Annotated in this window: 42 protein-coding genes and 1 pseudogene (1 of these 43 running past the window's edge); 18 read left to right on the top strand and 25 right to left on the bottom strand. The window is 69.1% G+C overall.

What is annotated here, in order from left to right; translation table 11 throughout:
- The 4 genes from BM199_RS27555 to BM199_RS27540 form a co-directional block, all read left to right on the top strand.
- Positions 1-550, top strand: the final stretch of a protein-coding gene (locus BM199_RS27555; RefSeq protein WP_245788795.1) for a mandelate racemase/muconate lactonizing enzyme family protein. Its footprint begins 629 nt before the window's first position; the window shows 550 of its 1,179 coding nt (coding positions 630-1,179); the start codon falls outside the window, past its left edge; it ends in the stop codon at positions 548-550.
- Between the two features lie 81 nt (positions 551-631).
- Positions 632-1,264, top strand: coding sequence for a TetR/AcrR family transcriptional regulator (locus BM199_RS27550; RefSeq protein WP_091677582.1), 633 nt, complete (start codon positions 632-634; stop codon positions 1,262-1,264).
- A 49-nt stretch (positions 1,265-1,313) separates the two neighbouring features.
- Positions 1,314-2,843 carry a hypothetical protein gene (locus BM199_RS27545; RefSeq protein ID WP_091677492.1) on the top strand — a complete coding sequence of 510 codons (1,530 nt, stop codon included), beginning with the start codon at positions 1,314-1,316 and terminating at the stop codon, positions 2,841-2,843.
- Between the two features lie 121 nt (positions 2,844-2,964).
- Positions 2,965-5,238: an MMPL family transporter gene (locus BM199_RS27540; protein ID WP_091677489.1), complete on the top strand. Its 2,274-nt coding sequence runs from the start codon at positions 2,965-2,967 to the stop codon at positions 5,236-5,238.
- A gap of 214 nt (positions 5,239-5,452) precedes the next feature.
- Here the strand turns inward: BM199_RS27540 and BM199_RS34730 are convergent.
- Positions 5,453-6,445, bottom strand: a pseudogene (locus tag BM199_RS34730) (MFS transporter); the annotation flags it as partial.
- A gap of 638 nt (positions 6,446-7,083) precedes the next feature.
- Between BM199_RS34730 and BM199_RS27530 the strand changes: the two are divergent.
- Genes BM199_RS27530 through BM199_RS27520 form a run of 3 tightly spaced genes read left to right on the top strand, consistent with a single transcriptional unit; the run spans position 7,084 to position 16,273 of the window.
- Positions 7,084-8,835 (top strand): fatty acyl-AMP ligase, encoded by a 1,752-nt coding sequence (locus BM199_RS27530; RefSeq protein WP_091677486.1) that lies wholly within the window; start codon positions 7,084-7,086, stop codon positions 8,833-8,835.
- Between the two features lie 32 nt (positions 8,836-8,867).
- On the top strand, positions 8,868-15,389 hold the full coding sequence (locus tag BM199_RS27525) for a type I polyketide synthase (RefSeq protein ID WP_218160453.1): 6,522 nt from the start codon (positions 8,868-8,870) through the stop codon (positions 15,387-15,389).
- Positions 15,386-16,273 carry an alpha/beta hydrolase gene (locus BM199_RS27520; RefSeq protein ID WP_177242813.1) on the top strand — a complete coding sequence of 296 codons (888 nt, stop codon included), beginning with the start codon at positions 15,386-15,388 and terminating at the stop codon, positions 16,271-16,273. The genes BM199_RS27525 and BM199_RS27520 overlap by 4 nt, the downstream gene beginning before the upstream one ends.
- Positions 16,274-16,449: 176 nt before the next feature.
- Here BM199_RS27520 and BM199_RS27515 read toward each other — a convergent pair whose 3' ends face one another.
- From BM199_RS27515 to BM199_RS27490, 6 genes are all read right to left on the bottom strand, one after another.
- Positions 16,450-17,703 (bottom strand): MFS transporter, encoded by a 1,254-nt coding sequence (locus BM199_RS27515; protein ID WP_091677479.1) that lies wholly within the window; start codon positions 17,701-17,703, stop codon positions 16,450-16,452.
- Positions 17,704-17,825: 122 nt separating this feature from the next.
- Positions 17,826-18,746, bottom strand: a complete 921-nt coding sequence (locus BM199_RS27510; protein ID WP_091677474.1) for an SMP-30/gluconolactonase/LRE family protein — start codon at positions 18,744-18,746, stop codon at positions 17,826-17,828.
- 52 nt (positions 18,747-18,798) lie between these two features.
- Positions 18,799-19,479 carry a histidine phosphatase family protein gene (locus tag BM199_RS27505; protein WP_091677472.1) on the bottom strand — a complete coding sequence of 227 codons (681 nt, stop codon included), beginning with the start codon at positions 19,477-19,479 and terminating at the stop codon, positions 18,799-18,801.
- Positions 19,479-20,543: a phosphotransferase family protein gene (locus BM199_RS27500; protein WP_091677469.1), complete on the bottom strand. Its 1,065-nt coding sequence runs from the start codon at positions 20,541-20,543 to the stop codon at positions 19,479-19,481. Before BM199_RS27500 ends, BM199_RS27505 begins: the two co-directional genes overlap by 1 nt.
- Positions 20,540-21,292 (bottom strand): SDR family oxidoreductase, encoded by a 753-nt coding sequence (locus BM199_RS27495; protein WP_091677467.1) that lies wholly within the window; start codon positions 21,290-21,292, stop codon positions 20,540-20,542. The genes BM199_RS27500 and BM199_RS27495 overlap by 4 nt, the downstream gene beginning before the upstream one ends.
- 137 nt (positions 21,293-21,429) lie before the next feature.
- The gene (locus tag BM199_RS27490) at positions 21,430-22,659 is read right to left on the bottom strand and encodes a S8 family peptidase (RefSeq protein ID WP_091677464.1); all 1,230 of its coding nucleotides are present in this window, start codon (positions 22,657-22,659) and stop codon (positions 21,430-21,432) included.
- Between the two features lie 317 nt (positions 22,660-22,976).
- Between BM199_RS27490 and BM199_RS27485 the strand changes: the two genes are divergently transcribed.
- On the top strand, positions 22,977-23,918 hold the full coding sequence (locus tag BM199_RS27485; RefSeq protein WP_245788793.1) for a hypothetical protein: 942 nt from the start codon (positions 22,977-22,979) through the stop codon (positions 23,916-23,918).
- A 21-nt stretch (positions 23,919-23,939) separates the two neighbouring features.
- Here the strand turns inward: BM199_RS27485 and BM199_RS27480 are convergent, their stop codons facing one another.
- The gene (locus BM199_RS27480) at positions 23,940-25,583 is read right to left on the bottom strand and encodes an acyl-CoA synthetase (protein ID WP_091677461.1); all 1,644 of its coding nucleotides are present in this window, start codon (positions 25,581-25,583) and stop codon (positions 23,940-23,942) included.
- Positions 25,584-25,739: 156 nt separating this feature from the next.
- Here BM199_RS27480 and BM199_RS27475 point away from each other — a divergent pair, with 156 nt between their 5' ends.
- A complete protein-coding gene (locus BM199_RS27475) occupies positions 25,740-27,434 on the top strand; it encodes a bifunctional 3'-5' exonuclease/DNA polymerase (protein ID WP_091677459.1) in 1,695 nt (564 codons plus the stop codon).
- Positions 27,435-27,438: 4 nt separating this feature from the next.
- Here the strand turns inward: BM199_RS27475 and hrpA are convergent, their stop codons facing one another.
- From hrpA to cutA, 6 genes are all read right to left on the bottom strand, one after another.
- Positions 27,439-31,353, bottom strand: a complete 3,915-nt coding sequence (gene hrpA / locus BM199_RS27470; protein WP_091677456.1) for an ATP-dependent RNA helicase HrpA — start codon at positions 31,351-31,353, stop codon at positions 27,439-27,441.
- A 33-nt stretch (positions 31,354-31,386) separates the two neighbouring features.
- On the bottom strand, positions 31,387-32,547 hold the full coding sequence (locus BM199_RS27465; protein ID WP_091677454.1) for a lactate 2-monooxygenase: 1,161 nt from the start codon (positions 32,545-32,547) through the stop codon (positions 31,387-31,389).
- Between the two features lie 114 nt (positions 32,548-32,661).
- Positions 32,662-34,437, bottom strand: coding sequence for a GMC family oxidoreductase N-terminal domain-containing protein (locus BM199_RS27460; protein WP_091677451.1), 1,776 nt, complete (start codon positions 34,435-34,437; stop codon positions 32,662-32,664).
- Positions 34,430-35,326, bottom strand: a complete 897-nt coding sequence (locus tag BM199_RS27455; RefSeq protein ID WP_091677448.1) for a hypothetical protein — start codon at positions 35,324-35,326, stop codon at positions 34,430-34,432. The genes BM199_RS27460 and BM199_RS27455 overlap by 8 nt, the downstream gene beginning before the upstream one ends.
- 67 nt (positions 35,327-35,393) lie before the next feature.
- Positions 35,394-36,725, bottom strand: coding sequence for a PucR family transcriptional regulator (locus BM199_RS27450; protein ID WP_245788792.1), 1,332 nt, complete (start codon positions 36,723-36,725; stop codon positions 35,394-35,396).
- Positions 36,698-37,021, bottom strand: coding sequence for a divalent-cation tolerance protein CutA (gene cutA, locus BM199_RS27445; protein ID WP_091677442.1), 324 nt, complete (start codon positions 37,019-37,021; stop codon positions 36,698-36,700). Before cutA ends, BM199_RS27450 begins: the two co-directional genes overlap by 28 nt.
- An 84-nt stretch (positions 37,022-37,105) precedes the next feature.
- On the opposite strand from cutA, the gene BM199_RS27440 reads away from it, so the two are divergent.
- Genes BM199_RS27440 through BM199_RS27430 form a run of 3 tightly spaced genes read left to right on the top strand, consistent with a single transcriptional unit; the run spans position 37,106 to position 40,203 of the window.
- Positions 37,106-37,723, top strand: coding sequence for a TetR/AcrR family transcriptional regulator (locus BM199_RS27440; protein WP_091677439.1), 618 nt, complete (start codon positions 37,106-37,108; stop codon positions 37,721-37,723).
- Positions 37,720-38,916 (top strand): NADH:flavin oxidoreductase, encoded by a 1,197-nt coding sequence (locus BM199_RS27435; protein ID WP_091677437.1) that lies wholly within the window; start codon positions 37,720-37,722, stop codon positions 38,914-38,916. The genes BM199_RS27440 and BM199_RS27435 overlap by 4 nt, the downstream gene beginning before the upstream one ends.
- 48 nt (positions 38,917-38,964) lie before the next feature.
- Complete coding sequence (locus BM199_RS27430; protein ID WP_091677434.1) at positions 38,965-40,203, top strand: Bcr/CflA family multidrug efflux MFS transporter; 1,239 nt, start codon at positions 38,965-38,967, stop codon at positions 40,201-40,203.
- A 37-nt stretch (positions 40,204-40,240) separates the two neighbouring features.
- Here BM199_RS27430 and BM199_RS27425 read toward each other — a convergent pair whose 3' ends face one another.
- Positions 40,241-40,699 (bottom strand): hypothetical protein, encoded by a 459-nt coding sequence (locus BM199_RS27425; protein WP_245788790.1) that lies wholly within the window; start codon positions 40,697-40,699, stop codon positions 40,241-40,243.
- A gap of 172 nt (positions 40,700-40,871) precedes the next feature.
- On the opposite strand from BM199_RS27425, the gene BM199_RS27420 reads away from it, so the two are divergent.
- Positions 40,872-41,762, top strand: a complete 891-nt coding sequence (locus BM199_RS27420) for an alpha/beta fold hydrolase (protein WP_091677430.1) — start codon at positions 40,872-40,874, stop codon at positions 41,760-41,762.
- Between the two features lie 61 nt (positions 41,763-41,823).
- On the opposite strand, the gene BM199_RS27415 is transcribed toward BM199_RS27420, so the two are convergent.
- Positions 41,824-43,050 carry an NAD(P)/FAD-dependent oxidoreductase gene (locus BM199_RS27415; RefSeq protein ID WP_091677428.1) on the bottom strand — a complete coding sequence of 409 codons (1,227 nt, stop codon included), beginning with the start codon at positions 43,048-43,050 and terminating at the stop codon, positions 41,824-41,826.
- A 174-nt stretch (positions 43,051-43,224) separates the two neighbouring features.
- Here BM199_RS27415 and BM199_RS27410 point away from each other — a divergent pair, with 174 nt between their 5' ends.
- Positions 43,225-43,431 (top strand): hypothetical protein, encoded by a 207-nt coding sequence (locus BM199_RS27410; RefSeq protein ID WP_177242817.1) that lies wholly within the window; start codon positions 43,225-43,227, stop codon positions 43,429-43,431.
- A gap of 90 nt (positions 43,432-43,521) precedes the next feature.
- Positions 43,522-45,516: an SDR family oxidoreductase gene (locus tag BM199_RS27405; protein WP_091677425.1), complete on the top strand. Its 1,995-nt coding sequence runs from the start codon at positions 43,522-43,524 to the stop codon at positions 45,514-45,516.
- Positions 45,517-45,579: 63 nt separating this feature from the next.
- Here the strand turns inward: BM199_RS27405 and BM199_RS27400 are convergent, their stop codons facing one another.
- The 6 genes from BM199_RS27400 to BM199_RS27375 form a co-directional block, all read right to left on the bottom strand.
- The gene (locus tag BM199_RS27400; RefSeq protein ID WP_091677423.1) at positions 45,580-46,743 is read right to left on the bottom strand and encodes a glycoside hydrolase family 172 protein; all 1,164 of its coding nucleotides are present in this window, start codon (positions 46,741-46,743) and stop codon (positions 45,580-45,582) included.
- A 51-nt stretch (positions 46,744-46,794) separates the two neighbouring features.
- Positions 46,795-48,063 (bottom strand): acyl-CoA dehydrogenase family protein, encoded by a 1,269-nt coding sequence (locus BM199_RS27395; protein WP_091677420.1) that lies wholly within the window; start codon positions 48,061-48,063, stop codon positions 46,795-46,797.
- Positions 48,064-48,066: 3 nt separating this feature from the next.
- A complete protein-coding gene (locus BM199_RS27390; RefSeq protein ID WP_091677417.1) occupies positions 48,067-48,945 on the bottom strand; it encodes an SDR family oxidoreductase in 879 nt (292 codons plus the stop codon).
- 143 nt (positions 48,946-49,088) lie between these two features.
- Positions 49,089-49,970: a MaoC/PaaZ C-terminal domain-containing protein gene (locus BM199_RS27385; RefSeq protein ID WP_091677414.1), complete on the bottom strand. Its 882-nt coding sequence runs from the start codon at positions 49,968-49,970 to the stop codon at positions 49,089-49,091.
- 19 nt (positions 49,971-49,989) lie between these two features.
- Positions 49,990-50,421 (bottom strand): type II toxin-antitoxin system Rv0910 family toxin, encoded by a 432-nt coding sequence (locus tag BM199_RS27380; RefSeq protein ID WP_091677411.1) that lies wholly within the window; start codon positions 50,419-50,421, stop codon positions 49,990-49,992.
- A 48-nt stretch (positions 50,422-50,469) separates the two neighbouring features.
- A complete protein-coding gene (locus BM199_RS27375) occupies positions 50,470-51,663 on the bottom strand; it encodes a lipid-transfer protein (RefSeq protein ID WP_091677409.1) in 1,194 nt (397 codons plus the stop codon).
- A 116-nt stretch (positions 51,664-51,779) separates the two neighbouring features.
- Here BM199_RS27375 and BM199_RS27370 point away from each other — a divergent pair, with 116 nt between their 5' ends.
- From BM199_RS27370 to BM199_RS27360, 3 genes are all read left to right on the top strand, one after another.
- On the top strand, positions 51,780-52,436 hold the full coding sequence (locus BM199_RS27370) for an O-methyltransferase (RefSeq protein WP_091677406.1): 657 nt from the start codon (positions 51,780-51,782) through the stop codon (positions 52,434-52,436).
- Positions 52,437-52,562: 126 nt separating this feature from the next.
- Positions 52,563-53,204 carry a LysE family transporter gene (locus tag BM199_RS27365; protein ID WP_245788788.1) on the top strand — a complete coding sequence of 214 codons (642 nt, stop codon included), beginning with the start codon at positions 52,563-52,565 and terminating at the stop codon, positions 53,202-53,204.
- 66 nt (positions 53,205-53,270) lie between these two features.
- Entirely contained in the window at positions 53,271-54,263 is a 993-nt protein-coding gene (locus tag BM199_RS27360) for an NAD-dependent epimerase/dehydratase family protein (protein WP_091677566.1), read from the top strand.
- 184 nt (positions 54,264-54,447) lie between these two features.
- Here BM199_RS27360 and BM199_RS27355 read toward each other — a convergent pair whose 3' ends face one another.
- From BM199_RS27355 to lipA, 3 genes are all read right to left on the bottom strand, one after another.
- A complete protein-coding gene (locus BM199_RS27355) occupies positions 54,448-55,173 on the bottom strand; it encodes a FadR/GntR family transcriptional regulator (protein ID WP_425425603.1) in 726 nt (241 codons plus the stop codon).
- A 103-nt stretch (positions 55,174-55,276) separates the two neighbouring features.
- Positions 55,277-56,662 (bottom strand): L-serine ammonia-lyase, encoded by a 1,386-nt coding sequence (locus tag BM199_RS27350; protein WP_091677403.1) that lies wholly within the window; start codon positions 56,660-56,662, stop codon positions 55,277-55,279.
- Positions 56,663-56,675: 13 nt separating this feature from the next.
- The coding region (gene lipA / locus BM199_RS27345; protein ID WP_177242812.1) for a lipoyl synthase at positions 56,676-57,671 on the bottom strand (996 nt) is incomplete at its 5' end.

Raw genomic sequence — 57,671 nt, 5'->3', positions numbered from 1 at the left:
TGCGAACCAGGCGTACTCGGCGAGTTCCGCACTGCGAATGGCAAGGCGGCTGGCCGAACTCGACGTGCACGCCTTCGAACAACCGCTGCCCGCCAACGACGTGGCGGGCCTGCGGCGGCTGCGTCAGGACTCGGCCGTTCCCGTCGCACTCGACGAGAGCTTGCGGCATCCGAGCGACCTCGCCACCTTCGTCCGGCTCGACGCCGTGGACATCGCCATCGCGAAGGTCCAGCGCAGTGGCGGTCTCACCCTGTCGCGCAGGCTGTGCGCACTCGCGCAGGACAGCGGCGTGTCCCTGATGGGGTCGGGACTGACCGACTCCGACCTCGGACTCGCGGCGTCACTGCACCTGTTCGCCGCCTTCGGCGTCGACACCCCCGTGGACCTCAACGGCCGGCAGTTCGTCGACTCGGTCTACGCCACCGGCGAGACCGTGCTGGTTCGCGACGGGGTCGCACAGGTGCCCACGGGCCCCGGCCTCGGCGTCGAGGTGGACGAGCAGGTGGTCCGCGAACTCGCGCTCGATGTGCTGGCACAGCGCGCTTCCTGACCCCACCGAAGCAAGCTGGCCGCTCGGACGGTCAGAGCCGCCACGTCGTGCGAGTGTGACGCACGTGACAAGATGCTCACCATGAGTACCGATTCGGCGCCCAAGTGGCGAAGACTGGAGCCCGACGAGCGCCGGGAGCAGATCTTCACCTGCGCGGCCGATCTGTTCGGCGAACGCCCCTACACCGACGTGTCCACTTCGGACATCGCGGCCCGTGCCGGAGTGGCGCGCGGGCTGATCAACCACTACTTCGGCACGAAGCGTGAGCTCTATCTGGCGGTGGTCCGCCGCGCCATGACCGTTCCGCACTTCGCGGTGGAGTTGCTCCCGGAAGGCCCGCTCGACCGCAGGGTGGACGCCGCGGTCGGTTGGTTCCTGGACATGATCACCAAGCAGGAGAAGATGTGGCTCGCGGCCACCGCCCCCGAGGGCATCGGGCGGGACACCGAGGTCGAGCGCATTCTCGCCGACGCCGACAGGGAGTCGGCCGACCGGGTACTCGAGGCCGTCGGCATCGAAGCGGACGACAATCGGTGGAACGAGCTGAACGCGCTGGTCCGGGCCTACGGCGGGATGGTCAAGGCAGCAGGCAGGGAGTGGCTGGTGCGCGGAGCCCTCCGCCGCGAGGAGGTGCATCTGCTGCTCAGCAGGTCGCTGCTCACACTGATCGGCGAGGTTTTCCCAGCGGTGCGGAGCGTGGACCGCACCGGCTGACCGCACAGAGCACTGTTGGCACTTCGTCAGCAACTGTTAGCGTGACCGGGTGGATCCGAGAACCCCGGTCATCGTCGGCGTGGGCCAGCACACCTGGCGGGACGCCACCCCCACGTCTCCCCGTGAACTGATGCGGCTGGCGATCGAGGGGGCCGTGGCCGACACCGGCGCTCCTGGCGTGCTCGGCCGCGTCCAGTCGCTGGGTGTGGTGGACAGCTTCTCCTGGGGAACGGCCGATCCGGCCGCCCTGCTCGCCGAGGACCTCGGCATCTCCCCCGCCGAGACCGTCTACACCCACACCAGCGGCACCAGCCCGCTGGACCTCCTCGCCGATTCGGCTGGCCGGATCTCGGCAGGAGAACTGGACGCGGCACTGATCACCGGCGGCGAGGCGGTCAAGGCGTTGTTCGGCGGCCGGTACGGCGGCGGTCCGAAGCAGCCGGAAGGCACCGCGCCGTCCCGGATGCTGGGCATCGACCGGGAACCACAGCACGCGGCGGAGGCCGCCGCGCAGTTGCTCATCCCGGTGGCGTTCTACCCGCTGTTCGAGAACGCGATCCGCGCGGACGCGGGCAGCGGCACCGACGAACACCTGGAGTGGCTCGGCAGGTTGTGGGCGAGCTTCGCCGACGTGGCTACCGTCAACCCGCATGCGGTGATGGGTGCGGCTCCGAGCGCGCACGACATCACCACGGCGGGGCCGCGCAACCGGATGGCAGCAGCGCCCTACCGCAAGCTGATGACCGCGAACATCTTCGTCGACCAGGCCGCCGCACTGGTGGTCTGCTCCGCCGAGGCCGCGCGCGCGGCGGGTATCGACCCGGCGAACTGGGTCTTCGTGCACGCGACCGCCACCGCCAACGATCACTGGTTTCCTTCGGAGCGTCCGCACCTGCACCGCTCCCCGGCCATCGCCGCCGTCGGTGACGCCGTGCTCACCCACGCCGGGCTCGACATCGACGACATCGCGCACCTCGACCTCTACTCCTGCTTTCCCTCCGCCGTGCAGGTCGCCGCCACCGAACTGGGCCTCAACCGGGCGGCTCTCACGGACCGGAACCGGCCGCCGACCGTGACCGGCGGCCTCACCTTCGCCGGGGGTCCTGGCAGCAACTACGTGACGCACTCCGTGGCCACCCTCGCCACGCGGCTCAGGGCCGAGCCGGAGCAGTACGGTCTGGCCACGGCCGTCGGCTGGTATCTGACCAAGCACGCGGGAGTGGTGCTCTCCGGGCGGCCGCCGGACACGCCATACGCCCACCACGACCGGACCACCGAGGTTTCCCGGCTGCCCCGCCGCGCGATCACGACCGGCGCCACCGGTGCCGCAACGGTCGAAACGTACACGGTGGTCTACGGCAGGTCGGGCGAGCCGGAGCGGGGCATCGTCCTGTGCGGTCTGCCCGACGGCAGCAGGGCGGTCGCGGCCAGCGAGGCTCCTGACACCATCGCCGCGCTGCTCGGCTCCGACCCCCTCGGCACCAAAGCCGACCTGTTCCCCACCCGTCTCCCACCACCAGCCAACAGGGAGCGCTCCGCGCCGCCGGCCCCGGTCACGGGATTCCACATCCCCGGCTGACCCCTACGGTGATTCGTCGACGAATTACCGCCAGCTGTCCCTGGCGGAGCAGGAGATGGTGCGGCAGGCGACTGCGGCTCAGTAAGGTGCCCGGCAAGTCGTCGACGAACCTAGGGGTGACATGCGAGTCGTGCGCTGGGTGGTGCCCGCGCTCCTCGTGCTGCTCTGGCTCGCACTCGGCGCAGCAGGCAGTCCGTTTCTCGGCAAGCTGAGCGAGGTCCAGAGCAACGATCCCGGTTCGTTCCTGCCTGCCACCGCCGAGTCCACCGCCGTGACGGAGCTGCAGGAGAACTTCGCCGACAGCCGGATCCTGCCCACCGTCGTCGTCTTCGAGAGGCCGGGCGGACTCACCGCGGCGGACAACGACGCGATCAGGGCGAAGGCCGCCGAACTCGCGGACGCGCCCGAGCTGCGGGGACAGCCATCGCCCCCGCTGCCCGCCGACGACGGACAGGCGGCACAGCTGATCCTGCCGCTGTCCGGAGAGGACCCGTTCGCCGCGAGCGAGGCCGTCAAGGACATCCGCCAGGACCTGGAGCGGGGACTCCCTGGCGGGCTGACCGCCCTCGTGACCGGACCAGGCGGGTACAACGCGGACTTCGCCGAGGTGTTCGGGCACATCGACGGCATGCTGCTGCTGGTCACCGCGTGTGCGGTGGCGGTGATCCTGATCCTGGTCTACCGCAGCCCGCTGCTGCCGTTGATCGTGCTGCTCTCCGCCGGGCTGGCGTTGTGTACCTCCTCGGCCGTGATCTACTGGCTCGCCTCGGACGGTGCGCTCGTCCTGAACGGCCAGACACAGGGAATCCTGCTGATCCTGGTCTTCGGTGCCGCGACCGACTACGCCCTGCTGCTCGTGGCGCGCTACCGGGAGGAACTCACCCGGCAGGCGAAGGCCGCCGACGCGATGCGCACCGCGTGGCGATCCTCGTTCGAGCCGATTCTCGCCTCGGGCGGCACGGTGATCCTGGGCATGCTCTGCATGCTGGTCAGCGAGTTGACCAGCAACTCGAGTCTCGGACCGGTGGTGTCCATCGGTATAGCCGGTGCGCTGCTGGCCTCGCTGACCTTCCTGCCTGCCGCGCTGCTGCTGTTCGGCAGGGCCGGTTTCTGGCCACAGGACCCGGTGCCCCGCAAACACCGCAGGACGAAGCGCGGCATGTTCGACAGCCTGGCCGGGCTGGTGCGCAGGAGACCGAGGTGGACCTGGGTGCTGACCGCGCTCGTGCTGTTCGCCGGGGTCGCCTTCGTGCCGTCCCTGCAGGCGGAAGGCACGTCACAGCAGGCACTCTTCCTGGAGGAGGTCGACGCCGTACGCGGACAGGACGTGCTGTCGGCGCATTTTCCCGGCGGCACCGGCAGCCCGGCGGTGATCATCGCGGACGCGAACGCAGCCGACGAGGTGCTCGCCGCCACCCGCGCGACGGACGGGGTCGCCGACGCCTTCCCGACCCCCGCTGACCCGGTGGATCCGGCGGCGGGCCCGAAGGTGGCGGGCGGCGTCGTCGAGATAAACGCGACCCTGCAGGCGCCTGCAGACTCCGAGGAAGCGGTCGCCGTGGTCGGCGCGTTGCGGGACACCCTGCATGACATCCCGGGGGCCGACGCCAAGGTGGGCGGCCAGACCGCGCAGCAGACCGACATGCTGGCAGCGGCCACCCACGACCGCAACGCGATCATCCCGATCGTGCTGGTGGTGATCTTCGCAGTGCTGGCGCTGCTGCTGCGCTCGCTGCTCGCGCCACTGCTGCTGATCGCCACCGTCGTGTTGTCCTTCGGAGCGACCCTCGGCGTCGGCGCACTGATGTTCAACGACGTGTTCGGCTTTCCCGGAGCGGATCCGGCGATCCCGCTGTACGCGTTCGTGTTCCTGGTGGCACTCGGAATCGACTACAACATCTTCCTGATGACCAGGGCGCGCGAGGAGACGGCGCTGCTGGGCACCGAAGCGGGCACGCTCAGCGCGCTACGCGTCACGGGAGGGGTGATCACCTCGGCGGGAGTCGTGCTGGCCGCGACGTTCGCCGCACTGGCGGTGATCCCCGTGCTGTTCCTGGCTCAGATCGCGTTCCTGGTCGCCTTCGGTGTCCTGCTCGACACCTTCGTGGTGCGTTCCCTGCTGGTCCCCGCACTGGCCGTGGATCTCGGCAGGATCATCTGGTGGCCGAGTCGCCTCGCCGCGAGGCCGAAGGCGGAGCAGCGGAAGCGGCATCGGCCGAACCGGCAGCAGCCCCGGCCGGAGCGGCGGCCTCCTCCCCCACCACAGCGCGGGCAACCCCCTCGTCCACCCCGGCAAGCGCAGCCGGGCGCTGCTTCGGCAGCGCCAGCGCGAGCACCGCACCGAGGAGAGCGACGCCCGCGACCACCAGCAGGGCCGCCCCCATCCCGTCGGTGAAGCCGAGCGCGGTGATCGTCCGCACCGCACCGGACAGCGCCGTTTGCCCGCCCTCGAACCCGGCGGGCACGGTGCCCTGTGTGACGGAATCGGCCCCACCCAGAACAGCGTCGCCGATGGGTGTGGGCAGCCCGGCCTCGGCGATCCGGTTCGGCAGGGACCGCAGCACCTGCCAGGACATCACGGCGCCGACCGTCACGATGCCGAGCACGCCGCCGATCTGGCTGGCGATCTGCTGCACCGCGGACACCGTGCCGGTCTCGGCCTCCGGCGTCGCTCCGAGCATGGTCTCGGTGGCGGCGATGACGCTCATCCCGATACCGAACCCGACGAGCGCGCCGGGGTAGAGCAGGTCGCTGAACTCGGCCCCGGCCTGCAACGACGCGACCCCGGCGAGGCCGACCGCGACGAACACGAAACCGGCCGCGACAGGAAGGCGCGGCCCGAACCGCTGCGCCAGCAGTCCCCCGAGCGGGGCCGACAGCACCACGACGCAGGTCGGCGGCAGCATCCACGCGCCCGCCTGGATCGGCGGCAGTCCCTTGACGTTCTGCAGGAACAACGTGAGCAGGAAGAGCAGCGCGAACACGGCAAACGAGGTGAATCCGACGAGCACCGAGCCCAGATGCACGGCCCGGATTCGCAACAGGGCCCGCAGCACTCCCTTGCGCTCGTCCCGCCCGCCTGCAGACTCGGCGACGCCGTACACCACGAGACCGAGCACGATCGCGGCGACGGGCACGTTGAGCAGGAAGACGGCGGGCCAGTCGAAGCCCTGCACGATCACGCCCGCGATCACCGGTCCGAGGCCGATCGCGAGTGCGTTCGCGCCACCCCAGATTCCCAGCGGAAGCCCGATTTTCTCAACAGGAAACGCATTACGCAGCAATGCGAGCGCCGCAGGTTGCAACAACGCTCCGGCAAATCCTTGGAGAACACGACACAGAACGAGAGCCAGGACACTGCCGGAAAGGGCGATTCCGACAGATGCGACAGCAAAACCGAGAACTCCGATGACGAATATCTTCCGCCTGCCGAACCGGTCCGCCAATCTGCCCGCGGGCAGTAGGCCGATCGCGAGTGCGACCAGGTAGGCATTGGCGATCAGTTCCAGTTCACCGAGACTCGCACCCACCGACGCGGAGATGAAGGGCGCCGCTATGGTGATCGCGGTGCCGTCGAGGCCGACCATCGCCCCGCCGAGCACCGTCGCGACAAGGGTCAGCCACGGTCGTCCCCTGCGCGCGGCACGGGCCGGCCGCGGCCCTGCTACCTGGGCTGTCGCCTCCGCTACCGCGGGATCGCGCCCGGTGTCACCGTGTGCCACATCTCCGCCTTCCGGTCGGGTGCATCCTCGACGGATCGCCGCCTAGCATGACTTGTCACTCAGCGCACCCGACAACACCCCCACCCCTACGCAAAAACGCTCACGATGGTGACAGTTAACTCCGTAGAGTTAGTGATATACCCGCCAGAGGCGTTACCCGATCGGGGAGAAACTGCGATCGCGGCTTGCGGACGGTTCACACCGTGGCTACGGTTGGGTCCGCTTGTCAGCCAATAGCGTGATTTCGCCGCCCACGAGTTCGCAGAGTTGTAGTTGTCGACCCGAACGACAACATCAGCAACAGGTTGACCGAAGAAGACCAGATTCTCCAGACCGGGAGGGTTATTCACTAGTCGGCGGACGGGGCCGCCCCGGAGAGGGCCCCCGCTGCGGCATCGGCGGTGAATAACCCGACTTTTGAATAAGACACAGCGTCGGCTACGTGGCCACGTAGCCCGCGTCCCCGCACGCCATTGAGTGTCCCCGTCGATCCCCACTATTCCTGTTAGGTGACTACTATGTCGTTGGCGCAGCGCCGGTACTCCGCCGAGACAGGCACCCACGTCCCGGAGCTACGACCGCTGACCTCGTACCTGTTCGACCGGGCCGGGTCCGCACGCCGCGCCTTCACCTTCGTCGACTACTCCGGAGACCGCGACGGCGTCGAGCACACCCTCTCCTGGGCCGAGCTGGCCGACCGGGTGCGGGCAACGGCCGCAGCGATCACGCAAGTCACCTCTCCCGGACAGCGAGTCGCCATCCTCGCGCCGCAGGACCTCAACTACGTGGTCGGCTTTCTCGGTGCCCTGCACGCAGGTACCGTCGCGGTTCCGTTGTTCGCACCCGAGGTGAGCCAGCACGGCGGCCGTCTGGTCAACGCGCTCGCCGACTGTGCGCCAGAGGTCTGGCTGACGTCGGAGTCCGCGCTGGAAGCGGTCCGCTCGCTGGCCGAGTCCAACCCGGTCCCGATGCCGAAGCAGATCCTCGCGGTCGACGCACCCGAGATCGTCGGCGGTGCCGATTTCGTCGCCCCCGACCTCGACCTGGACGAGCCCGCGTACCTGCAGTACACCTCCGGCTCCACGAGGGCCCCGGCCGGTGCGGTGATCACCCATCGCGCCGCGGTCAGCAACACGTGGCAGGGCAGCTCCGCCTTCGGTGTGGAGGCCGACTGGACCTGCGCGGGATGGATCCCGTTCTTCCACGACATGGGCCTGATCCAGCTGCTGTGCATCCCTGCGCTGACCGGCGCGCACTCGGTGTTCATGACGCCGTTCAACTTCATCATGCGCCCGGCCCGCTGGCTCCGGCAGATGTCGAGCCACCCGAACGTCTTCGCCGCCGCACCGAACTTCGCCTTCGAGTACGCCGTGCGCAAGGTGAAGGAGGCCGACCGGGCCGACCTGGACCTGTCCGGGATCCGCGCCGTGATCAACGGCAGTGAGCCCGTCCGCTCGGGCACGATCGAGGCCTTCCTCGAGGCGTTCGGCCCGCACGGCTTCCAGGCAGCGGCGCACCGGCCGTCGTACGGTCTCGCCGAGGCGACGGTGTTCGTCACCAACACCAGGGAGGACGGGCCGACGGTCACCGCGTTCGACCGCGCGGCCCTCGCCGAGGATCGGGCCACAGCGCTGCCCAGGGGCAGCGCGGACGCACTCGAGCTGGTGGCCGCAGGCAGGCCGCACGCCCAGCTCGTCCGTATCGTGCACCCGGAGGAGCGCACCGTTCGCCCCGACGGCGCGGTCGGCGAGATCTGGGTACACGGGCCGAACGTCGCACGCGGGTACTGGCAGCAGCCCGAGCGCAGCGCGGAGACCTTCGACGCGACCATCTCCGGCGCAGACGAGGACACACCCGCGACTGGCTGGTTGCGCACCGGCGACCTCGGCCTGGTGCACGACGGTTTGCTCTACATCACCGGCCGGATCAAAGACCTGATCATCATCGACGGCAAGAACCACTACCCGCAGGACATCGAGGCCACGGTGCAGGACGCGCACCCCGCGATCCGCAGGGACCACGTGGCCGCCTTCGCCGTGACCTCCTCCACGGCCGGTGAAGGTGCGGCTGTGGTGGCGGAGTTCAGCAGGAAGGCCGGGTCTGCCACGCCCGACGAGGACGAGGTGGCGAGGGCGGTACGCAGAGCCGTCTCCGCCAAGCACGACGTCAAGCTCCGCGGGTTCAGACTGGTTCCGCCGGGCAGTGTGCTCCGGACATCCAGCGGCAAGATCGCCCGCGCCGCGACCAAGCAGCGTTTCTGGGAGGAATAGCGGTGACCCAGCCGGCTCTCACGACCGAACAGCTGCGGAACTGGCTCGTCGAACAGGTCGGTGAGGCCTGCGATCTGGAGCCTGCCGAGATCGACGTCCGGCGTCCGCTCGACGAGTACGGACTGTCCTCACGCGACGCGGTCGAACTGTCCGGCGCGCTGGAGGACCTGCTCGACCGGAACCTGCCGACGACGCTGCTGTGGGACCACCCCACGATCGACCAGCTGGCCATCGCGCTGACCGGGACCGGGCGGCCCAGCCTGCCGGTCCCACAGGACACGCCACATGGACAGGTGACCGTCGGAGAGCCGGATCCCGACACGACAGTCGCGGTGATCGGCCTCGGCTGCAGGCTGCCCGGCGGCGTCGAAGGTCCCGAGGCGTTCTGGCGGCTGCTCACCGAAGGTCGCGACGCCATCGGCGAAGTCCCGCCGGGCCGCTGGGACGACATTCCCGGTATTCCCGAGGGGATCAGCAGGCAGGGTGGCTTCCTGGCCGACATCGCCGGATTCGACGCCGAGTTCTTCGGCATCGCACCGCGTGAGGCGGCCAGGATGGACCCGCAGCAGCGCATGGTGCTCGAAGTCGCATGGGAGGCACTGGAGCACGCCGGCATCGCGCCGAGCACCCTGCGCGGCAGCGACACCGGCGTCTTCGTCGGTATCAGCGGTACCGAGTACGGCGCGCAGTCCCTCGCCGACGTGTCCGGAGTCGACGCGTGGACCGGCACCGGCGCCGCGCTGAGCATCGCCGCCAACCGGCTCTCCTACGCACTGGATCTACGCGGCCCCAGTATGGCCGTGGACACCGCCTGTTCGTCCTCGCTGACCTCGGTCCACCTCGCCGTGCGCAGTCTGCTCTCCGGGGAGAGCGGGATGGCCGTCGTCGGCGGGGCCAACCTGCTGCTCGGGCCCGGCGTGACCGCGAACTTCGACCAGATGGGGATCAGCTCGGCCAATGGAAGGTGTAAACCCTTCTCCGCCGACGCCGATGGCATCTCCCGCGCCGAGGGCGCCGGAATGCTCGTGCTCAAGCGGCTGCGCGACGCGCGTGCCGACGGTGACCGCGTGCTCGCGGTGATCAGGGGGACCGCGAGCAACTCGGACGGTCGCTCCAACGGCCTCACGGCACCCAACTCCGAAGCGCAGCAGGCACTGCTACGGACCGCGTACCGGCAGGCCGGCGTCGACCCGACCGCCGTGGACTACGTGGAGGCGCACGGAACCGGCACTCTGCTCGGCGACCCCATCGAGGCACGGGCGCTCGGGACCGTGCTGGGAGCGGGCAGGCCGGCAGGCCGTCCGCTGCTGCTCGGCTCGGTGAAGAGCAATCTGGGGCATCTGGAAGCGGCGGCGGGCGTCGTCGGCCTGATCAAGGTGGTCCTCGCCCTGCACCACGGTCGGCTTCCGGCCAGCCTCAACTACTCGGCACCCAACCCGCACATCCCCTTCGACGAGCTCGGCCTGCGGGTCACCGACACGGGACAGGACTGGCCGCGACAGGGCAACACCGCGATCGCGGGTGTTTCCGGCTTCGGCTTCGGCGGCTCGAACGCCCATGTGGTGCTGCAACAGCAGGAGCTCAGCTCCGAACCGGCCGCGCCACAGGCGCGTACCCGGTTCCTGCTCGGCGCGCCCGACCCGGCCAGACTGGCGGACAGCGCGGGCGCACTGGCGCGGTGGCTCGACGGCGCCGGTGCGGCCGCACGCTTGTCCGACGTGGAGCACACGCTCGCCAGGCGGCTGGACGGCAGAGCACGGGCCGCGGTCGTCGGATCGGACGTAAGTGAGCTGACCGAGGGACTCCGCGCGCTGGCCGAGGGCGAGCAGCAAACCGAGGTGATCGACGGGGCCGCCGGTCGCGGGCCGGTCTTCGTGTTCTCCGGGCACGGCTCGCAGTGGGCCGGGATGGGCCGCAGGCTGTTCGCCGAGGAGCCGGTTTTCGCCGCGGCGATCGACCGGCTCGACCCCCTGATCCGTGCCGAGGCCGGCTTCTCGCTGCGGGCGGACCTGCTCGCCGGCGTAGAGGCACGCACGATGGACCACGTGCAGCCGCTGGTCTTCGGCATTCAACTCGCGCTCGCCGAGCTGTGGCAGGACCGCGGGGTTGTTCCTGCCGCCGTGATCGGGCACTCCTTCGGCGAGGTCACCGCGGCAGTCGCCGCGGGAGCGCTCTCCGAGGCCGACGGGGCGCGGATCGTCACGCTGCGCTCGCGCTTGCTCGCCTCCCTCGCCGGGGACGGTGCCATGGCCCTGCTTGAGGTCGGCGCCGAGGAGGCGGCCGAGCTGGTACGCGGTCTCCCGGACGTGGACGTGGCCGTACTGTCGGCACCCGACCAGACCGTGATCGCGGGAACCGCGAGCACCGTGGAACGCATCGTGTCTGATGTGGACTCTCGTGGGCTGCTGGCGAAGCTGGTGAAACTAGACGTCGCCGCACACTCGCCGATCGTGGACCGGGTCACCGGAATCCTCCTGGAAGGGCTGGCGGGACTGCGCCCCAGCACCCCAGCACTCACCTTCTACAGCACGGCGCTTGCCGATCCCCGCGCCCGGCCCGCGTTCGACCCGGGCTACTGGGCGGAGAACCTGCGCAAGCCGGTCCGGTTCTCGGGTGCCGTCACCGCCGCCATCGCCGACGGCCACTCGGCGTTCGTCGAGATATCCCCGCACCCGGTGCTGCGGCACGCGCTGACCGGGAACGGGGCACCGCTCGTGCTGTCCACCCTGCGGCACTGCGATGACGAGACGACGCACTTCCACCAGCAGCTCGCCCAACTGGAACTGCGGAATCGAAAGGCCCGGCTGCACGGCAGCTCCGGTCAGGTGCTCGACCTGCCGACGACGCCGTGGCGGCACGCGCGGCACTGGCTACCCCGTCCTGCGGCGGCGCCGGTGGCGCGGGCGGAACACCCCCTGCTCGGAGCGCACGTCGAGTCCCCTGTCGACTCCCGGCACCTCTGGCGCGCCGACCTTGGCTCGGCCGTCCAGCCATGGCTGTCCGACCACCGGATCGACGGACGCGCGGTGCTGCCCGGAGCCGCCTACGCCGAGATGGCGAACGCCGCGGCACGGACCGCGTTCGGGGCCGCGGCCGAACAGGTCGCGGTCACCTCGCTGGTGATGCACCAACCACTCGCGCTCGGCGAGCACACCGCGGTGACGACGACGCTGGCGCCGGAATCCGACCACGGCGGCTCGGTCACCGTGCACACCCGTCCGGACGGCGGGACCTGGGAACTGCATGCCAGCGCCACGGTTTCCGTGGTACCCGGCACCACCTCCGACGAGTATTTATCCGAAGTGGACGATTCCGAGTTCAAGGGCGTTTCCACCACGGAGCTGTACCGGGAACTGCACGAACTGGGTGTCGACTACGGCCCCGCCTTCACCGGAATGAGCAGGGTGCGGGCGAGCGGCACCCGCGCGATCGCCGAGATCTCCCTGCCGGAGGCCGCGTTGCGGCATCCACTGATGTCGCTGCACCCCGCGCTCGTGGACGCCTGCCTGCAGACTTTCGCCGGTGCGCTGGGCGGACGTGACACGAGCGAAGCGGCACTCGTGCCGATGGAGTTCGGCAGCATCCGCACCTACGGCGAGGTCAGCAGGGGCAGCCTCGTGCACGTCTCGGTGACCACATCCGACGACGACTCCTCGGGCCTGCTCGGTGAACTGCACCTCGTGGACAACGAGGGGCGGGTGCTGCTGGAGATCGACGATATCTTCATTCGCAGGGTGCCGAGGACCGAACTCGCCGCGCCACTCGCGGACAGCCTCGTCACCACCACCTGGGAGCCTGCCGGCCTCGACTCCGGCGACGCGGCCGTTCCAGCGGGCCCGGTCCTGGCCTTGAGCGCGGGCGCGCACCCGCTGACCGCACCGCTCACCGATCTGGCATCGGCGGGCAGCGCGCTGCACTGGGCGGACTATCGCGAGCCGGAACAGGTCAGGGCGGCACTGACCGCGACGGCCCCAGCCGAGGTGGTGTTCCTGCTGCCCACCAAAACCGCCGGCGGCCCTGCGGCGCTGGCGGTGGCCGAGCAGGCGGTGCTCGCGATCAGTGCCACCGTCCGCGAACTCGTCGAGGGTGCAGCCGGCCGGGCCCGGCTGCACCTGGTCACCACCGGCGCACGGGCGGTCGGGGACGACGCGGGCGATCCCGCGCTCGCCGCCCTGCGCGGACTGGTTCGGGTGCTCGCCTACGAACACCCCGAACTCGGCGCGAGCCTGGTGGATCTCGACCCGCGGGACTCGGCACAGGACAGCGCGAGGCACCTGCTGGCCGAACTGAGCGAGGGTGGAGCCGAGGACGAGGTGGCCTGGCGCGCCGGTACGCGGCTCGCCGCACGGCTCGGTCACGCACCAGCGCCGACCGGCGCGAAGGTCCACCTCGCCCGCCCGGACGGCGCGTACGTCATCACCGGCGGTCTCGGTGGCCTCGGCCTCCTGCTGGCCGATTGGCTCTCGGGGCACGGCGCGGGCAAGGTCGTCCTGAATGGACGCTCTGCTCCCGGTCCCGTCGCCCGCGCGGCGATCGAGGCGATCACTTCGGCCGGCACGGAGGTCGAGGTGGTGCTGGGCGATCTCGCCGATGCCGGAACGGCACACCGCCTCGTCGAGGCAGCGGGCGGCGCGTCCGCCCTGCGCGGAGTGGTCCACGCGGCGGCGGTGTTCGACGACCGGACCACGACCCGGCTCGACGCGGACACGCTGCACCGGACTTGGCTGCCCAAGGCCTACGGAGCCTGGCGGCTGCACGAGGCCACCCGTGACTGTGCTCTGGACTGGTGGGTCGGCTTCTCCTCCGCCGCGGCTTTGCACGGCCTGCCGGGACAACCCGCGTACGCCACAGCCAATGCGTACCTCGACGAACTCGCCGCACTGCGCAGGGCCGAGGGCCTGCCCGCGGTGTCGGTCTGCTGGGGCACCTGGGCCGAGGTCGGTGCGGCCGCCGGGCTGGAGATCCCGTGGCTGCACCCGGTCGCACCGCAGGACGGGCTGGCCGCGCTGGAGGCGGCGATGTGCCGGAACGAGGCCGTTGTCGGTGCGGCACGCCTGAACACACCCCGGCTGCTCGACGCGTTCCCCGGTCTGTCCCGGGTGCCGTTCTTCACCGGGGTACTCGGCGAAGCCGGTATCGATCCCGAGTCCACGGGCTGGGCGGGACTCACCGCACTGCGGTCGCTGCCAGCAGTGGCCGCGGCGGCCGCGGCAGGTGAACAGGTGCGCGCCAGGATCGCCTCGGTGCTCGGGTTCGCACCGGAGCGGCTGGACACCACGACCGCGCTCGCGGCACTCGGCGTGGACTCCCTGCTTGCCGTCCGGATCCGCAACGCCGTGCAGCACGACTTCGAACTCGCGCTGCCGGTGTCGTTGCTGTTGCGCGGTGCCAGCACCGCCGATGTGGAGCAGTGGCTGCTCGGCGAACTCGGCCTGAAGAGCACCGAGCCCGCGGAGTCCGCCGCGCCGGTGCTGATTCCGCCACGCGACGCCGCCGAGCGGCTGGTGACCAGCGCCTGGCGGGACGTGCTCGGCACCGAGGTCGGCGTGACCCAGGACTTCTACGGTATCGGCGGCACCCGGGCGAAGGCCGAGGCGGTGACGGCGCTGCTGGTCGAGCGGAGTGGCCGGGAGCTGACGATCTCCGAACTCTTCGAGCGCCCGACCATCGAGCGAATGGCTGAGCACCTTCGCGAGGAGGAACACACCGGCTCCCCACTCAGGGTGTTGCGCGAGCACGGAACGCGGTCCCCGCTGTTCTTCTTCCATCCGGGCGGTGGCGATACCGCGGTGTACCGCCAGCTCGTCCAACTGCTGGACCCTGATGTGCCGGTGTACGGATTCGACCGGATCGAGGGTGTGGCCGATGTGGAGGACCGCGTCCGGCACTACCTTCCGGAGCTGCGGGCCGTGCAACCCCGTGGCCCTTACCGGATCGCGGGCTGGTCGTTCGGCGGATTCCTCGCCTACGAGATGGCACAGCAGCTGCGCGCGGCGGGCGAGCAGGTGGAGATCCTCGCGATGATCGACCCGATCCTGCCGCTGCCGAACGAGACCGGCCTGAGCGACGTGGCGTTGCTGGAGAAGCGGTTCGAGCGGTTCGAGGAGTTCCTGGAGAGCAGCTACGGCAGGCGGATCTCACTGCCGTACGAGCGGCTGGCCCGGCTGGACGACGAGGCGCAGGTGCAGCTGCTGATCGACACGATGCTCGCCGAGGGGCTGGTGAACAGCGCGGTGAGCGAGGCGATCCTGCACCATCAGCGCACGTCCTTCCTCGACGCCCGATCACTGGAGCGCTACCAGCCGGACCCCTATGACGGCAGGGCGGTCTTCTTCAGTGCGGCGGACCAGGTGCCCGGCGGGCTACGGGACCAGCGCTTCGACCGGACCGACCCGGCGCGCGGCTGGGACGCGGTCTGCGCCGACCTCGAGGTGATCACCGTGCCGGGCCACCATCTCTCGCTGCTGGATCCGCCCAATGTGGACGTCGTCGGCCGGCATCTGCGGCACCTGCTGTCCGCGGTGCTCGACGCGGTGGGGACAAGGACGTCGTGACCGTGACCAACACCGCGCTGACGGTGCTCGGCGAGGAGGTCTCGGCAGGCCCGACCGTGCGGGAGCTGCGGCTGCACTCCCCCGCCGTCGGCAGGGAGGTCGGGACGACACTGCTGACCCCACCCGGCTGGCGGCCGGGCCCGGACCGCCGTTACCCGGTGCTGTACCTGCTGCACGGCTCCTCCGACGACCACACGTCGTGGCTGCGGCACACCGACGTCGTCCGGCTGGCCGAGGACACCGGCGCACTGGTGGTCATGCCGGAGGCGGGCAGACTGGGCTTCTACACGGACTGGCGGGTGCGGGACCGGGCCGGGACAGTCCCGCGGTGGGAGACCTTCCACCTGGACGAACTGCCTGCACTGTTGGAAGGCCGATACGGCGCGTCGGACGTGCGGGTGGCGGCGGGCATCTCGATGGGCGGGTACGGCGCACTGCGCTATGCCGTGCGCAGGCCCGGCGTGTTCCGCGGCGTCGCGTCACTGAGCGGGCTCATGCACCTGACCCGGCCGGGCATGGCGGCCCTGCTCGCGACGCTGTCCGTTCGGGAGGGCATGCGCCCAGGACGGGTCTGGGGTCCCCGGCGGCACTGCCGGGAGAACTGGGCGGCCAACGACCCCTTCCTGCACGCCGGCGCCCTGCGCGGCACGGACGTCTACCTCGCGGCCGGAAACGGCAGGCGCAGCCCCGGTGAGGAGTTCGTCGCGGGCATGGGCCTGGTCGAACGCTACTCGCGCGCCATGTCGGAGGACCTGGCCGCAAGCCTGCGCCGCGCGGAGGTGGACCTCACCACCGACTTCACCGAGGGCACCCACTTCTGGACCACCTGGCGGCACATGCTCACCCGCTACTGGCCCCACGCCCGCACCCTCCTCAACACCTGACGCGAGTTCGCCGTCCACGTACATGAGTGTGCGTTTCACGTACATGAGTGCGCGATTCGTGTACATGAAATCGACATTCGTGCGGGCTCAAGTGCACAGAAGTGCAACTCGTGTACAGGAAAGTGCAACTCGTGTACAGGAAAGTGCAACTCGTGTACAGGAAAGTGCAACTCGGTCTAGCGGACCGAGCGGATGGGGAGCACGAGCACGGCTCCGGCCAGTGCGATCACCCCTGCGCTGAGGTAGAGCACGGTGTAGCTGTCGAGCAGCGCGATGATCGCGCCGGCGATCATCGGCGCCAGTGCCTGCGGAGCGGTGTTGGCGAGGTTGACGATGCCGAGGTCCTTGGCCCTGTCGTGCGCCGTCGGCAGGACCTGGGTGATCAGTGCGTTGTCGATCGCCACGTACACGCCGTACCCGAGCCCCAGGATCCCGGCGGCGATCACCACCGCGATCCACTCGTGCCAGACCGAGAGCATCAGCATCGCCACCGCGATCACCACGGACGAGACCGCCACGTAGATCTTGCGTCTGCCACTGCGGTCGGACATCCGGCCCGCGAGCACACTGGTGGACAGGATGCCCGCCGTGTACACCAGGGTCAGGACGAACACCCCGCCCGAGGGGTTGGCGAAGTCCAGCTCGTCGCGCAGGAAGTACAGCAGGTAGAGCGTCGCGATCGAGTTCGCCAGCTGGATCGCGAGCCGCGCCACCGCCGCCCACGCGAAGTCGGGGTGGCGCCGGGGGCTGATCCAGAACCCGCGCACGAACCGGCGCAGCTCGAACGGCGGACGCTGCTCGGGCAACAGTCGCGGATCCGGCGTGCCCAGGACGAACGGCAGTGCCAGCAGCACCACGAGTACGGCGAGCGCCAGGTACCCGCCGGTGCGGGACGGCACGATCACCGTCACCAGCAGCACGCCGAGCACCAGCCCGAGTGGCAGCGGCAGACCCGCGAACGCCGAGACGAAACCCCGCTGGCGCACCGGAACCTGGTCCGGCACGGTGGCGGTCAGCCCGGCGAACATCGAGTTCTGCGCACCCTGCGCGACCATCCAGCACAACCCGACCCCGAGCACGGTGGCCTGCACCGACAGCGTCACCAGCGCGATCGCGCACAGCAGCGCACCACCGAGGATCCACGGATGCCGTCTGCCCCTGCGCGAGGTGGTCCGGTCCGACAGCGCTCCGGCGATCGGCGCCGCCAGAATCGACACGACAGCCGCACAGCCCGTCACCACGGCGAGGCTGGTTTCCTTGTCCGCCGCGTCGATCTCCTCGATCTGCAGCGGCAGCAGGATCTGGATCGGCGCGACCACCGCCATCGAGAAGCCGAGAACAGCCGCCGAAAGGCGCAGCGTCCAGCCCAGCGGAACCGGTGTGGTCGGTTCGTCCAGCGCGGTCCGAGTCCCGCGCGCCCCCGTGGTCACGCGCCGAGCCTAGTGCAGCACCGTCAGCGCCGATCGAAGAACGTGCGTACGCGATCGCGGGCCTTCGGCGGGCACGTTCCACCCATCACCACAAATGGCACAACCAAATTCGTCGACAACGGTCAGCGATCGGTCACCGCGATGGCCCGCTCCACCAGGCTGCCGAAATACAGCTTTCCGTTGTGCTCACGGACACCGGTGAGCATGTGGAAGCCGTCGATCTCGCCGCTGTACTGGCGCACGATCCGGCCTTCCATGTCGACCCCGAGGACGCCGACCGTGCGCGCGGGCGACGGCTGCATCCACAGTGGAGCGCGCCGCACCAGTGCCCGCGCCGGTGCGGGAAACTTCCGCACCACGTCGAGCGCGGCCACCTTCGGGCTGGCCTGGGTGACCCAGATCAGACCGTCGCTGCCGGTGGAGGTGTTGTCCGGGAAGCCGCTGAGTCCTTCGAGGAACATGTCCGTCGAGCCCGCCCGCTCACCGGTCAGCCACACCCGCCGGACCTGCATCGAGCCGCTCTCGGCGACGGTCACGAAGGACTCGTCCCGCGCCAGCGCGACGCCGTTCGCGAACTGCAGCCCGGATGCGAGCTCCTCGATCTCGCCGTCCGGGGATCGCCGCAGCAGCCGTCCCGTCCCGGTCTGTTCGATCAGGTCCTCGCGCCACTGGGCCACCGGGAACCGCGAGGACGAGTCGCTGAAGTAGATCGTGCCGTCGGCAGCGACGGCGGCGTTGTTGCAGACCAGCAGCGGTGCACCGCAGGCGTACTCCGCCAGCACGCGCACCGTGCCAGCGCCGAGCTGCACCATGAGCAGACCGCGGTCCGCGTCGCAGACGAGCAGTTCGTCCTCGCCGTACAGCTCCAGCCCCAGCGGACGGCCACCGGTGTCGGCGACGGTGTCGATCCGGCTGCCGTCCTCGCTCAGCCGGATGATCCGGCCGTCGTCCAGGCCGGTGAGCACGCTGCCCTGTGCGTCCACCACCACGTCCTCGGGGCCGTTGCCGTTGACCGGAATCACCCGGACCTCGCCGAACCGCATGCAGAACTCCCTCTTCCCTGGCGGGTTGTTCACCGAACCCGACGGCAGGGCACTAACGGTAACTGAGCAGTGTCGCACCGTCGCCGTCGAAGTGCCCGTGTTCGTTGAACGAGAGCAGACTGAGCCCGCCCCGACCCGAGACGATCTTGGTGATTCCGCCGTTGGCAGTGACCCGGTTCATGGCGAGGAACGTGTGCTCAAGTCCCGAGCCCGCCTGTGGCTGCGAGCAGATGAGCTGGGCGCACAGCGCGGCGATCACCCCGCCCGAGGTGAACACCACCGCCTGCTCGCCCTTGCCCAGCCCGGCGACCAACTCGTCCAGTGCACCGCGCACCCTGGCGCTGAACGCGGGCCAGCTCTCGGCACACAGGCTCGTGCCGCCCGAGCGTGCCCAGTCCGCCAGCGCGGCGTCGAGCACCGACTGGAACGCACGCGGGTCAGCACCCTGCACCGTCGGACTGCCGTGCTGGGCCAGCACGTCGAGGTGGTCGTACTCGTTCCACCTCGGGTCCTCCTTCGCGACGAGACCCTGGCCGATTTCCGCCAGTGCCGCCTCCGCCGTGGCCCGTTGCCTGCGCATCGAGCCACACCAGGCACCGCTGCCGGTGACGCCACGCCTGCACAGCTCGGCCCCGACGGCGGCCGACTGTGCGGCGCCGTGCTCGGAAAGCACGTCGTAGTCGGCCGCTCCGAAGGAGGCCTGGCCGTGGCGGACCAGGAAGACGGCGCCCATCAGCCGCTGCCCTCGTCGATGACGCGGCGACAGCGCGATTCGAGATAGCCCACGAACATCCAGAAGTCCTTGAATGCCGGGTTGTGTGTCTGGCCGTGGTGGTAGCGGTAGTAGATCTGCTGGAGCACGACGGCCAGCCGGAACAGCCCGTACACCTCGTAGAAGGTCCAGTTGGGGATCGCCGTCCCCGTGCGCTCGGCATAGTGATCGACGACCTCGGCTCGGGTGAGCATACCCGGCAGGTGCGTCGGCTGGCGCCTGCTGGCCTGGAACACCTCGTCGTCATCGGCCTGCACCCAGTAGGACAGTGTGGTGCCCAGTTCCATCAACGGATCGCCGAGCGTGGCCATCTCCCAGTCCAGGATGCCCACGACGGCGAGGTCGTCCTCGGGGTCGAGCAGGACGTTGTCGAGCCGGAAGTCGTTGTGAATAAGGCAGATCCGCACCTCCTCCGGTTGATTGGCCGCGAGCCAGTCACGCACCTCGGTGAAGGCCGGGACGTTGGGGGTGTGCGACCGGTCCAGCCTGCGACTCCAGCCCTCGACCTGCCGCCGGATGTACCCGGCTCCCTTGCCGAGGTCGGCGAGACCCGCGGCTTCCACGTCCACCTCGTGCAGCTCCACCAGCCGGTCGATCAGCCCGGTGGACAGCGCTCGTGCGCGAGGCGGCTCCAGGGTCATCCCTTCCGGCAGGTCGCCGCGCAGGATGAGGCCGTCGATCCGTTCCATCACGTAGAAGTCGTCGCCGAGGATCGCGTGGTCCTCGCACAGCGCCACCATCGGCGGGACGTAGGGAAAGATCGGCGCCAGACCTGCCTGCACCCGGTACTCACGACGCATGTCGTGCGCCGAAGCCGCCTTCTCCCCCGCCGGCGGCCTGCGCAGGATCAGCTCGCGATCCGGGTAGACCAGCAGGTAGGTCAGGTTGGACGCGCCGCCCGGGAACTGGCGTACCTCGGGTGGTCCCGCCAGCCCGTCCACTCTCGCCGCGAGCCACTCGTGCACCGCGGCGACGTCGAAGCTGTCCTCGGCGCGGACGGGACGTGCTTCGCCCGCGCCGCTCACGTGAACTTCCGGAGCAGGCCCGCCGGGGCGAAGCGCATGACCACGCTCAACGGCGCCCACGGCAGGGTCGGAATGTAGGCCTTGGCCCGCTCGCGTTCGATCGCGTCGACCAGTGCGCGCACCCCCCTGTCCGCGCTCGCCAGCAGCGGGGTACTGCCCGCGCGGCCGGTCATCTCGGACTCGATGTAGCCGGGCAGCAGCGTGGTGACCGCGATCGGGGTGCCGGCGGTGTCTGCCCTGATCCCGTCGGCCAGCGCGGCGACTCCGGCCTTCGACGCGGCGTAGGCGGTGACGTTGCCGGGGAGACCCCGGAGGGCGCTGAAGGACGAGATGACCACCAGGTGCCCCGCGTTCTGCTCGCGGAAGACCTCCATGGCGGCCTCGCACTGGGCCAGCCCAGCGACCAGGTTCGTCTCGACGGTCTCGCGGTTCGCGTCGAACCTGCCGGTGCCCACCGGTTGCCCCTTGCCCAGTCCCGCGTTGACCACGAATCGGTCGATGGTGCCGAGCTCGGCGCGGAACTCTTTGACCACGCTGAACACCCGGTCGTGCTCGTTGACGTCGAGAGACCTGGTGACGACCGTGATGCCGTCATGGCGGGCCCGCAGCTCGGCGGCGAGTTCCTCGAGCCGGTCGGTCCGGCGGGCGCACAGCGCGAGGTTGCGGCCCTTGGCCGCGAACCTCCTGGCCATGCCTTCGCCGAGCCCGGAGCTGGCGCCGGTGATCACGATGTTCTTCCGGTAGGTCATGGCACATGATCGCATTACCTACTGGTTGGTAACAAGCACGGCGGCCCGGTGGCCCGCGAGCCAGTCGCGGGACACCGGGCCACCGTCTCCAGGGAGGGCGCGGGTCTGGGGGCAGACGACTCCCTGTGCGGAACCGGCTATTCGGTGCCGGTGTAGAGCAGCTTGTTGGGAGTGTCGCCGGTCGGGTTGGTGATCTTGTCCGGCGTCGCCGCGCCGGTCAGCGCGTCGGCCACCTGGGCGGGCGTGGCATCCGGGTTGCCCGCCAGGTGCAGCGCGGCGGCGCCGACCACGTGCGGCGTGGCCATCGAGGTGCCGCTGATCGTGTTCTCGGCACCGTCGCTCCACGCGGAGGTGATGTTCACACCAGGGGCGTAGATGTCGACGACGCTGCCGTGGTTGGAGAAGTCGGCCTGCGCGTCCTGCTTGTCGCTCGCGGCCACGGTTATCGCCTCGGCCACCCTGGCCGGAGAGTAGCCGGACGCGTCCTCGGAACTGTTGCCCGCGGCGACGCCGAAGGTCACGCCCTTCTCGACGGCACCGCGGACCGCCTCGTCGAGTGCGTCGTCGACGCTGCCACCGAGGCTCATGTTCGCCACCGACGGCCCGCTGGCGTTCTCGGCGACCCAGTCGATCCCGGCGACCACCTGGGCGGTGGTACCGCTGCCGTTCGCGTCGAGCACCCGGACCGGGACGATCTTCACGCCCTTGGCCACGCCGTACTCCTTGCCGCCTACGGTGCCCGCGACGTGTGTGCCGTGCCCGTTCTCGTCGGTGGCATCGTCGTCGTTGTCGATGAAGTCCTTGCCTCCGGAGACCCGGCCGCCGAAGGTGGCGTGGTCGGTGAGCACTCCTGTGTCGACGATGTAGGCAGTCACGTTCGCCGCGTCCGAGGCGGAGGTGTAGGAATCGTCCAGCGGCAGATCTCGCTGGTCGACCCGGTCCAGCCCCCACGAGGGTGGCGACGGTTGGGTGTCCATCGCGTGCACCCGCTGGTTCTGCACCACGTAGTCGACGCCCGCGTCCGCTGCCAGCCGCTTGGCCTCTGCCTCCGTAGCCGTTACGGAGAATCCTTCCAGCGCGGTGCCGTAGGTGTGCGACACCTCGGCGCCGTAGCGGCCGGCGAGGCTCTGCGCCTTGACCCCCACCGCGGTCCTGACCTCGGCAGCCGCCATGGTCGCGGGACTGTCCTTGAGCACCACAATGTAACTGTCCGTCACGGAATCGGCGGTGTTCGCCGCCCGAATTTGCACCTCCGCACCTGGGACGGCCTGTACCGCTCCGGCCCCGAGAACTGCAGCCGCCGCGGTCGCTCCGGCGAGCGAGACACCCGCCGCGAGGCTCCTTCGTAGCTGTCGCGAATTGCCCATTGGTTCCCTTTCCGCTGTTCATCAGGCGGCAACGGGAGCCAGTTCCATGCCGGGCCCAGCATCGTCACGGTGCGGCCCCGACCCCTCGACTGTCGGAACGGCCACTGTTGCCTTGCTGTTATGCAATCCCGCGGAACGCAAGTAAGCAATGATTCACAGTTACCAGTACTAGACCATTCGGAGTAATTCACCTCGTCAGAGTGAGGTAGTGCCGCTTCCGACGCGGAAGTGCAGGCGGTCACCACTGATAACGTTGTCGTGTTCGTTACCAACGCCGATCTCGGCGGGAACCAACAGTCGGGGCGGTTGACACTCAGATGACGTCGGGTGCCGGTACCGGACGGGAAGCCGGTGGTACCCCGTTCGGCGAATCGTTTCCGGAGGCGTTGCGAACCGCGATCTCGGCCAGCGGACTCAGCCTCGACCGGATCCAGGCCCGGCTGCAACGGCAGGGCGTCTCGGTGAGTGTGACCGCGCTGAGTTACTGGCAGTCCGGCAAGCGACAGCCGGAACGACAGAGCTCGATAGCGGCCGTACAGGCGCTCGAGGAAATCCTGGAGATCCCCGCCGGCTCCCTGATCAGCCTGTTGCCCCCGCCTCGCCCGCGCGGGACCAACTCGCGCAAGCGCAGCTCCCTGCCCGACGACGGGCTGGCCTTCGCGCACACGGTGCTGCGACCCCTGCTCGCCAGGGTCGGCGCACCGCACGCACTGGAACAACACCACCAGCTGGCCCTGGTCAGCCTGCACGACCGCTGCGATATCGCGGCCGACGGCGGGCAGCGCGCCGTCACGACCCGCGCTGTCTTTCAGGCGAGCACCAGCCGCCAGGACCGGTGGCTACTCGTCTACAGCCAGGACGACCCGGCCGCGGGCACTCCCGTGCTGCATGCCGAGCGCAACTGCACGGTCGGACGCGTCGAGGTGGACGCCGACCACGGGGTCACCGTCGCCGAACTGCTCTTCGACAGCGCCATCGACAAGGGCGAGACCTGCCTCATCGAGTACTCGGTCAGCAACGACGGTCCGCCGTTCCCGGAGTGCCGCAACACCCACTACCGCGAGTTCCGCAGGCCGGTTCGCGAGTACCTGCTGGAAGTCCGCTTCGACAGCGGGATCATGCCCGCGCGCTGCACCCAGTACTCCAGAACGGCCACCGCCGAACCGATGCGCCGGGACATCCGGGTCGACCGCACGAACGCCGTCCACGCGGTCGCCCTCGACTTCGGTCCCGGTGTGTTCGGGATCGACTGGAGCTGAACCCGGTTCCGAGACGTCCGTTCAGACGAGCTTGTTCCGGAGCAGCTTGCCCGTCGCGTTCCTGGGGAGTTCGTCCAGGAACTCCACCTCGCGCGGCACCTTGTACCTGGCGAGGTTCGACTTGACGAACTCACGCAGGGTGTCAGCGTCGAGGTCCGCGCCCTCAGCTGGCACCACGAAGGCCTTCAGCCGCTGGCCGAACTCCTTGTCGGGCACCCCGATGACCGCCGCCTCGAGCACGTCGGGACGCTCGACCAGGAGGTTCTCCACCTCGATCGGGAAGACGTTCTCCCCACCGGAGACGATCATCTCGTCGTCCCGGCCGTCGATGAACAGCAGGCCGTCGTTGTCGAAGTGGCCCACATCGCCACTGGAGAGCAGCCCGTCGATCATCTCCTTGTTCCGCCCGTCGGTGTACCCGCCGAAGCTCAGGCCGCTGCCCACGAAGACCCGGCCGGTGACGTTCGGCTCGGTGATCTTCTGGCCCTTCTCGTCGTAGAGCGCGACGTGACAGCCAACTGGCGGCCTGCCGACGGTGCCGGGGGCCTTGCGCCAGTCCTCCGGGGTCGCCACGGTGGCGACGGCGACCTCGGTCGAGCCGTAGAGATTGTGCACGACCTCGCCGAAGAGCGCGGTCGCGCGGTTGCCGAGGTCCGGCGACAGGGCCGAACCGGCCACGAACACGATCCGCAGTGACGACGTGTCGTACTTGGCGAGCACCGCGGGGTCGAGGTCGACGATGCGTTGCAGCATGGTCGGCACCAGCACCAGGGCGGTGCATTTGTGCTCCTCCACTCCGCGCAGGGTCTCCTCCGGGTCGAACCGCCTGCGCATGACGACCTTGCAGCCGAGAGCGAAGGAGAGGATGAACTGCGACAGCCCGGTGCCGTGGAAGATCGGCGCCCCCATGTAGGTGCTCTCCCCCGCGCGCAGCGGAACCCGGTCGAGGAACTGCGCGGAGTGCAGCGGCGAGGTCTGCGGGCGCGGGGCGCCCTTCGGGGTGCCGGTCGTGCCGCTGGTGAGCAGCACGAAACCGCCGGGCCTGCGCGGTGCGGGCAGCGGCCGGTCGTCGTTGCTGGCGATCAGCTCGTCCAGGATCGGGATGTCCGGATCCCGGCGCTGCGCGACCGGGCTGTCGTGGTCGACCCAGGCGAGGTAGCGGTCGATTTGGCCCTCGACGGCGTCGAGCAGGTCGGTGAACTCCTCGTCGTAGACGAGTGCGCCGACCTTCTCCCGTTTGGCGACGTCGGCCAGCTGCGGCTTGGCGAACCCGGTGTTCATCAGCAGCAGGCGGGCACCCAGTTTCCCCGCGGCCAGCATCGCGAGGACCAGCCCACGGTGGTCCCGGCACAGCGCCGCGATGACCGAGCCCGGGGTGAGCCCGCGCTCCGACCAGGCCCTGGCGAGGGCGTTGGAGCGCAGGTCGAGCTGTTTGAAGGTGAGAGGCCCGAGTTCGTCCACCAGACCGACGGCGGTGGAGTCCCGTCGCGCGGCGATCTGGGTCGAGCCGGCGAACGGGCCGAACTTGCGCACGGCGACCAGCGACCGCAGGCCCTCGTCGAGGCGGGGAAAGGGCACCAGGCCCGCCTGCCACATGACTCGGATACTGCGGGCGGTCTCGGCCGCCTTCTCGGTCACCGCTGTCACGCTGGACGGGTTTCTCATCCGGGCACCTCCGTTGCTGCTGCGGCCGAGAGCGCATCATCGCGGCATCCATACCGTACTGGCGGTATGAACGCTGATTGACAGTATCCGAACCACCGGCTGAGCAGCTAGGCCTCTGGTCGAGCACTGTCGGTGCCGACGCGCAGAATCACGTCTGTGCACATCATCGTGGCCCGTGAATCAGACGGCGTCTACTCCCTGCGCGGGCCTGCTGACCTGCCGGATCTCCGTGGTGTGGGGATCGCCGAGCTATGCGTTCGCGCAGAAGAGTGGGAGCGAGATCACGCTCCCCGCTGGATCTTCACCTCGGTCGAGCAGGACTATCCGGTGCTGTTGCAGGCGGGGATCCGGGTGCGCCGCTGCCACGACCTCACCCTCACCGAGGGCCTGCTGCTCGCGTACGAGGGCAGGCACGGCGAGCCGCGCGGGCTGGCAGGCGCCTACGCCAGGGCGGTCGGCCTGCCACCGCCGCCGGACAGCGAGGCGCACCTCGACGACCAGCCTGCCCTGTTCGACCCGCGTGGCGCGGGGCTTCCCCGCGACGTCGCGGTGCTCGACGCGGCCGCGACCGTGCTCGCCGAGCAGCGGCGGCGGATCGAGCGGACCGACCACCCCGAACGGATCCGGCTGCTGGTCGCCGCCGAGTCGGCCAGTGCGCTGGCGGCGGCCGAGATGTCGGCCGACGGCCTGCCATGGCGGGCGGATCTGCACGACGAACTCCTCACCGAACTGCTCGGTCCGCGGGTCCCCGCTGGCCAGCGGCCGCGCACACTCGCCCGGCTCGCCGAACGTATCCAGGACGCCTTCGACGGCAGGCAGGTGAACCCGGACGCTCCGGCGAGCGTGGTGCGCGCGTTCGGCAGGGCGGGCATCGAGGTGCCCTCGGCCAGGGCACACGTACTTCGGCGAGTCGACCATCCCGCCGTCGCTCCCCTGCTGGAGTACAAGGAGCTGGCGCGGCTGCACTCGGCGCACGGCTGGGCCTGGCTCGACGGCTGGGTCCGGGACAACCGGTTCCGGCCGGTGTACGTGGTGGGCGGAGTGGTGTCGGGACGCTGGGCCAGCCGGGGCGGGGCGGCCCTGCAGATTCCCCGGACTCTGCGGAGTTGTGTGCGGGCCGACCCGGGATGGCGGCTCGTGGTGGCGGACGCGGCACAGCTGGAACCACGGGTCCTTGCCGCGCTGTCCGGCGACAGGCGGCTCGCCGAGGTGTCGGCCGCCAGCGACCTCTACGACAGTCTCGCGGAGGTGATGTTCTCCGGCGGTGCGCTGCCCGCCGCCGCCTTCGACGACCGGGACGACCGGTCGAGGGCGAAGATCGCGATGCTCTCGGCGATGTACGGCGGGACCGCGGGCGAGGCCGCAGCCCTGCTCGCAGTGCTCCGCCAGCGGTTCCCGGACGCGGTGTCCTATGTAGAGCATGTTGCGCTGGCAGGAGAACGCGGCGAGCGGGTCCGGTCCCGACTCGGCCGCACCTCCCCCGACCCGTCCGCGGCCTGGCGCGCGCTCACCGGGGGCACGGTCGACGACCTCGCCGGCGCGGACAGGGCTCGCAGGGCCGCACGGGACTGGGGACGCTTCACCCGCAACTTCGTGGTCCAGGCGAGCGCGGCGGACTGGACCGCGGTGCTGCTGGCCACCCTGCGCAGACGACTCCCGCCGCCCGCGCACCTGGTGTTCTTTCAGCACGACGAAGTGCTGGTGCATACGCCGACGGAGCTGGCGGACACGGTGAGCACCTGTGTCGAGGAGTCGGTGCGGGAGACCGCCGAACTGGTCTTCGGCGCCTCCTGCCCGGTGCGCTTCCCGCTGCACATCGCGGTAGTTGGAACTTATGCCGACGCCAAATAGGCCGCTACCCCGCTGCGGCCGCCTTGTCCATCGCCCGCAGGATCCGCTTGACCGAGACGGGGAAGGCGGTGCGCAGGGTCTGCGCGAAGAAGCTGATCCGCAACTCCTCGATCATCCAGCGGATCTCGGCGAGCGCAGGACTGGGCGGTGTCCCCGGCGGCAGTGCGCCGAGCACCGCGCGGTACTCCTGGCTGAGCCACTCGACCTCGCGCAGTCGTTCGAGATCGCGTGGCAGGTCCCCGGGCAGCTTGTCCAGCCGTCGTTCGATCCCGCGCAGGTACCGCACCACGTCCGGCAGTCGGGCGACACCGGCCTCCGTGACGAATCCCGGACGTACCAGCCCGGCGAACTGGGATCGAATGTCCGCGACCGACTCGGCGTATGGGCCGCGGGGAAGATCCTCGAGCCGGGCTTCGACATCGTGTGCCGCCAGCAACACCCGCTCCACCTCATGCAGGGTGTCGAGCACGGTGCGGCCCAACTCGCCCCTGACCTTCTCCAACAGCACGGCGAAGCCCGCGTCGTCCCACGCCGGCCCGCCGTTGTCGGCCATCAGCTTGTCCACCGCGGCGTCGACGCAGTCCTCCAGCAACGCCGCGACCCCGCCGTGCGGGTTCCGGCCGAGTACGAGCTTGCTCTGGTTACCGAGATTACGGTTGATGAACTTCATCGGTGAAGGCAGGCTCAGCCGCAGCAGCCTGCGTGTGCCGGCCCACATCTGCGCCCGCTGGCGCGCCGGGTTGTCGAGCATCCGCACCGCGACGGTCTCACCCTCGTCCACCAGTGCGGGGTACGCCTTCACCGCATGGCCACGCTGTGAAGTCTCGAAGACCTCGGGCAGTTCCCCGAAGCCGGGACCGCGCAGCCCACCGCGCTCGATGCTGTCAGCGGCCGCGGAGATGGTGGCCCGCACCTCGCCACTGAGCTCGCGTTTGAGCGCCTCGAGATCCTTGCCCTCGGCCAGTTTCCGGTTTTTCGCATCGACCACGCGGAAGGTGATCCGCAGGTGCTCGGGCACCTCGTCCGGCCGCCAGGCATCCGGCGGGATCACCACACCGCGCAGCTGCCGGAGCCGATCGCCGAGAACGTCGGCAAGCGGGCCGTCCCCTGGGCCGGCTCCGTCGAGGGCGAGGCGCGCGTGGTCGGGTGCGGGAACGACGGTGCGGCGGATCTGCTTCGGCAGCGATCTGATGAGTGCCGTGGCCAGTTCCTCGCGCAGACCGGGCACCTGCCAGTCGAAACCGTCGGGACTCACCTGGTTCAGCACCTGGACGGGGATGTGCACGGTGACCCCGTCGGCGTCGCTGCCCGGCTCGAACTGGTAGGTCAGCGGGAACCGCAGCGCACCCTGCGTCCACTCGTCCGGGTAGTCCGACTCGGTCACCGCGCCCGCGGTCTCGTTGATCAGCATCGACTTCTCGAAGCTGAGCAGGTCCGGCTGCTCACGCCGGGTCTTCTTCCACCACGAGTCGAAGTGCCGCGCGGACGCCACCTCGGCGCCGACCCGCTGGTCGTAGAAGTCGAACAGTGTCTCGTCGTCCACCAGGATGTCGCGACGGCGGGCCCGGTGCTCCAGGCTCTCCACCTCGTCGAGCAGCGCTCTGTTCTCGTGGAAGAACCGGTGCCGGGTCTCCCAGTCACCCTCGACGAGTGCGTGCCGGATGAACAGCTCCCTGGAGACCTCCGGGTCGATGCGGCCGTAGTTGACCTTGCGGCCGGCCACGAGGGGGACGCCGTACAGCGTCACCTTCTCCATGGCCATCACCGCGCCCTGCTTGCGCTCCCAGTGCGGCTCCGAGTAGGTGCGCTTGAGCACGTGCTCCGCCAGTGGCTCCACCCACTCGGGCTCGATCCGGGCCGCGACCCGCGCCCAGAGCCGGGAGGTCTCCACCAGTTCGGCCGCCATCACCCACCGGGGCTGCTTCTTGAACAGCGCCGAACCGGGGAACACCGCGAAACGCGTGCCGCGCGCGCCCAGGTAGTCGCCCTTGGCCGGGTCCTTGAGCCCGATGTGCGAGAGCATCCCGGCGATCAGCGCGGTGTGCACCCGCTGAAAGTCCGCCGGCTCGGAATTCAGGGTCACGCCGAGCTGTTTGGCCAGCCTGCGCAACTGGCTGAAGATGTCCTGCCACTCCCGCACCCGCAGGTAGTTCAGGTACTCCGCCTTGCAGAGCTTGCGGAACTGGTTGCCGGAGAGCTCGCGTTGCCGCTCGGTCAGGTACTCCCAGAGGTTCAGATATGCCTGGAAGTCGGAGTTCTTGTCAGCGAACCGAGCGTGCAGCTGGTCGGCGGCCTGCTGTTTCTCCGCGGGCCGCTCTCGCGGGTCCTGAATAGACAGAGCGGCCGCGATGATCATGACCTCGCGGACACACCCGTTGCTGTCCGCCTCCAGCACCATCCGGCCGAGCCGTGGGTCGACCGGCAACTGGGCGAGCTTTCGCCCGATCGGTGTCAGCCGCCGTCCCGCGCCCGTCTGTCCTGGTTCGAGGGCGTGCAGTTCCAGCAGCAGGTTCACCCCGTCGGTGATCTGCCTGCGGTCAGGCGGCTCGACGAACGGGAACCCGGCGAGATCACCCAGGCCGAGCGAGGTCATCTGCAGGATGACCGAGGCGAGGTTCGTGCGCAGGATCTCCGGGTCGGTGAACTCGGGGCGGGACTCGAAGTCGGCCTCGGAGTAGAGCCGGATGCAGATGCCGTCGGAGGTACGGCCGCAGCGGCCCTTGCGCTGGTTCGCCGAAGCCTGCGAGACGGGTTCGATCGGCAGCCGCTGCACCTTCGTTCGGTGGCTGTAGCGGGAGATACGCGCGGTACCCGGGTCGATCACGTACTTGATGCCGGGCACCGTCAGCGAGGTCTCGGCGACGTTGGTGGCGAGCACGATCCTGCGGCGCGAACGATGTCGCTGAAAGACCCGGTGCTGATCGGCGGAGGACAGCCGAGCGTACAGCGGCAGGATCTCGGTGTCCCGCAAGTCCTGTTTGGACAGCGCATCGGCCGCGTCGCGAATCTCCCTTTCACCGGAAAGGAAGACCAGCACGTCGCCCGGCCCCGCCGCGGCCAGCTCGTCCACGGCGTCGCAGATCGCCTGCACCTGATCCCGGTCGGGGTCACCGTCGGGGTCGTCCGGGTCGAGGATCGGGCGGTAGCGCACCTCCACGGGGTAGGTCCGGCCGGAGACCTCGACCACCGGCGCGTCGCCGAAGTGCCTGGAGAACCGTTCCGGATCGATGGTGGCCGAGGTGATGATCAGTTTCAGGTCCGGCCTGCGCGGCAGGAGCTGCTTGAGGTAGCCGAGCAGGAAGTCGATGTTGAGGCTGCGCTCGTGGGCCTCGTCGATGATGATCGTGTCGTACTGCCGAAGCATCCGGTCCTGCTGGATCTCCGCCAGCAGGATGCCGTCGGTCATCACCTTGACCAGCGTGTCGTCCCCGGAGTGGTCGGTGAAGCGAATCTTGTAGCCCACGGTGGAGCCCGGTTCGGTGCCGAGCTCGCTGGCGATGCGGTCGGCCACCGTGCGAGCGGCGAGCCTGCGCGGCTGGGTGTGCCCGATCTGGCCGCGGATGCCCAGCCCGAGTTCGAGACAGATCTTGGGCAGCTGCGTGGTCTTGCCCGACCCGGTCTCCCCGGCGACGATCACCACCTGGTTGTCCCGGATGGCCGCGGCGAGATCCTCGCGACGGGCACTGACTGGCAGCTCCGCCGGGTACTCGATGCGCGGGACGGACTCCCTCCTGCTGCGGACACGCAGCTCGGCCGCGTCGATGTCGGTGGAGATCTGCTCCACCAGACCGGCCATCGACTTCTGGTCGCGGGAGCGGCGGCGGGCACCGTCGATGCGCCTGCGCAGCCGGTGCGCGTCGCGGGGCATCAGCTCGGGCAGCCGGGAGCGCAGCGCCTCGAGCGGGGAGGGAGTAGACATACCTCGTCCACAATAGCGTCGCGCGCTACCGGATTACCGCCGCAGCACGCTCGGCGAGAGCTGGCCCACGCTGCGGTTGCCGGAGAGGCCCATGCTGATGTCGAAGTCGGCGAGCAGGCAGCGCAGCACGTGCCGCACCCCTGCTTCACCGCCATGGGCGAGCCCGTACACGTACGGCCTGCCCAGCAGCACGGCGCTCGCCCCGAGAGCGAGTGCCTTGAGCACGTCGGAACCGGTCCGCACGCCGGAGTCGAACAGCACCTCGATCCGATCCCCGACCGCGGTGGCGATCTCGGGCAGCACGTCCAGTGCGGCGACGGCTCCGTCGACCTGACGGCCACCGTGGTTGGAGACGATGACGCCGTCCATCCCCGCGTCGGCGGCCCTGCGGGCGTCGTCGACATGCTGGATGCCCTTGAGCACGATCGGGCCGTCCCAGTGCTCACGCAGGAACGGCAGTTGCCGCCAGGTGCGGTCGGTGCCGGTCACCATGAAGATCCAACGCAGGATTGCCGCGGCACTGTCCTCCTCCGGCGTCTTGTCCAGCAGGGCGCGAAAGGCGGGGTCGGAGAACGGGATCGCCACCCCCTCGCCCTCCAGGAACGGCAGGTACGCCTGGTCGAGGTCGCAGGGACGCCAGCCCAGCGTCCACGTGTCCAGGGTGACCACCAGGGTTGTGTAGCCGGCCTTCTTCGCCCGGCTGAGGATGCTGGCGGTGACGTCCGGATCGTTCGGCCAGTACAGCTGGAACCACCTCGGCCCTGCCCCGTTCGCCGCGGCGACCTCCTCGATCGTCTTCGAGGACGCGGTGGACAGCACCATCGGCACGCCGAGTTCCGCCGCGGCGCGCGCGGTCGCGAGTTCGGCTTCGGGGTGCACGATCGACTGCACCCCGACCGGGGCGAGCAGGACCGGCGCGGGCATCGGGGTGCCGAGCAGGGAAGTGGAGAGGTCGCGATCGGTGGAGTCGGTGAGCATCCGCGGCACGAGCTTCCAGCGGTCGAACGCCTCGCGGTTCGCCCGCACGGTCGAACCGGATCCGGCTCCGCTCGCGACGTAGGAGAACGGGCCCGGCTCCATCAGTGCCTCAGCGGAGGACTCGAGCCGGGTGGCATCGGTGGAGAACTCCGGTTTCGTACCACCGAATCCCTGCAGGTAGATCTCGCTCTGGTAGCTCCCGAACCGTTCCGCCATGCCGGACCTCCTCGTCGCTGCCCCGCCATACCCGCCGGTATCCTACGGACCGCCGTGGCGGACCGGCGATCCCCGCTTCCGGCGATCACCGGTCCGTGACGGAGCTGCCCGGGCCTACAACCCGAGCTCGCCGAGGCGGACGCTGATCCGCGGGTCGGTGGACACCACGGGCGACTCTGCCCGCACCCACGGATCCCCACCGAAGTAGCGCTGGAAGATCTTCTCCGCGGTCCGGGTCGCGACCGCCTGCGTCGTCAGTGTCGGATTGGGGCCGCCGAGTGAGTTGGCCAGTGCGGAGTTGTCCGCGATGAACAGGCGGCGCACGGCCCTGGACTCCGCGTTCGCGTCGAGCACCGAGTCGGCCGCCGACTCACCCATCCGCATCGAGGACTGCACATGCAGGATCAGTGGCGCCCAGTTGATCCGGTACACCTTCTTCGCACCGGCCCCGCGCAGCAACTCCGCCGCCTTCCGCGCCATGAACTCGCGGTTGCGCAGGGTCCGTGCGCTGCGCTGACGCTGCCGGAACGACACCTTCGGCACCGGACCGTGCTCGTCGGCGGGGAACGCCGAAAGGGTGACCCTGTTGTCCGGCTCCACGTCGTCGTCGGTGATCACCAGCGCGTTGAGCAACGTGTCGATGCCCCCGCTGAGCAACTCCTTGAGTTCCGGCCCGATGACCCGGCCCGCAGGACCGTCCCAGGGACCGGCGCTGCCGTTGTCGTTGTCGTACTGGCCCCGGATACCGCTGTCGGACAAGGTCATCGCGAACGCCTCGAGCGCGGGCGGCAGGCCGACGTTCTCCAGCCCGCCGTACCCCGGCATCTCCAGCCTGGCCGAGGACCCGGGCCCCTTCGAGTTGCCGGTGTCACCGTCGAACGAGCCGATCAGCCAGTCGAAATGGTGGTCGGTGTAGCCGCGGCCGACCCAGTCGTTCGGGTTCGGCAGGCCGCTGTTGAACCACAGTCTCGGGTTCTCGGTGCAGCCGCCGGACATGACGACTACCCGGGCGTCCTCCCTGTGCTCTTCGCCGGAGGCGTTGTCGCGCCACGTCACGCCGGTGGCCGCGAGCCCACCCTGCCGCTGTTCGGTGTGCACCCTGGTCACGTAGGCGTCGGTGATCAGCTCGACCGGCCTGCCCCCTGCCGACCAGACCTCCGCGGTCAGTGCCATCGGGACGTAACTGTTGTCGGTGGAGCGCTTGGCGAACTGGTTGCGGGGTGCCGCGATCGGCTGCATGCAGCCCTGGAAGCAGTAGCCGCAGAACGTGCAGCCCGTGGCCTTGGGGTACTGCAGGAGGTCGCGATCGGACGTCCGCCCCGCGTTGCCGCCCGGCTGGAGGATGGCGTTCTCCTGTGGACGGTAGGACGGACCCGTGGTGGTCTTCGTGGTCTGCACCGGAATTCCGAGCGTCTCACAGCCACGGAACCAGGTCTGTTCCTTGGTGCCCATGGCGGCCGTCTGCACCGGCAGGGTGGCTTCCACCCACTCGAAGTACGGCACCATTTCCGCGTAGCCGAAGGGAAAACGGTGGGCGATGTCGTACTGCTCGCGGTCGGCGCCGGTGTAGTCGTTGAAGACTCCGGGGTAGGCGCGGGGAGAGTTGCCGTAGTAGTGCTGGGTGGTGCCGCCGACACCGGAGACCTGCCAGACGAAGGAGTTCTGCGGCCACTCGCGGAACCACGCCGGCTTCGACCTGTCACTCGGGCCGAGCCGGAAGAACCCGGTGAGTGGGTTGTTCGCGTCGTTCTCGAAGTGCGTCCACTCCGTGCGCGGGTTCGCGTGCCGGGGACCTGCCTCCAGCAGCAGCACATCGAGTCCGCGCGCCGCGAGTTCCTTGGCGACGACAGGGCCACCGCCGCCCGCGCCGATGATGATGACGTCACGCATCGCTGACCTCCGTACGGCCCTGGTAGTACCCGATGAAGTCGTCCCAGCCGTCCACTGGGCCGTCCGGCTGGTACCCGGTGAGCTCCCAACCGACCGGACGTCCGGTGAGCTGCCTGCTCTCCGGGTCGAACACGCCGTACTCGGAGAACGAGCCGAACGTCGCGAACTCCAGCAACGCTCCGCCGACGAACTTCAGCAGTCCGGACACCGAACTCCGCAACGGCTGCGGGAACTCCGCGTCCAGCAGGGAGACCAGGTCGGAGTCCGGGCCTTCCAGCAGCCGGAACGCGGCGGCCTTCTCGGCCCACGTGAGGCGCGCGAACGGAGAGAGGAACGGCCCGTTGACGGCCAGCGGATTGACCTGGGTCGCCAGCAGATTGAGCATTCCGGCGACCGGCAGCGAGAGCGGGATGGTCGCGTCGTTCTCCAGCAGCGTACGCAGCGCCCGGTCCAGGGTGCCCACCTCGGCGGGCAGCAGGTTCAGCCCCGGCAGGTCGACCCCGGTGTCGGCCAGCCCGGTCGCGAGCGCCGCGGCGACGGGCCGGGCCAGTTCGTCCGGGAAGGGCACGAAGTTGTCCAGCGACGCGATCATGAAGTCCGTGCCCTCGGCCTGGAGGGCGCCTGGCTCGGGACTGGGGGTGCCCTGCGCGTCGGAGTACGCGTCGGGGCCGGGACAGACGAACACTGTCAGTCCGTTGAACGTGTCCCTGGCGAGTTCGGCGAGGACGGGTCGGAGCAGTCCGACCAGGTCGGGCAGCAGGCTGTTTTCAGCGGCGGTGGCTGGTGGCGCGAGCGCGCTGCGGGGCAGCAGCCCGCCCACGCCGACAGCGGCGCCCAGCAGCCCCATGCGCGCGAGAAAGGCACGCCGGGCCAGCGGGGATTGGCTCATTGTCCGTCTCCAGTGGTGGATGTGACAGGCGACACACTGTGTCTATCGACCAACCGGAGGTATCGCACTAGGCCAAATGCCCAGAATGCCTGTCTTTTGGTTGTGCAGAACCGCCATCGGTCCGCAACCCGTACGCGATCAGGGCCATGGAGAGCGAGAGTCCGCTCTGGTAGTCCTGCAGCGAGCGGCCGAGCAGGCTCTCCAGCCTGCGCAGCCGGTTCAGCACGGTGTTGCGATGGCAGTAGAGCCGGGCGGCGGTCGCCGCGGCGGAACGATTGGTCTCCAGCCACGCGGTCAGGGTCTCCAGCAGGATGTTCCGCTCGGCCGGGGACAGGCGCAGCAGCGGGCCGAGCACGCCGGACACGAGGCGCTCGGCCAGTTCGGGTGAGCGGGCGACGAGCGCCTCGGGCAGGCGCTCGTCGAGCCGGGCGAGCCCGGTGTCGTCGGCGGGCAGGGTGCGCAACGCGAGCAGGGCCAGTTCATGACCTGCCCCCACCTCCGCCAGCCCGTACACGGCCGGGCTGACCCCGACGCGCGCCCGCACCCCGCCGCGCAGCAGATCGAGCACGGAGTCCGCCCCGCGCCGTTCGAGCGCGACGATGCCGACCAACGTCCCCGCGCGCGGCTCCCACACCGAGCGCACGCCGTACACGGCCAGCGCGTCCTGCGGCATCGCCAGCCCGGGTGTGCCGTCCTCAGCCAGGTCGGCGGCCAGCACGAGGTAGTCGCCGCCCGCGGGCAACCCGAGCTCGACCGCGGCCTGCTCGGCGAACCCGCTCTCGCGCCCACGTCCACGCAGCAGGTCCTCCACCAGCGCGTGCCTGCGGTGCACGTCCAGCTTGCGCAACTGCAGCTCGGTGTGCCGGTAGGCCCTGGCGAGCTCGGAGGATGTCTCGTCCACCACGGTCCACACCGAGGTGGCGACATCCAGCAGTTGCTCCCGGTCGACCTCGTCGTCCTCCTTGGCCATCTGCACCAGCGCCCGCCAGATCACCCGGCCGCCGAGCCGGTACGAGCGCAGCACCGAATCCAGCGGCACCCGCTGTTCCGCCCTGCGGGAGCCGGTGGCGACGGCGGCGTCGAACGGGTTCGCTCCCTCGGGAACGGTCTCCCCCAGCAATTGCAGCACCCGGCCGAGGTTGTGCTCGCACGAGCGGCGCAGATCCTCCAGCGAGACCAGTTCGGCGTCGTGGTAACCGGGGTTCTCGGCCAGGATGTCGGCGACGAGGTTGTCAGTCAGCGCGTCCAGCCTGCCGCTCAACTGCCGGGCCATGCGCCGGGAGAGTTCCATCGGCCAACCTCCGTCTTCCCCGGAATCGCGGCCGATTATCGCCGCTGCCTCCGCCGTCGCGCCGGACGGCACCCGCCGGGTCAGGCCCTGGTCTCCTCGATCAGCCATGCCAGGTATTCGGCGCTACCACCCACGATGGATGTCGCGACGACCTCGGGAACGTCGTAGGAGTGCCAGGCCGTGAGCCGCTCGGTCAGTTCGGTGACGCGGTCGGCGGCGGTCTTGATCTCGACGCGCCACTCCGTGTCGTTCTGCACGGCGCCGTCCCAGCGGTACACGCTGGTGATCGGCCCCACCACCTGCGCGCACGCTCCGAGCCTGGCCTCGATCGCCTTCGCCGCGAGGTTGCGCGCGGCCTCTTCGCTGTCGATCGTCGTAGCGACGACCACGTGCTCTGCCGACATGGCCAGAGGGTACGTCAGGCGCTGTTTCGATCAGTGATTGAATCAGTGATTGAATCGGTGACCGAGGTGTGCTCTGCTGGAGTGATGCCGACGCGCCCCGACGCCTCCACGGCGTCCACCGCCGAACGACTGCTCACCGTCGCCGAGTCCCTGTTCCTGCAGGACGGGTACGACGCGGTGTCGGTGCGGGCGATCAACACGGCTGCGGGCATGAGCCCGGCCGCCGTGCACTACCACTTCGGTTCCAAGGAGGGCCTCGTCGTCCGCCTGCTGGAGGACCGGCTCGCGCCGTTGTGGCGGGAACGCCTCGACGAGATCGCCGGGGCGGGTCACACACCGCTGGCCGAACTGGTGGACGCGATCCTGCTCCCGTTCGCCGACCTGGTGGCCGATCCGGTCGGCAGGCTGCGGCTGCACCTGCTCGCAAGGACGGTCCTGGCGGGCAAGGCGGTGCGCTGGAACTCGCCGTGGTTCAGCCTGGCCCCATGGGTCGACAGGCTGCGTGCGAACTGTCCCGAACTCAGCCGGGAGGAGGCCACGGACCGCTGGCGGCTGGCGTTCGACCTCATCCTGCGGGAGTTCGGTGATCCCCTCGGTGAGGGACGTCCTTCACGGCCCGTCCCATCGGTGCCGCTGCCCACACTCGCCGCGTTCGTCACTGCCGGGCTGAGCGCTTCGCCCAGCGGGGAAGGACGGCGGTGACCGTGGCACCCGAGATCTTCGCCCCCGCACGGCTCGGGCCGGTGCGGCTGCGCAACCGGATCATCAAGGCGGCCACCTTCGAAGGACGAACGCCGCACGCCCTCGTCACCGACGAGCTGATCGACTTCCACCGGAGGCAGGCCGCGGGTGGCGTCGCGATGAGCACGGTGGCGTACTGCGCCGTCTCCCCGGAAGGCCGCACGGATCGCCACCAGATCTGGATGCGACAGCAGGCGCTGGCCGGGCTCCGCAGGCTGACCGAGGCGGTGCACGCCGAGGGCGCTGCGGTGTCCGCGCAACTCGGGCACGCGGGCCCGGTCTCGAACTCGTTGTCCACCGGCCTGCCCTCGCTCGGCCCCAGCCGCCGGCCCAACCCGCTGAGCCTGCGCCTGACCAGAGCGGCGACCGGGGAGGACCTGCGCCGGATCGTCGAGGCGCACGGAAACGCCGCTCGACTGGCGATCGCGGCCGGGTTCGATGCCGTTGAGGTGCACCTCGGCCACAACTACCTGGTGAGCGCGTTCCTCAGTCCACGGCTCAACCGGCGCACGGACAACTACGGCGGTGACCTCGAAGGGCGGGCGAGGCTGGCCAGGGAGGTGCTTCGGGCGGTGCGGGACGCCGCCGGGGACCGGATCGCCATCACCGCGAAGCTGAACATGGACGACGGTGTCCCTGGCGGGTTCTGGCTCGACGAGAGCGTCGAGGTCGGCCGCATGCTGGAGGCGGACGGTTCGGTCGACGCACTCGAACTCACGGCGGGCAGCTCACTGCTCAACCCGATGTACCTGTTCACCGGGGACGTCCCGCTGCGGGAGTTCGCGGCGACCTTCCCGCGCCCGCAGCGGACCGCCATCCGCGTCGGGGGTCGCGCGTTCCTGAAGTCCTACCCGTACCGGGAGGCGTACCTGCTGGACTCGGCGCGCCAGTTCCGGGCGGCGCTGCGGCTGCCGTTGATCCTGCTGGGCGGCATCACCGGGCGACCGGCGATGGATCTAGCCATGGCCGAGGGCTTCGAGTTCGTGGCGATGGCCAGGGCGCTGCTTCGGGAACCGGACCTCCCACTACGCCTGCGTGCCGAACCCGCGACCCGGTCGCTGTGCATCCACTGCAACAAATGCATGCCGACGATCTACCGGAGCACTCGTTGCGTACTCCAAACAAGTGAACTGGGACACATCGGGAATATTTAGTACCGCTACACAAGTTCTTCTACTGGAGTCGACACTGGTGGGAGATTGATGAGCACGCGTACCGAGGAGAGGCCCGACACCCGCACCCGGGAAGAGTTGAATTCTGCCCGGCCGAGCAAGGCTCGGTACGCGCTGATCCTCGGTGGACTCACCGCATTCGGCCCGCTGTCGGTCGACATGTATCTGCCCGCCCTGCCTCTGATGGCCACGGACCTGGACACGATCGACTCGACCCTGCAACTGACGCTGACCGCTTTCGTGATCGGGCTGGCTCTCGGACAGCTGGTCGCGGGGCCGCTCTCGGACTCGCTCGGAAGGCGAAGGCCGCTGATCGTCGGCGTCAGCGTTTACGTGATCGCGTCGGTGTTGTGCGCGATCAGCCCGTCGGTGGAGCTGCTGATCGCGGCGCGAGCGCTCCAGGCGGTGGGCGCGGCCGCCGGTCTGGTCGTCGCGAGGGCGACGGTGCGCGACCTGTTCTCCGGGACCGAGATGACTCGGTTCTTCTCGATGCTCATGCTGGTCACCGGTTTGGCGCCGATCCTGGCGCCGCTCATCGGCGGGCAGGTGCTCACGGTGACCTCGTGGCGCGGGATCTTCCTCGTGCTGACCGGGTTCGGCGCGCTATTGCTGATCGTGGCGATGGTGTTCCTGCCCGAACCACTGGACGTGTCCCGGCGCAGCCCAGTGCGGATCGGGTCGGTTTTGCGCGCCTACCTGGCGCTGTTGCGGGAGCGGGCGTTCCTCGGTTACGCGCTGGCATCCGGTTTCCTGTTCGCCGCGATGTTTGCCTACATTTCCGGAAGCTCTTTCGTTCTCCAGGGCGTCTACGGCCTCAGCCCGCAGCAGTACAGTCTCGCGTTCGGTCTCGGCGGCGTCGGCATCGTGGTGGTCGGGCAGGTCAACGGTCGCATCGTGGGCCGCTTCTCCGAGCGACAACTGCTGGCCACCGGTCTACTGCTGGCGATGACGAGTGCTCTGGGCATCACCGCGGCGGCGGCGTTCGAACTCAGCCTCGCCGCGCTGCTGACGCCTCTGCTCCTCATGGTGTCGAGCATCGGTCTGGTGATGCCCAACTCCACGTCGCTGGCGCTGGCGAACCACCCACGCAACGCGGGCTCGGCCTCGGCGCTGCTGGGCGTGCTGCAGTTCCTGATCGGTGGACTGACAGCGCCGCTGGTCGGCTTGGGTGGCCAGGAAACGGCGCTGCCGATGGGCATCCTCATGGCGTCGTTCGCAGCATTGGCCCTGCTCTCGTTCGCGACACTGGCAAGGCCGACGACCCGGTAAGGCCTGTCCTGCCGAGTCGAGCGAGGCCCGTTCCGGCTCACACGTGATGTTGCTGGCGGAGCCGGTCGCGTATCGAGGCCGGGACGACCCCGCCGTCCGGATGACGGGCCAGCTTGCCACGGCTGATCAGATCGTGAACGCCCTGTTTGCTGATGCCGAGCATCGCCCCAGCTACGGGATAGGACACGCGAACAGCTGTCGGATGACCTACTCGCCGCGCCGTGACCTGCCCCATGGGCGTTCGCCACCAATCCACCGGCGGGTCGAACGGCTCGTCACCGGGAAACAGCGCAGCGACCACCCGCATGATGACGCCGAGGGCGGTGTCGTCGTCGGCCGTGAGCATCTCGCGGGTCCACACCTCGGCTTCAGTGCGTATTCGGGCTCGCAGGGCTGCTACCGAACTGGCGTCCTGGAGCAGGATCTCCAACGGATCCATGCAACGGATGTCGACCAACCCGACGAGCTGGTCGCGAAGCTCCGCCGCTGATGTCACGTCCTCACCCCTCAAGACTTGACGCGCGCATCGTCAAGCATCTGCTCGACTGCGTCAAAGTGCCACTCGGCTGCTCAGTACTGCTTGACGAAATACGTCAAGCACTCTAGCGTGCCAGCTACTTGACGAATTTCGTCAAGTAGCTGAGTGGCTCGGAAACAGGAGCAAGGACATGGTCGACGAGCTGGTGGTGCCGGGAGAGCCGGCCGTGGTGGTACGTGACTTCGGTGGTGCGAGGGACGGTGGGAGCATCGTGCTGCTCCACGGATTCGGCGGCAACGCGCTGAACTGGACGACGTTCGCGCCACTGCTGACCGATCGGTACCGAGTCGTCGCGCTCGATTTTCGTTGCCACGGCAAGTCGGGCGACGGTCCGTGGCAATGGGAACTGCTGGTCGACGACGTCGAACGAGTGGTAACGCACCTTGGGCTCGACCGCCCCGCGATGGTGGGCCATTCCCTCGGCGGAGGTGTGGCTGCGCTGTGGGCGCGCCGGCATCCGGAATGTCCCGGTGCAGTGGACATCGATGGTATCCGGGCGGTGGAGACTGCCGAGGAGAACTACATCGGAGCCGACCGGAAGACCATTCGCCGACAGCTGACCGAGTTGAGCTCGACCTTTCAGGCCCAGGCAACAGCGATGGCGGGTCCGCTCACCGACGAGCAGCACGCCGCGATGCGGGAACACCACCGGCAACTCGGCGGTGACGTGGCGGTTGAGGCGTTCGAACGCAACGTGATGTCTCAAGACGGTTCGAGGTTCCTGCGACCCGCCACTGAGACCGTCACGGCCTTCCGCGCACAGATGATCGACCTGGATTTGTTCGAGGTGTTCGCCTCAGCACGGTGCCCGCTGCTGGTGTGCGCCGCAACAAGGGATTTGCCGGACACCGAACAGTACGCGGAACTGCTGGATGCGCACCGTCGCGGCATCGAACGGGATCTCGTCGTCGCCGAACGGGACAACCCCGACCTCCGTGTCGAACGATTCCCTGCCAGCCACAACATGGTGCACGAACACCCCGCCACACTAGCCGCTCTGATCCGGAAGTTCGTTGGCTGACAAATGTCGTCCCCAGAACGCACAAACGCGTATACAAACCGCACACAACCTGCGAAGTCGGTTAGCTTGCCAGGGCGTTCAGGTCGGCGGAACGTAGGTCGGCTGGGGTGACTTGGGTTTCCGCGGCAACCAGGGCTTTCAGGGCGTCGCCGTAGTCCCAGGAGTTCACGTTCATGGCCGCGGTCACGACGCCGTGACGCAGCCAGAAGGCGATGAACTCGCGTGTGGACGTTTCGCCGCGGATGACCAGTTCGTCGGTGTCCACATCGGCCAGTCCACGATACTCGCAGCCGAGGTCGTACTGATCGGAGAAGAAGTACGGGACGCCGAGATAGGGCTCGTGGGCGCCGAGCAGGTTGGCGGCGACGTGCGCGCCCTGGTTCTTGGCGTTCGCCCAGTGCTCGACACGCACACGCCGACCGTAGCGGGGGTGGAACTGAGCGGCGATGTCGCCGACGGCATAGACGTCCGGCGCCGCGCTGCGCAGTGCCGCGTCGACGCAGACACCGCCGTTGTCGGCGAGTTCGAGTCCGGCGGCGTGTGCGAGTTCAACACGCGGGCTCGCGCCGACCGCGACCAGCACGACGTCGCCGGTCACCTCCTCTCCGCCTGCGAGACGGACGCCGCGTGCGCCGTTCGCGTCCCCGAGCACCTCCGTGACCTTCGAACCGAGTCGCCAATCCACGCCGTGGTCGGCGTGCAGGGTGCGGAAGACCTCCGCGATCTCGTCGCCGAGCACGTCACAGAGCGGGGCGTTCGCCTGCTCCACCACCGTCACCTCCGCACCGTGCTTGCGGGCGGCGGCAGCGGCCTCGGTGCCGATCCAGCCGCCGCCGACGATCACCACCCGTTCGGCCGATCTGAATTCCCCACGAAGTGCGAGCGAGTCGTCGAGGGTGCGCAAGGTGTGCACCCCGGGCAGGTCACCGCCCGGCACTGGCAGCATCCTCGGCCCCGACCCGGTCGCCAGTAGCAGCCGGTCGTACGGGTGTTCGCCGCCATCCGCGTCGAGGACAAGACGGGCGCCCAGTTCGATCCTGGTGGTGGTGACGCCCAGTCGCAGATCGATGTCGTGATCGGCGTAGAAGTCCTCACTGTGCACCCAATCGGGTTCATCGGTATCACCCAGAAGCACCCCTTTGGACAGTGGCGGAAGCTCATAGGGACGATGGGCTTCCTCGGTGAGCAACTCCAGTCCGCCCTCGTATCCGTGCTCCCGCAACGCTCCCGCCGCGGACGCACCCGCCAGTCCCCCACCGATGATCACAATTCGTTCTGGCCCGGCCATCTGCACTCCTCACCGACTGCGAATGCACCGACCGTACCGCCGGAAACCGGTGCGAGCACCCTGCGAAAGATCGGTGAACGAATAACCCCGTGGAGTCGCGTCATGGCAGCCCGCCACGTGCGTTCCCCCTTCGCACGCACGACCGAGACAAGCAGCGACGGAGGGGCGATGACCGTGGCGGTGCGAGACGAATGGGAGATCAGCTGCCGGGATCTGGCCGGCAGGAGACGGGCGGTGACGGTGTTCGCCAGCGATGACCACGTGGTACTCGTCGCTCCACCCGGCGAGGCCGCCGTGCTGGCCCCACTTGACGTGGGCAGACTGCGCGCGGCACTGCGCGACGCCGTCGTTCGCGTGGCCGAGACGTCCGAAGGCGTCTGACCCGCGTAGGCAGCTGACCCGCACCTCGTTCCTACTGATCAGTAGGTAAAGTGGGAGCCGACGGCGATACCTCCCATCAGAGGGTGTGCGATGACGACCTACTTCGTGACGGGCGCGACCGGCTTCCTCGGCCGGCGCCTGGTGGCCAGGCTGCTGGAACGCGACGAAACCACGACCGTGTACGCCCTGGTGCGCAAGACCTCGGCGCAGCGGCTGACCGAACTCGCCGCCACCTGGCCGAATTCGCAGCGCCTCGTTCCCGTCACCGGTGACCTCACCGACGAGGGCCTCGGCATCGACCCCACTGCCCTCTCCCCCATCGACCACGTCGTCCACCTCGCCGCCGTCTACGACTTCACCGCGAGCGAGGCCGCCAACACCGCGGCCAACGTCGACGGCACGCGGCACGTTCTCGAGTTCGCCCGCGCCGCGGGCGCCGGACGCCTGCACCACGTCTCGTCCATCGCGGTGGCAGGCGACCACCCTGGCCGGTTCACCGAGGCGGACTTCGATCTCGGGCAGGGCTTCGAATCGCCGTACCACGCCACCAAGTTCGCCGCCGAGAAGCTCGTGCGCGCACAGACCGACGTGCCCTACTCCGTCTACCGGCCCTCCGCCGTCGTCGGTGACTCCCGCACGGGCGAGATGGACAAGATCGACGGCCCGTACTACTTCCTGCCTGCCATCTCCCGGCTCGCCGCACTGCCGTCCGCTCTGCCGCTGGCCGGGCCACACCTCGGTGCCACGAATCTGGTGCCGGTGGACTACGTGATCGCCGCGATGGACCACCTGATGCACACGAACGCCCCCTCCGGGGCCACCTACCACCTCGGTTCTCCCCGCCCCCAGGCGCTGACCGAGGTCTACAACGCCTTCGCCGCCGCCGCGGGCGCCCCGCGCATCGGCGCCACCCTGCCGGAACCGGCCTCCGCCCTGCTGCGCGCACTGGGCTCCGGGGCGGCGCGTGCCGCCGCGGCGGGTGTCGATCGGCTGCCCGGCGGTCGAGCGGCGCGGGCGCGGGTACTGGCCGAACTCGGAATCCCGCTGGCGGTCCTGCCCCATCTGAGCATGGCGGTGCGGTTCGACACCCGCGCCACCGTGGCCGCCCTTGCGGGCAGCGGCATCACCCTTCCCGAACTCTCGGCGTACGCGGGCGCGGTCTACGACTACTGGCTGCGCCACCTCGACCCGGACCGCGCGCGTCGCAAGCGGCCGGGTGGCGCCCTGCACGGCAGAACAGTCCTGATCACCGGCGCGTCCTCGGGGATCGGCAGGGCGACGGCGCTGCAGGCCGCCGAGCGCGGTGCCACCGTACTGCTCGTGGCCCGCAGGGCAGTCGAACTCGACCAGGTCCGCTCCGAGATCACCCCCTCAGGCGGACGGGCGAGCGCCTACCCGTGTGACCTGACCGATCCGGACGCGGTGGAGTCCCTCGTCAAGACGGTCCTCGCCGAGCACGGCGCGGTGGACATGCTGGTGAACAACGCCGGACGCTCCATCCGCCGGTCGGTGCTGCTGTCCACCGAGCGCGTACACGACTTCGAGCGCACGATGGCCATCAACTACTTCGGGCCGATCCGGCTGATCCTCGGCCTGCTCCCCTCAATGGCGCAACGCCGCTTCGGCCACATCGTGAACGTCACCACGCAGGGACTGCAGACCGACACCCCGCGATTCGCCGCCTACCTGGCGTCCAAAGCCGCGCTGGAGGAGTTCGGCCTCGCGGCGGGCAGGGAGACACTGGCCGACGGCATCACCTTCACCTCTGTGCGCATGCCCCTGGTGCGGACCGAGATGATCGCCCCGACCGGCATCTACCGCACGCTCCCCTCCAGCAGTCCCCGCCGGGCCGCCGCACTGGTCATCGAGGCGCTGGAGCAACGACCCGAGGTCCGCAACCTGCCCGAAGGCACGGCGGCGGAACTGGCGGGGCGCTTCGCCCCGCGGCTGGCACGGCTCGCGGCGAACCTCGTGTACCAGGCCGTCCCGGAGTCCGCGCCGGAAGCACGAGACCAGCCGCGAACTCCTCCGCTGGCCGCGGTGGCGGGCACGGTCACCAGACTGCTCTGGCGCAGGCGCCCCTGAGCCCGCCCGTCTCCCACCACCACCCAAACGGCGGCGCTCCGCGCCCCTGAAGCCAGCCGGGGCTCAGACGAAGAGGAATTCCAGCTCGTCGGCCTCCTCGTAGGGCCTGCGTCCGAGATCGGCGATGGCGGTCTCCACATCCACCCTGGGCACCGGCTGCGGCCACGAGCAGACGGTGAACGCGGTTGCGCAGTAGTCATCCACTCGCTCGAACAAGCCACTGGCGATCACCGGCGAACCCTGCCTGCGCTGGATGCCGTTGCCCGCGACCCGGCCCTCGCTCACGGCGAGTTCCAGGCGCTCCTCCTCGCCCTCGAAGAAGTGGTCGGCGCCGATCTGCTGGATTGTGACCCGCAGCCGCTCGGAGAACACGATCGGATCGAGCACGTGCCAGCGGTAGAACCCGACGAAGTCGGGCAGCGTGCCCAGTCCCGTTCCCGGTTCACGCACCTCCAGCGGCGCACCACCGTAGGGCGCGCTGTGCGGCCCCATTCCCCACGCGGTGCCGACGTAGTCCTCCAGGCCCGTGCCGCAGATCGTGGGCAGGTCCCGGTCGTCGTCGAGGTACATCTTCACCTCGCCCTCGCCGTACCAGGTCCCCGGATCCAGCGGCCGGACGCCGACGACGCAGCCGAGGAAGCGGCCGGGCCCGCGCAGTCCTTCGGTGATGACGAAGTCCGCGCGCGGGATCGTCGGGTTCTGCCTGCGGAACGACGCGTGCAGCCTGCCGGGCGACGCGGTGTCCTCCAGGGTGTAGTCCAGCTGGAAGTACACGGTGGACGGCTTACGAGAGCCGTTGACGAGTTCGACCCTGATGCGGTCGCCGAAAGCCATCGGGATGTAGCTGTTGAAGCCGCGGGCTTCCTGGATGCTGGTCAGCGCGGTCGAGAAGGAGACGGGCCTGCCGTGCGGTACGCCGAAGAAGTCGGCGCACGGCACCGAGACACTCGGCTCCGTCAGGTCGTCGTAGTAGATCTCCAAATAGAGCGCCCGCGTCCGTGTCGGTGGTCCCGGTGGGAAGGTCAGCCACAGGTGCCGCACCGTGCCCGGTCCCCGCAGGTCCGCGAGCACGACCCGCTCTCCGGGCTGCACGTCCCGGCTCGGCGCGCCTTTGCGCCCGCCTGCGGCCGCACCACCGGCACCCGGTTCGCCGGTGGGATTCTCGAAGGTGACGGCCCGCGACTCGCGGACGGGAGAAACGAGGGTGAGATCACTGACATCGACCACCAGCGCAACGTATCAGTGACCCCCGATGCGGGCGCGCTGACTGCCCACCGGTCACCGGCCGTTTCCGAGCAGCCCCTTGGCGATGTGGGTCACCTGGATCTCGTTGCTGCCCGCGTAGATCATCAGCGACTTCGCGTCGCGGGCCAGCTGCTCCACCCGGTACTCCGCCATGTATCCGTTGCCGCCGAACAGTTGCACCGCCTCCATCGCGACCTCGGTCGCGGCGCGCGAGGAATACAGCTTCATCGCCGAGGCTTCGGCCAGCGTCGGCAGCTTGCCCGCCCGCAGCGTCTCGATAGTGCGGAACACCATGTTCCGCACGTTGATCCTGGCGATCTCCATCTCCGCCAGTTTGAGCTGGATCAGCTGGAACCGGCCGATCTCCTGGCCCCACAACGTGCGGCTCTTCGCGTAGTCCACGCACAGGCGGTGGCATTCCTCGATGATGCCGAGCGACAACGCCGCGACACCCATCCGTTCGAAGGAGAAGCTCTCCCGCGCGCTGTCCTTGCCGTCGCCACCCGTGTGCTGTTCGGTCGCACCGAGCAGCCTGTCCCTGCCGAGTACGACGTTGTCGAAGAAGAGCTCGCCGGTGGGCGAGGACTTCATGCCCATCTTCGCGAACGGCTTGCCCTGGGTCAGGCCCGGCATACCCGAGTCGAGCACGAAGGTGAGCACCCTCCGGTCCCGCGCCGGCGTGCCGTCCTCCTCGTCCAGCTTCGCGTAAACGACGATGGTGTCCGCATACGGGCCGTTGGTGATGAACGTCTTTTGTCCATTGAGGACATATTTGTCGCCGTCACGGCGAACCGTGGTCTTCATACCGCCGAAGGCATCCGAGCCCGAGTCCGGTTCGGTGATCGCCCACGCACCCACCTTTTCGAAGGTCGCGAGGCCAGGCAGCCAGCGTTCCTTCTGCGCCAGCGTGCCTTTGCTCAGAATGGTCGAGGCCGTCAGACCCAGACTCACTCCCATCGACGCGACGATCCCGAGGCTCACCCCGGCGAGTTCGCTGATGACGACGAGCGCCAGGCTCTCCTGTCCGCCGAGTTCAAAACCGAGGGCACCGGACTTTTTCCCCTTCGGCTTCGTGCCGGGCCGCTCGCCGGCCTCGGCGCGCGCCTGCTGGCTCTCCAGCAGTGACGTCACAGCCTCACTTGCCATGGTGTCCACGCCGAAGGAGGCGAACAGCTTGCGGATGATGTCGTACGGCGGCAGTTGCCCGCTCTCCAACGCGTCGACGTTCGGCCGGATCTCCTTGTCGATGAATTCCCGGATGGCGTCACGGATCAGCAGGTCGGTCTCGGACCAGTCGAGCACGGATCAGCCCTCCACAGGCAGGCGGTTCGCGATGTCTTCGATCGACCAGGGGCCTTCGGTCTCGATGGTGCGGACGTCGTGCCAGCCGGCCAGTTCGGAGATCGCTCCGCCCTGCACCGCGAACACCTTTCCGGTGATCGGGCACTTTTCCGTGGCCAGATATGCCACTACCGGCGAGATGTTGGCCGGGGAGAACGCGTCGAACTCGCCCTCCTCCACCTCCTGCGCGAAGATCGCGCCCATGCCGGGAGTCGCGAGGGTGAGCCGGGTTCTGGCGATGGGCGCGATCGCGTTGACCCGCACCCCGTAGCGCTCCAACTCCCCGGCGGCCACGAGCGTCAGGGCGGCGATACCGGCCTTGGCGGAACCGTAGTTGGCCTGCCCCGCGTTCGGCATCGTGGTGCCCGACGCCGAGGCCGTGTTGATCACCGAGGCCGCCACCGGCTCGCCCGCCTTCGACCGTGACTTCCAGTACGCCGCGGCGTGCCGCAGCACGGCGAAGTGCCCCTTCAGATGCACCGCGATGACGGAGTCCCACTGCGACTCCTCGAGCCCGGCGATGAAGCCGTCACGCAGGATGCCCGCGTTGTTCACCACCACGTCGAGCCCGCCGAACTCCGCGACCGCCTGGCCCACGAGTGCCTCCGCACCCGCCCATTCCGCGACGTTGTCGGTGTTGGCCACCGCGGTGCCGCCGGACGCCGTGATTTCGTCCACGACCTGCTGTGCGGGACCACTGTCGGCGCCACTGCCGTCATTGGCCCCGCCGAGGTCGTTGACCACCACGCTGGCCCCTTCGCGGGCGAACAGCAGGGCGTGCTCACGCCCGATTCCCCGTCCCGCACCGGTGATCACCGCGACGCGCCCGTCCAGACTTCCCATCAGTCGTGCTCCCTGCCCTGTTGGCCTGTTGTCTTGTTGCCCGGTCAGTGTTTTCTGAAGAACGTGCGTACGCGATCGCGTGCCTTCGGAGGGCACGTTCGACACATCACCTCGACCGGAAATGGTCACCAGCTCCCTGCCTGTCAGTCGATGACGGCGAAGCCGTCCTTGATCACGAGGTCGTCACCGACGGCCGTCTCGTACGCGTACGCGGTGCCGCCATCGGCCGTACCGGCGTTCCAGATGTGCGTGGTGATGTCCTGGCCGGGCAAGACCGGCTTGGAGAACCGGACCGCGAGCCTGCGCAACCGCTCACTGCGCCCGTCCGCGACCTCGGTGAGCACGGCCCACGAGGTGAAGGCCAGCGTGCACAGCCCGTGCGCGATTATCCCCGGCAGGCCCGCGGACCTGGCGATCTCGGCGTCCAGGTGGATCGGCATGGGGTCACCGGCGGCCGGCCCGTAGCGGAAGGTCTGGTCCTCGTCGACGTGCTGCGTCAGCTTCGCCACCGGCGGGGTCGACCGCAGCCCCTCGTCGAACTTGTGCCCGGGAGCCTGTGCGCCGACGTTCGCACCCGCGTCGAAGCCGCGGAAGAACGCGGTCACGTACTGCTCGTTGACCAGTTCGCCGTCCTCGGTCCGGCATTCGAGGTAGATCACCGAGCGAGTTCCGTTGGGCAACCCCTCGTAGCCGATCATCTTGCCACGGGAGACCAGTTTGTCCCCAGCCACGATGGGCCGGTGGAACCGGAAGTCCTGCTCCCCGTGCACCAGCCGTGGAATCAACTCGACCGGGACGACCTCCAGCGCGGGTTCCATCAACGCGTGGAACACCGGCACGATCGCGAAAACCGGCGGGGCGAGTTCGCCGGTCCGGTGTGCCTCGATCGGGTCATTGGTCGCCTCCGCGTACTCAATGATCCGCTCGCGGGTCACCTCGAACCGGTGCGCCTCCGCCCAGGTGTCCAGTCCGGACGCATCGAAGGCGAGTTCGTCGCTGCTGCCGGTGTTGCCGCTGCCTGTCATGTCCGCTCCCTTGCTCCGACTAGGCCAGCAGTTCCTTGAGGTTCTCCATGGACCTGTCGAGGTTCTTCTTGCCGTCCTTCTCGACGGCCTTGCCGAGTGCGCCGACGATCATCGAACCGGTGAACTCCGCGTCGATGACGGCGGTCGAGCCATCGGGTGCCTCCCGCACGGAGAGTTCGAACTTCACCTTCACCCCGGCCATCCCTGTGCCCGAGATCGAGAGCGCGGTCGGCGGCTGGTAAGAGTCCACTGTCCACTCGATGGTGTTCGGCATTCCCATCATGGTCACAACCTCGGTGATTTTGCTGCCCTCGCTGAACTCCGCGGGCACCTCACCCTTCCACTTGGTATGGATGGTCAGCCACTTCTCGAAGTTGTTCGGGTTGGAGAAGACCTCCCACACCTTCTCCGGCGGCGCGGGAAGGTCAACCGACGCGTTGATCTGGCCCATGTGCTTTCCTCCTGCGATCGAGCTGGTTCGGGTTCGTACCGTGCTGGTTCAGCGTTCGGCGGGCCGGTAGGCCGTGACCACGACGGCGCCACCGAGACCGATGTTGTGCTGCAGGGCGACGCTGGCGCCCTCGACCTGACGGCGCTGTGCGGTGCCGCGCAACTGCCAGCTGAGTTCGGCGCACTGCGCGAGGCCGGTCGCCCCGAGTGGGTGCCCCTTCGAGATGAGCCCGCCGGAAGGGTTGACCACCCAGCGTCCGCCATAAGTGGTGTCGCCCGCGTCGACGAGCTTGCCGCCCTCGCCTTCGGCGCAGAGGCCGAGTGCCTCATAGGTGATCAACTCGTTGGTGGAGAAGCAGTCGTGCAGTTCGATTACGTCCACATCGGCCGGTGCGAGACCGGCCTGCTCGTACACGTTCGCCGCCGCTGTCTTGGACATCTGACCGCCCACCAGACTGATCGCCGAGTTGTCCTCGAAGGTGCTGCGCATGTCGGTCACCATGGACTGTCCGACGATCTCCACCGCCTGCCCCGCGAGTCCATGCTTGTCCACAAAGGCCTCGCTGGCGATGATCGCCGCGCCGGAGCCGTCGGACGTCGGTGAGCACTGAAGCTTCGTCAGCGGCTCGTAGATCATCTTGGCGGCCAGGATCTCCGCGAGGGAGTACTCCTCCTGGAACTGCGCGTACGGGTTGTTCACCGAGTGCCGGTGGTTCTTCTCCCCGATCTTGGCGAACTGCTCGGCGGTCGTACCGTACTTCTCCATGTGCTCGCGGCCCGCGGCGCCGAACATCCAGGGCGCGGGCGGCATCGCGACCTCGCGCAGCTCGGCGAGAGCCAGGATGTGCTTGAGCATCGGCTGCTCGCGGTCGTCGTAGGTGCTGCCGAGTGAGCCGGGTTGCATCTTCTCGAAGCCCAGCGCCAGCGCACAGTCCACTGTGCCGCTCCGCACGGCCTGCGCGGCCAGGAAGAGCGCGGTCGAGCCGGTGGAGCAGTTGTTGTTCACGTTGATCACCGGGATGCCGGTGAGACCGAGCTCGTATACCGCGCGCTGGCCGGATGTCGACTCGCCGTAGACGTAGCCGACGTAGGCCTGCTGCACCTCGTCGTAGGCGATGCCCGCGTCGGCGAGGGCGTTGGTGCCCGACTCCTTCGCCATGGCCGGGTAGTCCCAGTTCTCCCGGCGCCCGGGCTTCTCGAACTTGGTCATCCCGACACCGACGACGTAGGTCCTGTTACTCACCTGGGACTCCCTGTGTCTAGTTCGCCTGCCAACCGCCCCTGCGCGGGACGATCCAACAAACATACCAACAGGATTGTATGTTGACTAGAGGTAGCGTGATCTGTGGGAGGCGATCAATGAATCAGGATGTATGGAACGCGGTCGAGCAGTACTTCGACGGCTTGCTCATCCCGGCCGACCCAGCCCTCGACGCCGCGGTGCGGGCCAGTGAGGATGCGGGGCTTCCGTCGATCGCGGTGGCGGCCAACCAGGGAAAGCTCCTGCACCTCATGGCGACGATGGTCGGTGCGCGGAGCATCCTCGAGGTCGGCACGCTCGGCGGGTACAGCACCATCTGGCTGGCGCGGGCACTGCCGGAGGACGGCAGGCTGGTGACGCTGGAAGCCGATGCCAAGCACGCCGCGGTGGCCGAGGCAAACCTGGCGACGGCAGGGCTCAGCGAACGGGTCGAGGTGCGAGTGGGCCGGGCGCTGGACACCCTGCCGCAGCTGAGCGGGCCGTTCGACCTCACGTTCATCGACGCGGACAAGGAGAACAACGCGGAGTACTTCCGCTGGGCTCTGCAACTGTCCCGGCCGGGCAGCGTGATCATAGTGGACAACGTGGTCCGGGCCGGGCGCGTGGCGCGGGACGATCCGTCCGACTCGGCGGCGCAGGGCGTTCGCCGGCTGCACGAGTTCATTTCCGCCGAGCCACGGGTGGACGCGACGGCGCTGCAGACGGTGGGCGGCAAGGGGTACGACGGGCTGACCATCGCACTGGTCGGATCCTGACGGGCAAATTCGGTTGCCTGACGGGCACTGCCCGGACACGATTCCGGGCATGACCTCCGCTCGTGCCTTTCCGCCGTCACCGTCAGCCATGTCCATCGCCGCGGTACGGCAGCAGAAGAGTCCGATGTGGAGGCCGACTCCCGCACTGTCGTGACCGGCGCGCTCGTGGCCGGGCTGCTCGCGGGGTACGGGATCGCGCTGCCGGTCGGCGCGATCGGGTCGTATCTCGTGGCGTTGACGGCAAGGACCTCGCTTCGGGTCGGGTGTGCCGCGGCACTGGGAGTGGCCAGTGCGGACGGGCTGTACGCACTCGCCGCCGTGGTCGGTGGCGGTGCAGTGGCGGGCCTGCTGGCACCGGTCGCGGCACAGTTCCGCATCGCCTCGGCGGTGGTGCTGTTGGGCCTCGCGACGTGGACGGCGGTGACCGCCGTGCGGGCGTACCGGGAGCAGGGCACGGTCCGCGCACCCGCCACGCCGGGAGCGTGGCGCGCCTACGCCGGACTGCTCGGCCTCACGCTGCTGAATCCGGCGACGATCGTGTACTTCACCGCGCTCGTGGTGGGCAACAGCCACTCGGTCGCCGCCTCCCCGCCTGCCCGCATGGTGTTCGTGGTGGCGGCGTTCACCGCGTCGGCGAGTTGGCAACTGGCGCTGGCCGGTGGAGGTGCGCTACTGGGCAGGTTGCTGACCGGCCCGCGTGGTCGACTCCTGACCGGGTTGGCTTCCGGTGTCCTGATCGGAGCGCTGGCCATCTGGATGGTGTGGTGAACGTTGTTGTTCACCGGTAGCGATCTCGCTCGCGCCGCCGGCGCTGCCGGTGCCACTGTTCTCGGTATGCGACTCCTTGTTCTCGGCGGTACCTCGTTCCTTTCCCGCGCCACAGCCGCCGAAGCGGTACGCAGGGGGCACGAGGTCGTGTGCGCGGCACGGGGCGAATCGGGAACGATCCCGGAGGGCGCGCGGCTGTTGCCCCTCGACCGCGACCAACCGGATGCCGTGCGAACGGCGCTCGCGGGCGAGCGGTTCGACGCCGTCCTGGATGTCGCGACGATGGCACTGCCGTGGGTGCGCGATGCGTTGGACGTACTGGCGGACAACGTCGGGCACTGGACGTTCGTCTCGAGCATCAACGCCTACGCCGACACGGTTACCCAGGGGCAGAAGACGGACGCACCTGTGCTGGAGCCGATCACCGATGAGCAGGCACCCGCGGAACGGACCGCGGAACACAACGGTGGCGTGAAGGTGGCCTGCGAGAACGCGGTCCGCGACGCGGTCGGTGCCGACCGCACCTTTGTCGTGCGCCCCGGCGACATCTGCGGGCCGGGCGACTACATGGACCGCTTCGGGTACTGGCCTGTGCGGCTCAGCCGGGGCGGTCGCGTGGCAATCCCCGACGACCGGGTCCAGCCCTACCAGCACATCGACGTCCGCGATCTGGCCGCCTGGATCGTCACCGCGGGCGAGCAGGGCACCACCGGCACCTACGACACGGTCACCCATCCGACCACGCTGCACTCGACGTTGCACAGGATCGCGGAACTCGTGGCACCCGCGGGAACGGAACTCGTGCCGGTCTCACTGGAACGGCTGAGCGCGGAGGGTGTGGACTACTGGGCCGGACCGGGCGCGCTGCCGTTGTGGCTGCCGGCCTCGCACTACGGCATGGTGTCGCACGACCCCACCACCGCGTACAGGGAGGGACTCGAAACGAGGCCATTCGAAGACACGGTGCAGGACGTCCTCGCCGACGAACGTGCCAGGGGAATCGACCGCGAGCGAGCGGGCGGTCTGAGCCCGGAGCAGGAGCGGGCCCTGCTCGGTTGAACGAGCCACTTGACGGTAGGTGTGTCTGCAAGTACTACCAAGCAAGATCATCTTGGTCGCCAACCGCTACCAACTCGGCGCCTTGCTGACGCGTGGACCGAGCGAGTTGGTGGTGGTTGAAGACGGTGTCGATCTTGCTTGGTAGTACTTGCAGACGCTCCAAGCTCTGGACGGTCTGAGTGGGCTAGGTGAGGAAGCCGCGGAGGAGGGAGGCGGTGCCCTCGATGTGCTCGGCCATGGCGTGCCGGGCCGCGCCGGAGTCGCCGGACAGGATCGCGTCCACGATCGCCTCGTGCTGCACGTTCGAGTGTTCGAGGTTCGGCTCCAGGAGCGGGATCTCGTCCAGGAGCTGGTTGATCCGCATCCGTACGTCGGCGACCGCCGTCGTGAGCGAACCCGACGCCGTCACCTCCGCGATGGCCAGGTGCAGCCGCGAGTCCCGCCGCCGATAGTCGTCGATGCCCGCCGCACTGGCCTCGGCGAGAGTGCTGGTGAGATGCCTGCGGTCGGCCGGGGTCAGCGAGCGGGCCGCCGCCAGCTCGGCGGCACCGGTCTCCAGTACGTGCCGCAGGCTGAGCGCGTCCTCCAGTGCGTCGGGATTGGCCGCCCGGCCGGCAGCCCTTGGTACCGGCAGACTTTCGGTGACGAACGTGCCCCCGTAGCGACCTCTGCGGGAGACGACGTATCCGGCGTCGGCCAGCGCCCGGATGGCCTCCCTGAGCGTGACCCGGCTGACGCCGAGGCGTTCGGCCAACTCCCGCTCGGCAGGCAGCCGCTCCCCCGCGCCGACGACACCGAGTCGTACCGCCTGCAGCAGCCGCTCCACCGTCTCCTCGAAGGCGTTGCCCGCCCGCACCGGGCGGAACAGCGCCTCCCCCGCGCTCACCCCACGGACCGGACCACCCCGCACGGGCTCCGCGTCCCTACTGGGCTCGGCGGTCACGGCGCACTCCCCTCCCGGCATGCGTTGGAACACCAAGTGTAGGCCGGGCAGCCCGATCGGCACGCCCAGCTCAGCACTCGATGACGTTCACCGCGAGGCCGCCGCGCGCCGTCTCCTTGTACTTGACCTTCATGTCGGCGCCGGTTTCGCGCATCGTCTTGATGGCCTTGTCGAGGGTGACGATGTGGCTGCCGTCGCCGCGCATCGCCATCCTCGCGGCGTGAATCGCCTTCGAGGCCCCCACCGCGTTGCGTTCGATGCAGGGAATCTGCACCAGACCGCCGACCGGGTCACAGGTCAGGCCGAGGTGGTGCTCGACGCCGATCTCGGCCGCGTTCTCCACCTGCGCCGGTGACCCGCCGAGCACCTCGGTCAGGCCCGCCGCCGCCATCGCACACGCGGAACCGACCTCACCCTGGCAGCCGACCTCGGCACCGGAGATCGACCCGGTCTGTTTGAGCACCGACCCGATCGCACCAGCGGTCAGCAGGAACGTCACCACGCCGTCGTCGTCGGCTTCGGCGATGAACCGGCGGTAGTAGTGCAGGACCGCGGGGATGATCCCGGCCGCGCCGTTGGTGGGGGCGGTGACCACGCGCCCGCCAGCCGCGTTCTCCTCGTTCACCGCCAGCGCGTAGAGGCTCACCCAGTCCATCGCGTACAGGGCGTCGCCGACACCGTCCTCGCCGCGCAGCTTGTCGTACAAGGACTTTGCTCTGCGCGGTACCTTGAGCCCACCGGGCAGCACACCATCGTGCTCGCAACCGTTGCGAACGCACTCGACCATGACGTCCCAGATCCGCAGCAGCCCCGCACGGACCTCGTCCTCGCTGCGCCAGGAAAGCTCGTTCCGCAACATGATCTGACTGATCGGCAGGCCGGTCTCCACGCAGTGCGCGAGCAGATCGCCGCCCGTGCGGAAGGGATACGGCAGCGGGGTGCTGTCCTCGACTATGACCGGATCGGAGCCGTCCGCCGGAAACGCGGTCTCGTCCAGGACGAAACCACCGCCCACCGAGTAGAACGTCCGCTCTCGCAAGAGCTCACCTTCGGGGTCGAACGCGCGGAAGACCATGCCGTTCGGGTGCGCGGGCAGCGACCTCCGCCGGTGCATCACCAGATCGGTGTCCTCGCGGAAGCCGATCTCCCGCCGGTCGAGCAACCGCAGCCTGCGTGCCTCGCGGATCTCGGCCACCCGAGTGGGTACCGAGTCGGTGTCCACCGATTCCGGCCGCTCCCCCGCCAGACCGAGCAGGACCGCCTGTGCGCTGCCGTGACCGTGGCCGGTGGCCCCGAGTGAGCCGAACAGCTCGGCCTTCACCCGATGCGCGCGCTCCAGTTCACCACTGTCGGCGAGTCCGTCCACAAAGGTTCGCGCGGCCCGCATCGGCCCCACCGTGTGGGAACTGGAGGGGCCGATGCCGACCGAGAACAGGTCGAAGATGCTGATCGCCATTGATCCGCTCCGATCACTGTCTACTGAGGATGCTGCTGGCTTCTTGGGTGGCGGGGGTGGTGTTGGTGAGGAGGTGGGTGAGGTTGTCGGGCAGGGTTTCGCCGCGGTGGTGTTTGGTTTGGGCGTAGAGCCGTCCCGCGCGGTAGGAGGAGCGGACCAGGGGCCCGGCCATGACACCGGCGAACCCGATCCGTTCCGCGTGCTGGGAGTGCTCCACGAACTCTTCCGGTTTCACCCACCGATCCACCGGATGATGCCGCGGCGAGGGCCGCAGATACTGGGTGATCGTCAAAATCTCACACCCCGCGTCGAACAACTCCCGCATCGCGGCGGTGACCTCGTCGGGGGTTTCACCCATCCCCAGGATCAGGTTCGACTTCGTCACCAACCCCGCCTCCCGGGCAGCGGTGATCACCCGCAACGAGCGGTCATACCGGAACCCGGGCCGGATCCGCTTGAAAATCCTCGGCACCGTCTCGGTGTTGTGCGCCAACACCTCCGGCCGCGACGAAAACACCTCCGCCAACTGATCCGGATCCGCATTGAAATCCGGGATCAGCAACTCCACCCCCGTACCCGGATTCACCGCATGAATCTGACGCACCGTCTCGGCATACAACCACGCCCCACCATCAGCCAGATCATCCCGCGCCACACCGGTCACCGTCGAATACCGCAGACCCATCGCCCGCACACTCTCCGCGACCTTCCGCGGCTCCTCACGATCCAACTCCGCCGGACGACCCGTATCGATCTGACAGAAATCACACCGCCGCGTGCACTGATCCCCACCAATCAGGAACGTCGCCTCCCGATCCTCCCAACACTCATAAATATTCGGGCACCCAGCCTCCTCACACACCGTGTGCAGACCCTCCCGACGCACCAACCCCTTCAACTCCGTGAACTCCGGCCCCATCCGCACCCGAGTCCGAATCCACGACGGCTTCTTCTCAATCGGCGTCTCACTGTTACGAACCTCAAGCCGCAACAACTTCCGACCATCAGG

Source organism: Amycolatopsis marina, assembly GCF_900111885.1.
GTDB lineage: Bacteria > Actinomycetota > Actinomycetes > Mycobacteriales > Pseudonocardiaceae > Amycolatopsis > Amycolatopsis marina.
The sequence above is the reverse complement of the archived record's forward strand: the minus strand, read 5'-3'. Positions and strand labels throughout refer to the sequence as shown.

Coding starts and splice junctions, on each gene's coding strand:
- BM199_RS27490 (WP_091677464.1), bottom strand. CDS start 22,659: ATGGGCAATTCGCGACAGCTACGAAGGAGCCTCGCGGCGGGTGTCTCG.
- BM199_RS27440 (WP_091677439.1), top strand. CDS start 37,106: ATGCCGACGCGCCCCGACGCCTCCACGGCGTCCACCGCCGAACGACTG.
- BM199_RS27380 (WP_091677411.1), bottom strand. CDS start 50,421: ATGGGCCAGATCAACGCGTCGGTTGACCTTCCCGCGCCGCCGGAGAAG.
- BM199_RS27495 (WP_091677467.1), bottom strand. CDS start 21,292: ATGACCTACCGGAAGAACATCGTGATCACCGGCGCCAGCTCCGGGCTC.
- BM199_RS27405 (WP_091677425.1), top strand. CDS start 43,522: ATGACGACCTACTTCGTGACGGGCGCGACCGGCTTCCTCGGCCGGCGC.
- BM199_RS27540 (WP_091677489.1), top strand. CDS start 2,965: ATGCGAGTCGTGCGCTGGGTGGTGCCCGCGCTCCTCGTGCTGCTCTGG.
- BM199_RS27430 (WP_091677434.1), top strand. CDS start 38,965: ATGAGCACGCGTACCGAGGAGAGGCCCGACACCCGCACCCGGGAAGAG.
- hrpA (WP_091677456.1), bottom strand. CDS start 31,353: ATGTCTACTCCCTCCCCGCTCGAGGCGCTGCGCTCCCGGCTGCCCGAG.
- BM199_RS27465 (WP_091677454.1), bottom strand. CDS start 32,547: ATGGCGGAACGGTTCGGGAGCTACCAGAGCGAGATCTACCTGCAGGGA.
- BM199_RS27505 (WP_091677472.1), bottom strand. CDS start 19,479: ATGGGCGCCGTCTTCCTGGTCCGCCACGGCCAGGCCTCCTTCGGAGCG.
- cutA (WP_091677442.1), bottom strand. CDS start 37,021: ATGTCGGCAGAGCACGTGGTCGTCGCTACGACGATCGACAGCGAAGAG.
- BM199_RS27415 (WP_091677428.1), bottom strand. CDS start 43,050: ATGGCCGGGCCAGAACGAATTGTGATCATCGGTGGGGGACTGGCGGGT.
- BM199_RS27455 (WP_091677448.1), bottom strand. CDS start 35,326: ATGAGCCAATCCCCGCTGGCCCGGCGTGCCTTTCTCGCGCGCATGGGG.
- BM199_RS27530 (WP_091677486.1), top strand. CDS start 7,084: ATGTCGTTGGCGCAGCGCCGGTACTCCGCCGAGACAGGCACCCACGTC.
- BM199_RS27485 (WP_245788793.1), top strand. CDS start 22,977: ATGACGTCGGGTGCCGGTACCGGACGGGAAGCCGGTGGTACCCCGTTC.
- BM199_RS27385 (WP_091677414.1), bottom strand. CDS start 49,970: ATGACAGGCAGCGGCAACACCGGCAGCAGCGACGAACTCGCCTTCGAT.
- BM199_RS27390 (WP_091677417.1), bottom strand. CDS start 48,945: ATGGGAAGTCTGGACGGGCGCGTCGCGGTGATCACCGGTGCGGGACGG.
- BM199_RS27350 (WP_091677403.1), bottom strand. CDS start 56,662: ATGGCGATCAGCATCTTCGACCTGTTCTCGGTCGGCATCGGCCCCTCC.
- BM199_RS27370 (WP_091677406.1), top strand. CDS start 51,780: ATGAATCAGGATGTATGGAACGCGGTCGAGCAGTACTTCGACGGCTTG.
- BM199_RS27360 (WP_091677566.1), top strand. CDS start 53,271: ATGCGACTCCTTGTTCTCGGCGGTACCTCGTTCCTTTCCCGCGCCACA.
- BM199_RS27450 (WP_245788792.1), bottom strand. CDS start 36,725: ATGGCTGATCGAGGAGACCAGGGCCTGACCCGGCGGGTGCCGTCCGGC.
- BM199_RS27460 (WP_091677451.1), bottom strand. CDS start 34,437: ATGCGTGACGTCATCATCATCGGCGCGGGCGGCGGTGGCCCTGTCGTC.
- BM199_RS27510 (WP_091677474.1), bottom strand. CDS start 18,746: ATGCGGTTCGGCGAGGTCCGGGTGATTCCGGTCAACGGCAACGGCCCC.
- BM199_RS27420 (WP_091677430.1), top strand. CDS start 40,872: ATGGTCGACGAGCTGGTGGTGCCGGGAGAGCCGGCCGTGGTGGTACGT.
- BM199_RS27480 (WP_091677461.1), bottom strand. CDS start 25,583: ATGAGAAACCCGTCCAGCGTGACAGCGGTGACCGAGAAGGCGGCCGAG.
- BM199_RS27550 (WP_091677582.1), top strand. CDS start 632: ATGAGTACCGATTCGGCGCCCAAGTGGCGAAGACTGGAGCCCGACGAG.